This window comes from Pseudomonas sp. NPDC089408 (assembly GCF_044749445.1).
GTDB lineage: Bacteria > Pseudomonadota > Gammaproteobacteria > Pseudomonadales > Pseudomonadaceae > Aquipseudomonas.
On sequence record NZ_JBIVHY010000008.1, the window covers coordinates 133,290 to 190,960 of the forward strand.

Below are 57,671 nucleotides of genomic sequence, written 5' to 3' on the forward strand. Positions count from 1 at the left end.
CTGTACTTGTAGGAGCGGGTTTACCCGCGAAGCAGGCGACGCGGTGGATCGCACCGGCTGCGCCGGTGTTCGCGGCGGTTCGACGCCGCTTCCACAGAAATTGCGCTTAAACAGAACATACTGAAAACTACCCGAGGCAATCATGGACGCGCCTGCTCAAAGCGCTTCAACTCCGCTACGCCTGACAGACATTCTCCACCCCGTAATAGCCGGAATCGTTTCGGTCATCGTCAACTACGGCGGTACCTTCATCCTGGTGTTCCAGGCAGCCAAGGTGGCCGGGCTAAGACCGGAGCTGACCTCATCGTGGGTGTGGGCCGTATCGATCGGCGTCGGTCTCAGCGGCCTGGCGCTGTCCTGGTACAGCCGCGAGCCGGTGATCACAGCCTGGTCCACGCCAGCCGCCGCGTTCCTGGTCACCGCCCTGGCCAACGTACCTTACAGTGACGCCATCGGCGCCTATCTGCTGTCGGCCGCCGCTTTCGTGGTGCTGGGGCTGACCGGCTGCTTCGAGCGCCTGGTGCGGCTGGTGCCTGGTGGCATCGCTGCCGGGCTGCTGGCGGGCATCTTGTTGCAGTTCGGCATCGGTGCCTTTGCCAGCCTGTCGCTCGACCCCGCCCTGGCCGGCTTGCTGATTGCCGCCTATGTGGCCTTCAAACGCTTCACCGCGCGCTACGCCGTGGTCGGCATTCTGCTGCTGGGCCTGGGCTACCTGCTGCTGAAGGGCCAGGTGGGCCTGAGCGGGGTCACGCTGGCGCTCGCCTCACCCGTATTCACCGCCCCCACCTTTTCCCTCAATGCAGCCCTGAGCGTGGCCCTGCCGTTGTTCCTGATCACCCTCACCGGCCAATACATGCCCGGCATGCTGGTGCTGCGCAACGACGGCTTTAAGACCAGCGCCAACCCGATTGTCGCGGTCACCGGTCTGGGCTCGTTGCTGATGGCGCCATTCGGCTCACACGCCTTCAACATCGCGGCCATCACGGCGGCCATCTGCACCGGCAAGGAAGCCCATGAAGATCCGGGCAAGCGCTGGGTAGCGGGGATCGCTGCCGGCGTCTGCTACATCCTTGTGGGAGTGTTCGGGGTCGCCCTGGCCAGTGTATTCATGGCCCTGCCGGCCACTTTCATCACCACCCTGGCCGGCCTTGCCCTGCTAGGCACCATCGGCGCCAGCCTGGCCAGCGCGATGGCCGATGCCCGTTCGCGCGAAGCAGCGCTGATCACCTTTCTGGCAGCCGCGGCCAATATCAGCCTGTTCGGCATTGGCGGGGCGTTCTGGGGCCTGGTCATCGGCCTGCTGGCCCATGCCGCATTGAATGGTCGCCTCCCCGCGTTTCGCCGCGCCCGCTAGACGGGCATCCCATCACCTCGCCGTGCGCCACAGGCGCGCACGCTGTTTACAGGTACCGTCATGCGCCACGCTGGCCCCAAGCTGCTGACTCAAATTGCTGCCGTGCACTTCGTCAGCCATGTGCACATCATGCTGATCCCGGCGCTGCTGCCGGTGCTTCCCGGCCTGCTGGGGGTAGGCTTCATCGAACTCGGCGTGGCCCTGGCGGTGTTCAACATCGTCTCTGCCCTGGTGCAGGCCCCGCTGGGTTATGCCGTCGACCACTATGGTGCGCGGCGAGTGCTCAAGGCCGGGCTGCTGCTGGGCAGCCTCAGTTTCCTGCTGCTGGCGGCCAGCCCCGGCTATGCGCTGTTGCTGGTGACCATGGCCCTGGCCGGCCTGGCCAATGGCGTGTATCACCCGGCCGATTATGCGCTGCTGGCCAAGGGCATCGAGCCAGGCCGGCTAGGGCGGTCATTCTCCATTCATACTTTCGCCGGTTTTCTCGGCTCGGCGGTTACCCCGGCCATATTCCTTGGTATCGCTGCCGTGCTGGGCACACGGGCAGCCCTGGCGGCGGGCGCGGTATTCGGGGCTGCTGCGCTGCTGTTGATATCGATACCGGGCAGTGGCGTGTACCGGGTCGCAGAAGTGGGTAAAAAAGGCAGTGCCGGCCCGGCCCCGGCAACCGGCCGTGTACGCTTGCTTACACCGATGATCGGCGTGCTGACCGTGTTGTTCATATTGCTCAACCTGAGCACCAGTGCCATCGAGAAGTTCTCCGTTGCAGCACTCGTACAAGGCCAAGGCCTGACCTTGACCTGGGCCAACGCCGGGCTTACTGCCTTCTTGCTGTGTAGCGCTGCGGGCGTGCTGTGTGGCGGCGCGCTGGCTGACCGTACCCGGCGCCATGGCCTGGTGGCGGCACTGGCTTTTGCCTTGGCCGCCGCGCTGACCGCGCTGGTGGCCCTGGGCGTGCTTTGGGACTGGGCATTGGTGGGGGTACTGGGCGCCATCGGCTTGCTGACCGGGATCATCGCCCCCTCGCGGGACATGCTGGTCAAAGCAGCAGCACCGCCAGGCGCCGAGGGCAAGACCTTCGGGCTGGTCTCGACCGGGTTCGGCGGCGCCATCGGGCCGGTGGTGTTCGGCTGGCTGCTCGACCGAGGGCTGCCCAGCGGGGTTTTCGTGGCTTCGGTGGTGTTCATGGTGCTGACGGTGGGGCTGACATTGGCGCAGGAGGTTTTTATGGCCCGAAAAGGAAGGGGGGCGCTGCGGTACCCGTGGTGATCTGGTTTCGGCCACCAAGTGTTCGCCGCATTTTTAGCGCCTTTGAGATCGAGCGCCGCCCGCGCGGCGCTTCGCGGGGCAAGTCGGATCGCCGCACCGCCGCTCCCACAGTCTGTTTCGGGCCAATCAGTCCTGTGAGGTCACCTCTGTCCGCCTTGTTTGTTCCCTTCGATATTGAAGGGGGCGCCGTTGCTCTTCATCAATATCCAGCCATGCACCAAGGCGGGCACCGGTAATAGCACAGGAGAGATTGGCCCGAAACAGACTGTGGGAGCGGCGGTGCGGCGATCCGACTTGCCCCGCGAAGCGCCGCGCGGGCGGCGCTCGATTTCACAGGCGCCGAAAACATATCGCCGAACACCCCAAACGCAATCACCCCACCGGGTTCCCATGCACCACCCGCCCCCCCACCCCCGGCCGATTGACAAACAACACATCCAGCACACTGTTACGCAACCCCTTCAGCGCATTCCAGTTCGCCGAAGCATGCACATACCTGTCGCGCAACAACCGCTGCTCTGCCTCAGTCAACCCCAGCTGCCCGGTTTCCCCCAAGGCAAACGCATGCAACTTGCGGCTGATCACTTCCAACTCATCCGGCACATGATGCTCAGCATGCGCGCCCAAGGGCGCAAACGGCACGCCAGCCCGTACCGCCAGTTCACGCATCACGCTCAAGTACACCCGCGAAAGCTGCCCGGCCACTTCCCGCTCGCGGTACAGCGCCGCATAAACCTGCTTTTGCGCCTCACTCGGCCGGCCGCCGGCAATCGGCTCTTCCCAGGTCATTACTTGCGGCCTGGGTTCGCCCATTTCGGCAAAATCCTTCGCCAACAAGGCACTCATCGACGTCTGCACGCGGCTTTGCCCAGCAGGCATCGCTGCCGACACGCGCTGGGACTGCGGCTTGCACAACAGCACCTGCTCCCGCAGGGTTTCCGGGTACCCGCCGCCAATGTTCGAGTGCACGCCCGGCAGCACAATGTCATGCCCACTGCTCACCAGCGGGAAGTTGTGCCGTTGCTCGTCCGCCGCCACCAGTTGCACCACCCGCCGGGCAATGCCTGCACCCAGGCCCAGGCGCAAACCGCCATGGCGGTCGTCCGCGGGGTCGAAGTCGCCCCGCAACGGGGCGATGATCGCCGCCACGGTGTCGAACAGGCCGATAAAGTTGATTGAAATGCCACAGGTCACCGGTAACAGCCCGCCCGCGCCTTCGTGCAACAGGTTGGCCAAGTGGCGCACCGCCGCCGCACCGCGGCTGAACCCGAACAGGTCGAACTCGAGCCGATCCAGCAAAACCTGCGGATGCGCCCGGCACCAACCCTGCAGTTGCCCGGCAATGCTCTGCAACGCCTCGGCAACCCGCGCTTCGGCCCCCGTGCGCCCGCGTCCGGTAGCCGAAGCATAGACATGGTCGGCTTCACCGGCCAAGGTGCCCACCCCCTCCACGTAGCGCTTCAAAAAGGCCAACTGCCCGTCAATACGGGTCGTATCCACCGGATACAGCGCATGCAACAGGGCCACATTGCTCAAGGCGTTGGCATAACTGCCGCCTTGCCCAGCCAACGCCGTGGCATTGTGCTGGTTGTTACCGGTGCCATCGAAAAACACCCCGAAACGCAGGGTTATCCGCTCAGGGGTTGGCGTACCGCCGCTGCTCGATTTCATCTTCGTGCCTTGTGTTTGCCCATAAAGCACAAGCAAGCGCCAGCAAGGCGTCACGCAACATCAGGCAATGGCCAGCCCTGCGTAGGACATTTCTGTACCCGCATGCCCCCATGCAACGATAAATTTACCCAGCGCCATTGGTCGCCGCCCCCCCGGATGGATTAAAGTATCAGCCCTTGCCAGGGCAGCTGCTTTCAGCCGCCTCAGGCCATCTACCAGGAACCGTCGCCGATGGAACACCGTGAAGCGCTGATCGCGCTGCGCACCTTTCTTTCTACCCAGATCCTAGGCCAGGAAAAACTGGTCGAGCGGCTGTTGATCGTGTTGCTGGCAGACGGCCACATGCTGGTCGAAGGTGCCCCGGGCCTGGCCAAGACCAAGGCCATCAAAGAGCTCGCCGAAGGCATCGAGGCGCAGTTCCATCGCATCCAGTTCACCCCCGACCTGCTCCCGGCCGACATCACCGGCACGGAAATCTATCGCCCGGAAACCGGCAGTTTCGTGTTCCAGCAAGGGCCGATCTTCCACAACCTGGTGCTGGCCGACGAAATCAACCGCGCCCCGGCCAAAGTGCAGTCGGCGCTGCTCGAAGCCATGGCCGAGCGCCAGGTCAGCGTGGGCCGCAGCACTTACGACCTGTCGCCGCTGTTTCTGGTCATGGCCACGCAGAACCCGATCGAGCAGGAAGGTACCTACCCGCTGCCCGAAGCCCAGCTCGACCGCTTCCTGATGCACGTAAAAATCGGCTTCCCCGACGCAGCGGTAGAGCGGCGTATCCTGGCTCAGGCGCGCGGTGAAGCACTGGGTGGCGAGACCAAGCCCGAGCGCCGGGTCAGCCAGCAGGCCATTTTTGCCGCGCGCAAGGAAATCCTTGGCCTGTACATGGCCGACGCGGTAGAGGAATACCTGGTGCAGCTGGTGATGGCCACCCGCACCCCGGCCAAGTTCGACACTGAACTGGCCGACTGGATCGCCTATGGCGCCAGCCCGCGCGGGTCCATTTCGCTGGACCGCTGCGCGCGCGCCCACGCCTGGCTGGCCGGGCGCGACTTCGTCAGCCCCGAAGACATCCAGGCGGTGCTGTTCGACGTGCTGCGCCACCGCATCATTCTCTCGTTCGAGGCCGAGGCCGCGGGGATCGACCAGGACCGCGTGGTCCAGCGCATCCTCGATGTCGTCGCCGTTGCCTGAGCCCATGCCCACTGCGCAGTTGGCCGAACCCGGCATCCGCATCGGCCTTGCCGAGCTGATTGACATGCGCCACCGCGTGCGCGAAATCCAGCTGTTTTCCAAGCCCGGCCAGCGCAGCCCGCTGGTCGGCCTGCACCATTCCAAGTTGCGTGGGCGCGGCGTGGACTTCGACCAGGTGCGCGTGTACCAGGCCGGTGACGACGTGCGCAACATCGACTGGCGCGTCACCGCTCGCACCCAGGAGCCGCACACCAAACTGTTCCACGAAGAACGCGAACGGCCGATCTTCATTCTTGTCGAGCAGAGCCAACGGCTGTTCTTCGGCTCGGGGCTGATGTTCAAGTCGGTGCTGGCGGCACAGGCCGCCGCGCTGTTCGGCTGGGCCGCGCTGGGCCACAACGACCGCATCGGCGGCCTGGTGTTTGGCGATAGCGAACACCACGAAATCAAGCCCCGGCGCAGCAAACAGAGCCTGCTGCAACTGCTCAACCGCCTGGCCAAGGTCAACCAGTCGCTGCACACCGAGGCCACCCCCGGTACCGACAGCCTTGGCCTGGCCCTGCGCCGCGCCCGCGAAGTGCTGCGCCCCGGTAGCCTGGCCATCGTCATCTGCGACGAGCGCTCGCTCAGCGCCCAGGTGGAACAGCACCTGGCCATGCTCTCGCGGCATTGCGACCTGCTGTTGCTGCCGGTGTCCGACCCCCTCGACCATGCCCTGCCTGCCGCCGGCCTGCTGCGTTTTGCCCAGCGCAGCGCCCAGCTGGAGCTCGACACCCTCGACGCCAACCTGCGCCAGGCCTATCGCCAGCAAGCCGAGGCACGTATCGAGCGCTGGGAACTGATGGCGCAGAAGCTGCGCGTGGCGCTGATGCCGCTGAGCACGCAAAGCGAAATGATCGAGCAACTGCGCGAATACCTGAACGCCCAGCGGCCACGGAGCGCGTCATGAACCCGCTCGATCAGTTGCAACCGCTGATCGAACCGGCACCGATCGGCCTGTGGCCGCCGGCACCCGGTTGGTGGGCCCTGTTGGCCATCCTGCCGCTGCTGGGCTGGGGCCTGTGGCGGCTGCGCCGCTGGCGCCCGGGCAAACGGCGCATCGTGCGCGCCGAGCAACCGTTGGACCCGGTACGCGTAGAAGCGCTGGCCGAGCTGGCCCGCCTGCCACGCCCGTACGACGGCGCCCCGGCCGGTGCCTGGCTGCAACAGATCAACGCCCTGCTCAAGCGCCTGTGCCGCAGCCACTACCCAGGTGCCAACAGCCATACCCTCAACGGCCGCCAGTGGCTGGCGTTTCTCGACAACCGCTGCCCGGCCGCCGGCCTGACCCGCTGGATGGTGCTGGTCGAAGGTGCCTACAAGCCCGAGTGCAAGCTCGACGACAAAGCCATCGTCGGCCTCAGCCAAGCCGTCGAAACCTGGATCCGCAAGCATGTTTGAACTGGCCTGGCCGTGGGTTTTCGCCCTGTTGCCGCTGCCGTGGCTGCTGCGCCTGGTGTTGCCCGCCGCCGACAGCGGCGAGCCGGTGCTCAAGGTCGGCTTCCTCGACGAGCTAGAAGGCCTGGCCGGGCGCCGCGCACGGCTGAACCTGCCGACCTGGCGCCAGCAGGCGCCGTTCGTGGTCATCTGGCTGTTGCTGCTGTGCGCTGCCGCCCGCCCGCAATGGTTGGGCGAGCCGGTGCCGGTGGCCGCCAGCGGTCGCGACCTGCTGGTGGCCGTGGACGTATCCGGGTCGATGGACTTCCCCGACATGCAGTGGAAGAACGAAGACATCAGCCGCCTCGACCTGGTCAAGGCGCTGCTTGGCGACTTCCTGCAGGACCGCGAGGGCGACCGCGTGGGCCTGATCCTGTTCGGCAGCCAGGCCTACCTGCAGGCGCCGCTCACCTTCGACCGACGCACCGTGCGCACCTTCCTCGACGAGGCGCACATCGGCATCGCCGGCAAAAACACCGCCATCGGCGACGCCATTGGCCTGGCAGTGAAACGCCTGCGCCAGCGCCCGTCGCAAAGCCGGGTGCTGGTGCTGATCACCGACGGTGCCAACAACGGTGGGCAGATCCACCCGCTGACCGCCGCCCGCCTGGCGGCCCAGGAAGGCGTGCGCATCTACACCATCGGCATTGGCGCCAACCCCGAAGCCAGCGGCACCCCCGGCCTGCTCGGCCTCAACCCGAGCCTGGACCTGGACGAAGCCGCGCTCAAGGAAATCGCCGATATCAGCCACGGTGCCTACTTCCGCGCCCATGACGGCGCCGAACTGGATGCCATCGGCGACACCCTTGACCAGCTCGAACCGGTGGCCCAGCAACCGACCCAGGCGCGCACGGCCCAGGCCTTGTACGCCTGGCCATTGGCCCTGGCGCTGCTGCTCAGCGTGTTGCTGGTAGTGGCTGTGCAATGGCCCGACAACCTGTTGCAGCGCCTGTTGCGCAGGCCGCGCTTCCTGCAGCCACACCCGGAGTGGCGCCAACGCCTGAAGCGCTTGCGGTTAAGGAGGCGGCGATGATCGACCTGTGGCCGCAATGGTTGCGCCCGCTTTGGCTGCTGGCCGTGCCCCTGCTCGGTTGGCTGCTGTACAAACTGTGGCACCGGCGCAAGCGCGCGGGGCGCTGGCAGATGATTCTGCCACCGGCGTTCCACGGTGTGCTGCTGGGCGGCGGTAATGGCAATGCCAGCAAACTGCCGTGGGTGGCGCTTGGCCTGGCCTGGCTACTGGTGATCCTGGCCCTGCTCGGGCCCAGCTGGCAGCGCGTGGAAGAAAACCGCCAGCGCCCGGCCGACCCGCTGGTGATTCTGCTCGAACTGACGCCACAGATGCTCGCCGAGGACAGCCCACCCAATCGCCTGGAACAGGCCCGGCGCAAAGTCCTCGACCTGCTCGAACACCGCCGTGACAGCCAGACCGCGCTGGTGGTGTATGCCGGGTCCGCGCACACCTTGGTGCCGCTGTCCGACGACCTGGCCACCACCCGCAACCTGCTTGAGGCCATCGACCCGTCGATCATGCCCAAACCGGGCCAACGCGCAGACCTGGCCGTGCAAAAAGGCCTGGCGCTGTTGGCCCAGAGCGGTCTCGGCCAGGGCCGCCTGCTGCTGATCGCTTCATCCCTGAGCGCCCCGGAGCGCCAGGGCATCGCCCAGGCCCTCGGCCGCCAAGGCCCGAGCCTGCTGATGCTGGGTATCGGCAGCCGTGAAGGCGCCCCGGTACGCCAGGCCAACGGCGAGTACCTTAAAGATGACCAGGGCGGCATTCTCCTGCCCCGCCTGGACAGTGCCAGCCTCAAGGGCTTTATCAGCGGCACCGGCGGGCGCTACCGGCATGCCCGTGTCGATGACCTCGACCTGCGTGGCCTGGGCCTGTTCGACAACCCGCGGACCGGGCGCAACGACGGCCAGACCCTGCAACTGGACAGCTGGGCCGACCAGGGTTACTGGTTGCTGCTACCGCTGTTGCTGCTGGCCGCTTGCGCCGGCCGGCGCGGCTGGCTGTTCTGCCTGCCGCTGCTGCTGGCGTTGCCACAGCCCAGCCAGGCCTTCGAGTTCAACGACCTGTGGCTGCGCCCCGACCAGCAAGGCCAGCGCCTGCTAGAGCAAAACCGCCCGGCCAGCGCAGCGCGCCACTTCCAGGACCCGCAATGGCGGGGCATGGCGCTGTACCAGTCCGGCGACTATGCCGGTGCCGCCGAGGCATTTTCCCAGGGCGACAGTGCCGCAGCCCACTACAATCGAGGCAATGCTCTGGCCCACAGCGGCGAGCTGGAGGCCGCCCTGGACGCCTACGAGCAAGCCCTGGAACGCCAGGCCGACCTGCAAGCGGCACTCGACAACCAGGCGTTGGTGCAACAAATGCTGCAACAGCGTGAGGCCAAGGCTGAGCAACAACCGCCCGGCAACGATGCCCAAGGCACGCCCGGCAGCGAAACCGAAGGCAACAGCAGCTCGGCCAGCAGCCCGGCCCAAGGCACCCCCAGTAACGACGAACAAGCCAGCGCCGAACAGCCTGGCGAAAGCAACGGCAACAGCCAGGCCACCCCTGGCAATCAGGCGGGGGCCGATGACGGCGTCATTCAGCCGCCGCAGCGCCCGGTATCGACCAACCTCGACGCCGAGCAGCGCCAGGCCCTGGAACAATGGCTGCGGGAGATCCCCGACAACCCGGCGGAGCTGCTGCGGCGCAAATTTTGGTATGAACAGCAATTGCATCAGGAAACCCCACGATGAGTCGCTTCGGCGTCTTTCTCCTTACCCTGCTGTGGGCCGTGCTGGCCCAGGCCGACCCCCTGCTGCAGGCCAGCGTCGACCGCACCCGCCTGGAAGCCGGCGAAAGCCTGGAGCTGACCCTGGAAAGCCAGGACGTCACCCAGTTTGGCAAGCCCGACCTGCGCGCCCTTGAAGGCGACTTCGAAGTGCGTGGCACGCGCCAGCTGAACAGCCTGCACACCCTCGACGGCGAAACCCGCGCCAGCACGCGCTGGATCATCACCCTGCTACCGCGGCGTAGCGGCAGCCTGCGCATTCCCGAGCTGCAACTGGGCCAGTCGCGCAGCCAGGCCATCGAACTGCAAGTGCTGCAGGCCGATGCCAGCCGCCAGGACACCTCGCAGGTGTTCATCGAGGCAACCCTCGACAGCCCCGACGTCTACGTGCAGGCCCAGGCCGTGCTCACCTTGCGCATCTACCACTCGGTAGCGCTGTACGACGACAGCAGCCTGAGCCCGCTGCAGCTGGAGAACGCCAAGGTCGAACCGCTGGGCGAATCGCGCACCTATGAAAAGGAAATCAACGGCGTACGCCATGGCGTGATCGAGACCCGTTATGCCGTGTATGCCCAGCAAAGCGGCACGCTCGACATCCCGCCGCTGACCTTCACCGCCACCGCCGCTGCCAGCAGCGATGAAGCCCCGCAGGCCAACGGCACGGCACGCGCCGGCCACCAGGTACAAGTCAGCTCGTTGCCGCTGCGCCTGACCGTGCGCCCGATTCCGGCCGCCTGGCCGGCTGGCGTGCCGTGGTTACCGGCCCGCAGCCTGACCCTGGAAGAGCGCTGGAACCCCGACCCCGGCAACCAGCAGGTGCAGATCGGCGACTCGCTGACGCGCAACATCACCTTGCGCGCCGATGGTTTGTCCGCTACCCAGTTGCCGCCGCTGCCGGCCACCGAAATCATCGGCCTGCGCCGCTACCCCGACCAGCCGCTGCTGCGCAACGAAATCAACGAGCGCGGCATGACCGCCAACCGCGAAGAGCGCGAAGCCCTGGTACCCACCCATGCCGGCACACTGGCGCTGCCGGCGCTGGAAGTAGCCTGGTGGAACACCCGCGAAGACCACCTGGAGCACAGCAGCCTGCCAGCGCGCACGCTGAATGTGCAGGACAACCCGGCGCTGAGCGCCGACACCCCGGTGGGCGACAACAGCAGTGCCAGCAGCCTGCTGTGGCCGTGGCAGCTGGCTACCTTGGTATTCGCCCTGACCACCGTGCTGGGCTTTGCCCTGTGGTGGCGTGCGCGCTCGCAACCGGCGGTGCTGCGTGCGGCGCAGAACGGGCCAAGCCCGCGAACCTTGCTGGACGACCTCAAGCGCGCCTGCCAGGCCAACGACCCCCAGGCCACCCGCCAGGCGCTGGATGCCTGGGCCCGGCAGCAGCCAGAGACCCTGGCCGAGATGGCGGCGCGCTTTGTGCCGTTGTCGGATGCGCTGGATGGGTTGAACGGCGCGTTGTACAGCGAGACTGGCCAGTATTGGCAGGGTGAGGATTTGTGGCGGGCGATCGGCACGATACCGCCGGCTGAGCAGGTGTTGTTGCCGGCTGGGGAGAATGGCAGCTTGCCGCCGCTTTATCCTAAGTAGTCGGCTGCCTGGGCCTGTTCGCGGGCATGCGCGGTACCTGTGGGAGCGGGTTCACCCGCGAACACCGGCGCAGCCGGTGCCAGCCACGAGATTGCGTCAGGGCTGACAGGGGTTCGGCGGCACATTTGCAGCGCCTGCAGGTGTTTGTCGGTGGATTTTCAGCGCCGGTGAGATCGAGCGCCGCCCGCGCGGCGCTTCGCGGGACAAGCCCGCTCCCACATCTGTTTCGGGCCAGTCACTCCTGTGAGGGCACCGCTGTCCGCCTTGTTTGTCCGCCTTGATATCGGCTGCGCCGCTGGTGTTTATCAATCTCCAGCCATGAACCCGGGTGCGCGCGGCAAAGGCACAGGAATAATTGGCCCGAAACAGATGTGGGAGCGGGCTTGCCCCGCGAAGCGCCGCGCGGGCGGCGCTCGGTCTAACAGGCCCTGCAAATGTAATGACGGACACCTGCCAGCCCTCACCCAATCCCCCGCCCTACCCCCGCCCCTCCACCTGTAAGACATTTCTGAACCTGCAACCAAATGCTTCAGAATCAACCCGCTTAGGAATTATCCTACGCCCGCTGCCGAACTATCGCTGTTGTCGGGAAAACACCTCACGGATAACGTTTCCGGGTCGCTTCGGTGACCGGGTGTGAGAACCCGACGATAAGCAAATTTCGGTCAGCTTTCATGGCGGCCGTGCGCGGGCAGACTTCGGTCTGGCCGAGTTTTCCTTTGCTTCCTCGGTTTCTCACCCCGCGTACGGCTGCCACCTAAACCCGTGAGAAGGTTGTGGTGGTGGCATTCTCTGATTAAGCAAAGGGTTTGAATCATGAAGAAGATCGTCCCCAATCCACCCGCAATCCTGACAGCCCGCCCCTTCTACACCATCAACCAGGACACCCCCTCGGTTGACGCCCTGACCCACACCCTCCAGCTGATGGCCGGCATTGAAGACTCGCTGGACGAATACATCTGTGCCAACGCCGGCGAGCCTGGCATCAACATGCTGGTCAATGCGGTGCATCACGTGCAGATGACCAGAGCGCTGACCGAGTTGCTGCTGCACCGTCAGGCTGGGGATATGCTCCATCGCTGACTGCCGCTCCTACAAAAAGCAGGATCGCGTCATGGCTGCCAGGTGTTCGACGCCACATTTTCAGCGCCTGTGAGATCGAGCGCCGCCCGCGCGGCGCTTCGCGGCACAAGGCCGCTCCCACATCTGTTTCGGGCCAATCAGTCCTGTGAGGTCACCTCTGCCCGCCTTGTTTGTTCCCTTCGATATTGAAGGGGGCGCCGTCGCTCTTTAATCTCCAGCCATGCACCAAGGCGGGCACCGGTAATACCACAGGAGAGATTGGCCCGAAACAGACTGTGGGAGCGGGCTTGCCCCGCGAAGCGCCGCGCGGGCGGCGCTCGATCTCACAGGCGCTGAAAATTCACCGATGAACACCTGCAAGCGCTGAAAATGTGATGGCCAACCCCTGGCAGCCCTAACCCTAACCCTTACCCCCACCCACTCCCCCGCCCTGCCCCCCAACCCCATGCTTGAGTTACCATACCGCCCTCGCGCAACGCCCATCCCCCAAAGCCAAGCCCTCGCTTGCTCGACTCGACACCAACAGGTCATCCATGCGTCTGTTTCATACCTCCGACTGGCACCTGGGCCAAAGCCTGCACGGCCAGGAACGCGACTTCGAACACGCCTGCTTCCTCGACTGGCTGCTCGGCCAGCTGCGCCTGCGTCAGCCGGATGCGCTGCTGATCGCTGGCGATATCTTCGACACGGTCAACCCGCCGGTCAAAGCCCAGGAGCGGCTCTACGACTTCATCGTCCAGGCCCACGAGCAACAGCCCAAGCTGGACATCGTGATGATCGCCGGCAACCACGACTCCGGCTCGCGCATCGAGTTGCCCGCCGCGCTGATGCGCCGCCTGCGCACCCATGCCCTGGGCCGGGTGCACTGGCTGGACGAGGGCCAGCTGGATGCCGAGCGCCTGCTGATTCCGCTCACCAATGGCCGCGGCAAGGTCGCTGCCTGGTGCCTGGCCCTGCCGTTTTTGCGCCCGGCCGAGGTGACCGGCCCGCAACTGGGCGACGACTACGTGCAAGGCATCACCCAGGTGCACCAGCAACTAATCGCCGCCGCGCAAAAAAAGCGCAAGAAAGACCAGGCGCTGATCGCCATCAGCCACGCGCACATGGCCGGTGGCGCGGTGTCGGAAGACTCCGAGCGCAGCCTGATCATCGGCAACGCCGAGGCCTTGCCGGCCAAGCTGTTCGACAAAGCCATCAGCTATGTCGCGTTGGGCCACCTGCACAAGCCGCAAAAGGTCAACCGCGAAGAACGCATCCGCTACAGTGGCTCGCCGATCCCGCTGTCGTTCGCCGAAATCAACTACCCGCACCAGGTGCTGGAAGTGGAGCTGGATGGCAACGGTTTGGTCAGTGTCGAACCGCGCCCGGTACCGCGCGCCGTAGCCCTGCAACGGGTCGGCCCGGCCCCCTTGGGCGAACTGCTGCAGCAACTGGCCGACCTGCCGGTGATCGACCTGCTCGAAGACCCCAACCGCCAGCCCTGGCTGGAAGTGCGGGTGATTCTCGACGAGCCGCAACCCGACCTGCGCCAGCAGATCGAAAGCGCAATCGAGGGCAAGGCCGTACGGCTGATCCGCATCAGCGCCGAGTACGCCGGCCGCAACAACGCCGAAGACGATGACCTGGCCTTTGTCGAACTGGCCCAGATGACCCCGCAAGACCTGTTCCGCCGTGCCTGGGAGCAGGCCTACGGCAGCGCTGTCGACGAGCAGGCGCTGGCCGACTTTGCCCTGCTGTTGCAGGACGTGCAGCAGGAAGAGGAACAGCCATGAAGATTCTCGCCATCCGCCTGAAGAACCTGGCATCGCTGGCCGGCCCGGTCGACATCGACTTCACCGCCGAACCACTGGCCAGCGCCGGCCTGTTCGCCATCACCGGGCCTACCGGTGCCGGCAAGAGTACCCTGCTCGACGCCTTGTGCCTGGCGCTGTTCGGCACCGTGCCGCGGCTCAATGACATCGGCCGCGAGGCCAAGGTGCCGGATGCCGACGGCGATATCCCCACTTCCGACCCGCGCAACCTGCTGCGCCGGGGCACCGGCAGCGGCTTTGCCGAAGTGGATTTCGTCGGTATCGATGGCCGCCGCTACCGCGCCCGCTGGGAAGCCAACCGTGCCCGCGACAAGGCCAACGGCAAGCTGCAACACAGCCGCCAGAGCTTCTACGACCTCGACAGCGAGCAAGTGCTGGGCAGTGGCAAGCACGAATACAAGCAACTGGTCGAAGCTCGCCTGGGCTTGAACTTCGAGCAGTTCACCCGTGCCGTGATGCTGGCCCAGAGCGAGTTCGGCGCATTCCTCAAGGCCGACGACAAAGAGCGCAGCGAGCTGCTGGAAAAGCTCACCAACACTGCCATCTACACCCGCCTGGGCCAGCGCGCCTTCAGCAAGGCGCGCGAGGCTGGCGAAGCGCACAACACCCTGAAAGACCGCGCCAGCCACCTGCTGCCAATGGCCGCCGAAGCCCGCGCCGAGCTTGACCAGCACCTGGAACAGGCGCAGCAGCAGTTCAAGGCCGACCAGGCCGGCGAACGCCAACTGGAACTGCAACGCAACTGGCTGAACGAACAACGCCAGCTGCAAGCCCAGCACGCCGAGGCCGGCAGCGCGTTGCAAGCCGCCGAGCAGGAATGGCAACAGCTGGCCGAGCCGCGCCTGGACCTGGTCCGCCTGGAGCGCCTGGCCCCGCAGCGTCACCAGTTCCACCGCCAACAGGCGCTGAGCGCACAATTGGCACCCGTGGCGGCGAGAATTGCCGAACAGCAACAGCAGCAGGCCGACCTGCAGGCACGCACCCGCGAGCTGGAACAGGCGCTGACGGTTGCCCGCCAGGCACTGGCAGACAGCCAGGCCCAGCACGGCGAAAATGCCCCGCGCCTGCGCCAGGCTTTTGCCGCCCAGGACAACCTGGCCCGTCTCGATCAGGAGCTGGCCGCCCAGCGCGACAGCAGCCAACAGGCGCAGCAGCAAGTCACCGATGGCCAGCAGCAACTGCAGCAACTGGAAGACCATCAGCAGCGCAGCGTGCAGCAACTGGCACAGATCGACACCTCACTCGCCGACAGCCAGCACCTGGCCGGCCTGGCCAATGCCTGGCACGCCTACCTGCCGCAACTGAAACAGGTGATGCTGATTGGCGGCCGCCTGGCCAAGGGCCGTGAAGAACTGCCCGGCCTGCAGGCCCAGGCCAGCCAGGCCAATGCCCACTTGCAGGCCGAACGCGATGCCTATGACGTGCTGTTCCGCGAAGCCAAGGCCGAGCCCCAGGCCCTGGCCGAGCAGATCGACCTGCTGGGCGGCATGCTGCAGGACAACCGCAAGCAACAGCGCGCCGTCGAAGAGCTGTCGCGCCTGCATGGCCGCGAACGAGAGCTGCGCCAGCAACTGGATGCCGTGCGCGAACGCCAGCAGCAGGCCATGCAGCAACGCCAGCAACTGATTGGCGAAGGCACCGCTGCCAAGGCCGAGCTGGAAGCCGCCGAGCAGGCGCTCAACCTCACCCGCCAGTTGCTGGAACGCCAGCGCCTGGCGCGCAACACCAGCGTCGAAGAGCTACGCGGCCAGCTGCGCGACGGTGAGCCCTGCCCGGTATGCGGCAGCACCGAGCACCCGTTCCACCAGCCCGAAGCGCTGCTGCAAAGCCTGGGTCGTCATGACCAGGCCGAAGAAGATGCCGCGCAGAAGCAGGTCGAAACCCTCAACAGCAAGCTGGTAGAGCTGCGCACCCAGCTGGGTGTGGTCAACGCCCAGCTCAAGGACTACCAGCAGCAACAACAGCAACTGGGCGACCAACTGCAACCGCTGGTGGCCCAGGTGCAGGCGCACAGCCTGTGGCCGGCCCTGGCCCCACAGGACGACCAGGCCCGCAGCGCCTGGCTCGACAGCCAGCTGCGCCGCCTGGACGAAGAAATCGGCCAGGACGAGAAACGCCAAAGCGCGCTGCTCGCCCTGCAACGCGACGCGGCCCGCCTCAACCAGCAACTGCAGGCTGCCCACGACGCCCAGCAACAGGCCCAGCGCCACCTGGAGCAACAGCACCAGGCCCTGGCCAATGACGAGCAGCAGTTGCAGCAAGGCCTGAACGACCTGGCCGGGGTATTGCCCGAGGAAGCCCTCAAGGCTCTCAACGACGACCCGGCCAATGCCTTCCTTGCCCTTGACCAGCAAATTGCCCAGCGCCTGCAACAACTGGAGCAGCGCAAGGACGAACTGGAAGAGCAGCAAGCCCGGCAAACCCAGCTGGACAAGCTGCGCGACCAGCAACAGGCGCGGGTCCAGGGCCTGCAGCAGTTGCAGCAGAAGCTCGCCGCCCTCGACGAGCAGCGCCAGCAGGCCTCGGCTTCGCTCGGCGAGCTACTCGGCGAACATGCCAGTGCCGAAGCCTGGCAACAACACATGGACGCCGCACTGGAACACGCCCGTGCCCTCGACGCCGACACCGCCCAGCGCCTGCAGCAGTTGCTTACCCAGGGCGTGCAACTGGCCAGTGAACTCAAGGCCAACGCCCAGCAGCAACAGGCGCTGGACACCGAGTGCCAGCAGTTGCAGAGCCAGATCGCCCAGTGGCGCGGCGAACATCCGGAGCTGGACGATGCCGGCCTGGATCGCCTGTTGGCCATGGACGACACACAGGTCAATGAACTGCGCCAGCGCCTGCAAGGTGCCGAAAAAGCCATCGAGCAAGGCCGTGTGTTGCTGCAGGAACGTGAACAGCGCCTGCAACAACACGCCGCACAAATGACCGTGGAAGCCTCGGCCGAAGCACTGGAGCAAGCCCTGACCGAGCTGCGCGCGCGCCTGGCCAGCCACGAGCAACAATGCGCCGAACTGCGTGCGCAGCAGGCCGACGACCAGCGCCGCCAGCAGGCCCACCAGGCGCTGGCGGCAGAAATCGAACAGGCCCACCAGCAGTGGCAACGCTGGGCCCGCCTGAATGCCCTGATCGGCTCGGCCTCGGGCGATGTGTTCCGCAAGATCGCCCAGGGCTACAACCTCGACCTGCTGCTGCACCACGCCAATAGCCAATTGCGCCAACTGGCCCGCCGCTACCGCCTCAAACGCGGCGGCAGCGCCCTGGGCCTGCTGGTGCTGGACACCGAGATGGGTGACGAACTGCGCTCGGTACATTCGCTGTCGGGCGGCGAAACCTTCCTGGTGTCGTTGGCGTTGGCACTGGGCCTGGCCTCGATGGCCTCCAGCACCCTGCGCATCGAATCGCTGTTCATCGATGAAGGCTTCGGCAGCCTCGACCCCGAATCGCTGCAACTGGCGATGGATGCCCTCGACGGCTTGCAGGCCCAGGGCCGCAAGGTGGCGGTGATTTCCCACGTGCAGGAAATGCACGAGCGCATTCCGGTGCAGATCCAGGTGCGCCGCCAGGGCAATGGCCTGAGTGACGTGGAGGTGTGCGGGTGATCCTTTACTCGTTCCGCCGCTGCCCATGGGCCATGCGCGCGCGCCTGGCCCTGCGCTATGCGGGGTGCGAGGTGGAGATTCGCGAGGTGGCGATGAAAAACAAGCCGGCAGAACTGCTGGCCTTGTCACCCAAGGGCACGGTGCCGGTACTGGATACCGGTGCCGGGGTGCTCGAAGAAAGCCTGGACATCATGCGCTGGGCGCTGGCGCAAAACGACCCGCAGGACTGGCAGCTACAGGCCGACCCTGCAGCGGCGCAACAGGCTGATGCCCTGATTGCGCGCAACGACAGCACGTTCAAGGCACAGGTGAACCTGTACAAGTATGCTGAACGCTACCCGGATCATTCCCGCGAGCATTATCGCCAGCAGGCCGAAGCCTGGCTGGCGGAGCTCGAGGGCCTGCTGGCGGGCCGACGCTACTTTCTGGCTGACCACCCGAGCATTGTCGATGCCGCGTTGCTGCCCCTGATGCGCCAGTTTGCCGGGGTCGAACCGCAGTGGTTCGCCGAGGCGGCTTATCCGCGGGTGCGGAGCTGGCTGGAGGGGTGGCTGGCTTCGGAGCTGTTCAGGTCGGTCATGGCTAAATAGGCTCACACGATCCCTTGTAGGAGCGGCCTTGTGTCGCGATGGGGCGCGCAGCGGCCCCGGTTTTTTGCGTCACAGCTGAAATTGCCGGGGCCGCTCTGAGGCCCTATCGCGACACAAGGCCGCTCCTACACGGGACTGAGTCAGCTTCACGAGTGGTGCTTGCCACTCAACGCCGCATGAAAGTGGGCACTCTGGCGCAGGTACTGCTCGGTATAACTGTGGGTAGCGGACGCCTTGCTGCGGCTGTCGGCATGGGCATGCGCCGGCAGTACAACCGATGCGGAAATGGCGGATGCGGCAATAACCGGGAAGAGATTGAAGTTCATCTGGGCTGACCTCGACGGCGGTGGTTTGACGTTGGCCCGTTTGGGCCTTGGGTCAAACTTACGCCGATGAGGCCAAGCGCAAAAATTCATTGCGGCAGTATCGATTATCACGCCGATCGATATCACTCAATGAACTTCAGGTCCGAAGGTGCCTCCTGCTTCAGCGTCTGCACCGTCTCCAGCAGCTTGCCGCTGCGCGGGTCGCGGCGCATGACCACGATCTGGTTGCTCTTCTGGTTGGCCACCAGCAGGAAGTTGTCGCTTGGGTCGATGGCGAATTCGCGCGGGTGATCGCCCTCCACCGAACGGCGCTGCAGGAACGCCAGCTGGCCGTCCTGCTTGCCCACGCTGAACACCACGATTTCGTTGGCCGTGCCGCGGTTGCTGACGTACAGGAAACGCCCGTCCGCCGACAGGTGCAGGCCGCCTGCCGCCTTGGCCGCGGCATCCTGCTGTTCGGTCAGCGGCAGGCGCTGGCGCTCGAGCAGGGCATCGTCCTTGACGTCGAACATCACCACTTCACCGCTCATTTCCAGCGTCAGGTAGGCATGCCGGCCCTTGGCGTCGAACAGCAGGTGGCGTGGCCCGCTGCCGGGTGGCAGGTCTACCGAGGCCGGAATGGCCGGGCTCAACGGCTGGTCCGGGCTGGCACCGTCGTAGCGGTAGATGAACACCTTGTCAGCGCCCAGGTCGCAGGCATACAGATGCTGGCCGTTGGGCGACAACACCAGCGAATGCACATGGGCCCCGGCCTGGCGCTCGGGGTTAACGCCACTTGGCGTGTGCCGTAGTTGCTGCACGACCTGCTTGAGCTTGCCGTCCTTGGACACCGGGATTACCACCAGGCTGCCACCCGGGTCGGGGTTGACCGCATAGTTGGCCACAAACAGGAAACGCTGGTCACGGCTGATACTGGCGTGGGTCGGCTCGTCGCCTTTGCTGGCCACCTGATTGAGCGGTTTGATCTCGCCCTTGGCACTGACCGTGAAACTGCTGGCGTGGCCGCCCGGGGTTTCATTGACCGCGAACAGCAGGCGCTGATCGGCCGACAGCACCAGCCATGAGGGGCTGACGCTTTCCACCACTTGCAGTGGCGTGGGCTTGATGTGGTCGCGCTTGTCGTCGAACTGATAGCGGTAGATACCCTGGCTGGCGCCATCGGTGTAACTGCCCACCAGCAAGGTAGCGGCGTGGGCGTGGATAGTCAGGCTCATCAGGCTAGCGGCCAGCAGGCTCGTCCAGGTCCGGTTCATCGTGGTCTTCATCCGGGGCGCGAAAGGCACTCATACAGACTAGCCGATGCGCGCCCTGGGCATCGTTCAGTTGCCATTCATCAGCGCTGGCGATGGCGGCGGCGACCTGCTCGGGGGTGAACGACCAGCGGCGCAGCTGGCGGCCGTCCATGCATTCGACGGTGAGGCCAGTTTCGTCGGCGGTGAAGTCGAAGGCGTGCAGGCCGTCGATCAGGAGCATGTCGCAGGACTGCAGGGCGGTGGCGAGGGGGGACATGGGGGTACCTGTAAGGGATGTGGCGGCATTATAACCCTGGGGCTGCTTTGCAGCCCATCCGACCGGTCCGGCGCCCCGGCAAGGCCGCTCCTACAGGAGATCGCGTTCCCCTGTAGGAGCGGCCTTGTGTCGCGATTGGGCCGCAAAGCGGCCCCCTGCGGTCAATGGGCGAAAATCGATCCCCCTTCCTTGCCCACCATCTTCTCAGGCTTGATCAGGAACCGCGCCAACGCCGGCAACAGCCACAGCGCACCAAACATGTTCCACAGCAACATGAAGGTCAGCATCAGCCCCATGTCCGCCTGGAACTTGATCGCCGAGAAAATCCACGTGCACACGCCAATGGCCAGGCACAGCCCGGTGAACAGCACCGCCTTGCCGGTCGAGCGCAGGGTCTGGTAATACGCCTCCTGCAACGGCAGCCCAGCGCGCAGGAAGCTTTCCAGCCGGCTGTAGATGTAGATGCCATAATCCACGCCAATACCCACACCCAGCGCCACCACCGGCAAGGTCGCCACCTTCACACCAATGCCCATGTAGGCCATCAGCGCATTACCCAGCACCGAGGTCAGCACCAGCGGCAGCACGATGCACAGGGTCGCGGCAAACGAGCGGAAGGTGATCAGGCACATCACCGCCACGCAGATGTACACCAGGATCAGGATGGTCAGCTCGGCCGACTTGATCACTTCGTTGGTCGCCGCCTCAATCCCGGCGTTACCCGCTGCCAGCAGGAACTGCAGGCCCTCCTTGTTGTGGCTGTCGGCAAACGCCTTGGCCACGGCGGTAACCCGCTCCAGGGTTTCGGCCTTGTGGTCGTTGAGGAACACCAGCACCGGCGCCAGCGAGCAATCGCCGTTGTACAGGCCATCGGCACGGGCGATGGAGTTGTTGAGAATGTCCGGGTTGCGCGACAGGGTTTCCCATTTCAGGCTGCCCTCGTTCATGCCCTTGATCACCTGCTTGGACACCGTCACCAGGGAAATCGCCGACTGCACGCCCGGGGTGTTCTGCATGGTCCACATCAGCTCGTCGATCGGCGCCATGGTCGAGTGAATCGAGCACTGCTCCGACGGCGTCTTGACCATGATCACCAGCACGTCGGAACTGGTCGAGTAGTTGCTGATGATGAAGTTGTTGTCCTGGTTGTAGCGCGAGTCAGGGCGCAGCTCTGGCGCGCCCTGGTCGAGGTCGCCGATCTTCAGGTTCTGGCTGTACCACAGCCCCCCGGCAAAGGCGAGCAGCGCCAGTACCACCGACACCGGCGCCACCTTGGCGCTGGCGAAGTTCGACAGCAGGCGCCAGAACGGGTGCTCGCGGGTCGCGTCCTTCTTGCTGCGCTCGATGGCTTTCTGGCTGATGCCGACGTAGGAGATGGCCACCGGCAGCAGGATCAGGTTGGTGAACACGATCACCGCCACGCCGATGGAAGCGCCGATGGCCAGCTCGCGAATCACCCCGATGTCGATGATCAACAAGGTGATGAAGCCCACCGCATCGGCCAGGATGGCGATCATCCCCGGCAGGAACAGCTGGCGGAAGGTGCGCCGCGCGGCAGTAAGCGCGTTGTCGGCATCACTTGACTGCAAGGCGATGCCGTTGATCTTCTGCACCCCGTGGGAAATGCCGATGGCGAAGATCAGGAACGGCACCAGCATCGAGTACGGGTCCAGGCCAAAGCCCACCGCATGCATCAGCCCCAGTTGCCAGACCACCGCCACCAAGGTGGTGATGAGCACGGCAATGGTGCTACGGATGCACCAGGTGAACCAGTACAACAGCACCCAGGTGATCGCCAGGGCGACACCGAAGAACATCGCCACCATCACCAGGCCGTCAATCAGGTCGCCGACCTTCTTGGCGAAGCCGACGATGTGCACCTTCACGTTAGGGTTCTGCGCCTGGAACTTGTCACGGATCTTCTCTTCCAGCAGGTGCGAGAACTGCTGGTAGTCCAGCTTCACCTGTTTGCCCGGGTCTTGCGGGTCGGGGTAGCTCTCCAGCAGCGGAACATCGACGATGCTGGACTTGAAGTTGTTGCCCACCAGCCGGCCGACCTGGCCCGACTTGAGCACGTTGTCGCGCAGGGTGTCGAGGCTGTCCTGCGAGCCGTTGTAGGTGTTGGGGATGACCTCGCCACCGGAAAAGCCCTCTTCGGTGACTTCGCTCCAGCGCACACTGGGGCTCCACAGCGACTTCAACCCGGCACGGTCGACACCGGGGATGTAGAACACCTCGTCATGGATCTGGCGCAGGGTCTCCATGTAGTCCTTGTCGAAGATGTCGCCGTTGACCGCCTCTACCGAAATGCGCACGGTGTTGCCGAGGTTGGCCAGGTCGTTGCGGTGCTCCATCATCTGTTCGATGAACGGATGCTGCAGCGGGATCATCTTCTCGAAGCTGGTAGACGGGCGAATCTGCGTGGCCTGCCAGAACAGGAAAATGCTGATCAACACGCACAGGGCGATGACCACGGGGCGGTTGTTGAAGATCAGGCGTTCGAGCAGCGTGGCCTTGTCCTGGTGATGCGGGTGCATGCTGATGCTCTCCCTGCTGGTCATGGACGCACCTCCCCGGCAACCTGGTCGGCACCTTCGGCGCTGGCCAGGTGCACACCACCCTGCCCCACCAGCAGCAGGCCGCCGTTGGCCAGGCCACTGACGCCGGCCAGGGCAATGCGGTCGGCACGGTTGTGCACGCTGAAGGTCTGGCCGTCGTCGATGCTACGCAGCACACTGCCGCCATTGCCGACCAGTACCAGGCTGCCATCTTCGACAAGCGTAGCGCCTGCCAAGCCGAATTCGAGGGTGCCACGCGCGGCCTTGAGCTCGATCGGCTGCCAGCTGTCACCGAAGTCGGCCGAGCGGAACAGGTTGCCGCGCAGGCCGTAGGCCAGCAGGGTATGGGGTTGGCGGGTGCCGATCACACCAAACAGCGAGCCCTCGTAGGGCCCTTGCACCCTGGTCCAGGTCTGGCCGTTGTCGGCAGAGCGGAACATGCCGCCCTGCTCACCGACGATGAACAGGCCGGCATCGCGCACCCGGGCGATGCCGTTCAGGTGCAGCTGGTCGGGGTTATCCAGGCGCTCGGCCACGTCCTGCCAGTGCTGGCCACCGTCGGTGGTTTCCAGCAAGGCGCCGTAGGCCCCCACGGCAAAGCCGTGCTGGGCATCGAGGAAGGTGATATCGAGCAAGGGCGCTTCACGGGCCAGGTCTTCGAACTGCTTGCTCCAGGTAGCGCCGCCATCGTTGCTGCTGAGGATTTGCGCGTCATGGCCGACGGCCCAGCCGCGCTTGTCGTCGAGGAAAAACACCGCAGTGAGCAGTTGCCGGGTCGGCACCCGGGCCTGGGTCCAGGTACTGCCCTGGTCGTCGGAGAACAGGATATGGCCACGATCGCCGACCACCACCAGGCGCTTGCCGGCATGGGTGGCGCCGATCAGCAGGCTCTGGCTGGCCTTGGCCGATTCGGTGGAGTATTCGTCGGCGGCAGCGGCTTGCACGCTGTCAGCCCACATGCCAAGTGCCAGCGCCAGTACCGCTGCGGCTGCCAATGGCCAGGCGAGGCGCCTGTTCTGTTCCCTCATGACTGTCCCCCTGTTGTGTTCTTGTTTGGCGGGTCAATGCATTGCAGGTACTGCGAAAAGCCTGATCTAGAGGCCTGCAATAGCTTGGGGGGATCGTAGCGGGGATGTTTGCGGGAATACAACGGGCGGGGTGTTATGTTTTGTTGTCGGCTTGAAAAAGCCGGGGCCGCTGTGCGGCCCATCGCGACGCAAGGCCGCTCCTACAGGGGTTACGCGATTCCCCTGTAGGAGCGGCCTTGTGTCGCGATGGGCTGCAAAGCAGCCCCTTGGCCCTCAAGCCAAACTCTTGCTCACAACCTCATACACATCACTGGACAGCTCACCCGAAGCCAGAATCCGCTCCAACTCCCCCTTCATCAGGCCCTGGCGCGCGTCGTCATACTTGCGCCAGCGGGTCAGCGGCGCCAGTTGACGCGAGGCAATCTGCGGGTTCAGCGCATTCAGTTCGATCACCAGGTCCGCCAGGAAGCGATACCCCGAACCATCCGCGGCATGGAAGTTGACCAGGTTCTGCCCGGCAAACGCACCAATCAGCGCACGCACCTTGTTCGGGTTCTTCAGGGTGAACGCCGGGTGCTGCATCAGCGCCTTGACCCGCGCCAGCCCGCCCGGCAGCGCGCTGGCCGCCTGTACGCTGAACCACTGGTCCATGACCAGCGGGTTGTCCTTGAAGTGCTCGGCAAAGGCTTCCAGCGCTTTCGCACGCTCGGCCTCGAACGGCGAGTTGACCAGCACCGCCAGCGCGGTCAGGCGCTCGGTCATGTTGTCACAGTGCTCGAACTGCTCCAGGGTCGCTGCCAGCACCTGCGGCTTGCCGCTCTGCATCAGGTACGACAGGACGATGTTCTGCAGGCTGCGGCGGGCAAAGTGTTCGGCCGAGGCCACGTAGGCGGTGCTGCGCGACACCTCACGGTGGGCCTGGTAGCGCGCCCACAGGGCGTCGAACAGCTGCTCGGCGATCTGCTGACGGGCGAACTCGCGGGCAGCGTGGATGGCATCCACATCGGCCACCTGGCTGATCTCGGTGAGGTAGGCCTCCCCCGGCAACGAAAGCATTTCGGCAACCATGGCCGGGTCCAGCGCTTCGTTGCCCAGCACCGTGCCCAGGGCAGTGATCAGGCGCTGGTCGAGCTTGAGTGCTTCGCCGCGCTGATACTGGCCGATCAGTTCCTGCAGTACCTGTACCGACAGTTGCTGGCCCGCTTCCCAGCGGTTGAAGCCGTCACTGTCGTGCTGCATCAGGAACATCAACTGGTCGCGGTCATACGGGAAGCTCAGCTTCACCGGGGCGCTGAAGCCACGCAGCAACGATGGCAGCGGCTTGGCGGCGATGCCCTGGAAGGTAAAGGTCTGTTCGGCCTCGGTCACCGACAACACGCGGCTGGTGCCTTGCTGGGTCGTTTCACCGGCCAGTTGCAGCGGCAGGTCGTTGCCGGCGGCATCCAGCAGGCCCAGCTCGACCGGGATCACGAACGGCAGTTTTTCGGCCTTGTCCGGTGTCTGCGGGCAGCTCTGGCGGAAGGTCAGGCTGTAGGTCTGCGCGGCAGCGTCGTAGGCCTCGCTCACGTCCAGGCGCGGGGTACCGGCCTGGCTGTACCAGCGCTTGAACTGAGTGAAGTCGACACCGTTGGCGTCTTCCATGGCCTTGATGAAGTCATCAGTGGTCACCGCCTGGCCATCGTGGCGTTCGAAGTACAGGTCGCTGCCCTTGCGGAAGCCCTCGGCGCCCAGCAGGGTACGGACCATGCGCACCACTTCGGCACCCTTTTCGTACACGGTCAGGGTGTAGAAGTTGGAGATTTCGATGAAGCTGTCGGGGCGAACCGGGTGGGCCATGGGGCCGGCGTCTTCGGCGAACTGGTGGGTACGCAGGTAGGCCACGTCCTCGATGCGCTTGACCGTGCGCGAGTTCATGTCGGCGCTGAACTCGGCATCGCGGAACACCGTGAAGCCTTCCTTCAGCGACAGCTGGAACCAGTCACGGCAGGTGACGCGGTTGCCCGACCAGTTGTGGAAGTACTCGTGGGCGACCACGCCTTCGACGCGCTGGTGCGCGGCGTCGGTGGCGGTTTCGGCACGGGCCAGCACGCAGCTGGAGTTGAAGATGTTCAGGCCCTTGTTTTCCATGGCGCCCATGTTGAAGTCGTTGACCGCAACGATCATGAAGATGTCCAGGTCGTACTCACGGCCGTAGACTTCTTCATCCCAGCGCATGGACTTCTTCAGGCTGACCATGGCGTGGTCGCACTTGTCGATGTTTTCGGGCTCGACGTAGATGCGCAGGGTCACATCGCGGCCGGACTGGCGGGTGAAGCTGTCCTCGACGCACCACAGGTCACCGGCCACCAGGGCGAACAGGTAGGCCGGCTTCATGAACGGGTCTTCCCAGGTCGCCCAGTGGCGGCCGTCTTCCGCCGGCCCGCTACCGATCGGGTTGCCGTTGCTCAACAGTACCGGGTAGCGATGCTGCTCGGCGATCACCGTGGTGGTGAAGGTGCTCATCACGTCCGGGCGGTCGAGGTAATAGGTGATCTTGCGGAAGCCCTCGGCCTCGCACTGGGTGCAGAACATCTTGCCGGACTTGTACAGGCCTTCCAGCGCTGTGTTGCTCTCCGGGTGGATTTTCACGCTGGTGTCGAGGGTGAAGCGCTCGGTTTTCGGCTGGACCGTCAGGCTGTCGGCGCCCAGCTGGTAATCGCCCGCCTGCAGTTCCTGGTCGTCCAGCGAAGCGCGCAGCAGCTCCAGCTGCTGGCCGTCGAGTTCCAGTGGCGGCAGGCCGGCACCGCGTGCCGGGTTGCGGCGCATCACCAGTTGCGCGTGAACCAGGGTGTGGTCCTCGAACAGCTCGAAGGTCAGGTGCGTCTCGTCGATCAGGTACTCGGGCGCCTGGTAATCCTTCAGGTAGATCACTTGCGGTTGTTCGGTACGCATGTGCAGGTCCTTTTTACTGAAGCACGGCCAACTGGTAGGCCGTGTACTTGCGAATATTGATCACACCGGTGTCGAAGATCAGGTACTGGCCCTTGATGCCCAGCAGCGTGCCTTCCACCACTGGGGTTTTGTCGAGGTTGAAGCTGACGATCTTGGTCGGGTAAGCCTCGACCGGGTAGTTCATCTGTACCACTTCGGCGTCGGCCAGCGGCTGGATCGCCTGCAGGCCGAAACGCTCCTGCAGCGCTCGCAGGCCGTCAGCGCAGGCTTCGAAGATCTGCTCGCGAATGGCCTGCAGGTCGAGCACTTCGGCGTCGCCCTTGAGCAGCGCGCGCCAGTTGGTGCGGTCCGGCACCTGGCTGCGCAGCACGTCTTCGACCAGGCCCGACTGTTGGCGGGTGGCCACGCGCATGATCGGCAAGGCCTGGCTGGCGCCCTGGTCGAGCCAGCGGGTGGGCAGCTGGGTGGCGCGGGTGATGCCGACCTTGATGCCCGACGAGTTGGCCAGGTAGACCACGTGGTCGGTCATGCAGAACTGTTCGCCCCACGAAGGCTCGCGGCAGGTGCCGGCGTCGTAGTGGCATTTTTCCGGGGCCATGATGCACACATCGCACTGGGCCAGCTTGGTCATGCACGGGTAGCAGTAACCCTGGCTGAAGCTGGTCTTGGTGCGCTTGCCGCAATGGCTGCAGTGAATGGCGCCGAGGTATTCCAGGCGCAGGCGCTGGCCAATCAGCGGGTTGACCGGCACCTGGGTGTCATCCAGGCGGAAGCTGTACTGCACCACCGGTGCCTGCAGGCTTACCGCCATCTTGCTCAACGAGCCACGAGCGAGTTCGATCAATGTACCGAGTCCGACTTGAACAGAATGTTGGCGATCGGCGCGGACTTCGACGCACATTCCTGCGGGCCCATGTAACCGGTGCGCTGGTCTTCAGGCAGGTTTTTCATTTCCCAGGCGATGACCGCCTGCAGCGACAGCTCTTTCTGCTCGGCAGTGAGCTTGCGGCCATCCGACCATTTGCCGATTTCCACGGCCAGTTTCAGGCTCTCGTAGATTTCCGGGGTGATGTTTTCAATCATTTGCGCGAAAGTGGACATAGTGTCTCCTGATTCAAGCCGACAGTTTACGCCGGGCAAGCGCCCCACCCAAGAGCCCGGTCAGGCATCCGATGAGCAGCCCGCCGACATGGGCGGCATTGGCGATCTGGCCAAGGCCGAGGGTGCCGACCACGCCGGTCAGGCACACCACCAGCCAGATCAGCATCATCGCCAGCACGCCCTTGGGCAGGCTGAAGTAACGGTTGGGCGCCAGCCACTGGAACAGCCAGACATGCCCGAGCAGGCCATACAGCACACCGGACAGGCCGCCGAACAGGCTCGGCCCGCTGGTATAGTGCTGGGCCAGGTTGGATACCAGGCTGAACAGCAGGGTCAGCCCCAGCAGCATCCACGGGCCCTGGCGCAGTTCGATGCGTTTGCCCAGCTCCCAGTACCACAGGCTGTTCATGGCCAAGTGCAGCACGCCGAAGTGCAGCAGCATCGGCGATACCAGGCGCCACCACTGGCCCTGGTCGAGGGTTTGCGCCAGCGGGGTGAAGTACAGGTAGTCGCCCTGCACGCGGAAGTCGAGGAAGGTGAACCAGCTGATGGTGGTGAAGTTGTCGCCCAGGTTGGTCAGGCCGGCGACGATGAAGCACAGCAGCAGGGTGATAGTGGTGACTTTGCAGGCTTTGGCCTGTTCTGCCAGGGAGGGTTGTGTGGGGCTATTCGCGGGTGAACCCGCTCCCACAGGGCCCTGTGCAAATTCGAGGTCGGCGTTGCCGTCGGGGTAGCGCTGGTAGAGTTCGCGGACGTCTTCGGCGAGGGTGTCGGGGGCCCAGAGGACCTGGGCGTCGCCCTCCTCGCTGACCCGGTGCGGCACCTGCAGGCGCTGCAGCAGGTGGACGAAGCCGCTGAGGTCAACCGACAACGGCAGGCGCATCACTTCGATAATGTTCATTGGTTGGCCTGTGGGCGGTCGACGTCGACCCAGACGAACTTGTGCGGGTCGATGCGGGTTTCATCATCCAGCCGGTAGGCGGCCAGCTTGCCGTAAAGTACGGCACTGTAGTCCAGGCAGGCCAGGTTGGGGCGAATCGGCGCGGGGTGGCCGCTGCGCCAGTAGTGCCCGACAAACAGCAATGGCTCGTCCTCGGCGTAGCGCAACAAGGCGTTCTTCTGGCTGTGGCTCAGTGGCGCGCTGGCCACCTCTTCGGGTAAGGCATCGGGCTGGAACACGATGTCGCCGTAGGTTTGCGGGTCTTCTTCCCAGAACTTGGTGCGGAAGAAGGCGCGGGTCAGGCCGTCGCCACCGGTCAGGGTAAGGCCGTCGGGCAGGCGCATGTCGGTGCCGCGCAGCAGGCGGTTGCACACCGTGGCGGCGAAGCTGTTGCTGACTGCCGAGGCCTGGATGAAGTGCTCGTCGATACGCCCGTCGGGGTATTGCTGGCGCAGCGGTTCAATCAGTTGCCGGTCCCAGCAGGCATGCACCAGCCGGAAGCGTCCGGCATCGACGAACAGTGGCAGCTCGTAGAACCAGTTGACGAAGTCGTGCCAGTCGCCAGGGTGCTGGGCGAACTGGGTCAGGGTTTCGTCGATCAGCCGGGCATGCCGCGGCGTATGTTCGCGCACGTAGGCCTTGCCGCTGCCGGGTAGCGCCGGGGTGACCCAGCCGAGCGCGTTGTACTCGTGGTTGCCCATGATGCAGAACGCCTGGCCGGCCTCGACCATGTCGTGGACGATGTGCAGTGCCTCGCGGATGCGTGGCCCGCGGTCGACGATGTCGCCGAGGAACAGCGCCTGGCGCCGCGGGTGGCGCCACACGCCGGCCATGCGCTTGTAGCCGAGGGCGTCGAGCAGGCGTTCAAGGGTCAGCGCACAACCGTGCACATCACCGATGATGTCGAAACTGCGCGCCGGATCGAGCATCAGTCGTCCCTGCTCCCCAGGCGGCTGCCCCAACCCAGTTTGGTGCGGCAGACCTCGTAGTAATTGTGGTCCAGCGGGTGGATCAGGCGCAGTTTCTGCGGCTTCTTGCTGACCGTGATGGTATCGCCGGGGGCGCAGGTGAAGTGGTTCTGGCCGTCACAGGACACTTGCGGGTAGATCTGCAGGTCCTTGGACACCACGATCTTCAGCTCGCTGTTGCCGTCGACCACGATCGGCCGGCCCGACAGAGTGTGCGGGTACATCGGCACGATGACGATGGCGTCGAGCTTGGGGTGCATGATCGGGCCGCCGGCCGACAGCGCATAGGCTGTAGAGCCGGTAGGGGTGGCAACGATCAGGCCGTCGGCCTTCTGGCTGCAGACGAACTGGCCGTCGATGTAGATCTCGAACTCGATCATGCGCGTGGACTTGCCCGGGTGCAGCACCACATCGTTCAGTGCATCGCCCTGGCCAATGGCTTCGTGGTGGCGGCGCACCTCGGCCTGCAGCAGGAAGCGGTTTTCCACCAGGTAGTGGCCGTCGAGCACTTCGGCGACTTTCTCTTCCAGCTCGTCGGGACGAATGTCGGTGAGAAAGCCCAGGTTGCCACGGTTGATGCCCAGTACCGGAATGTTGTGCCGCGCCAGGGCGCGGGCGGCGCCGAGCAGGCTGCCGTCGCCGCCGACCACGATGACCAGGTCGCAGACCTCGCCCAGCAGCTTGCGGGTGGAGGTTTGCAGGCCATGGCCGGGCAGCACTTCGGCGATGGTGTCCTCGAGGATCACGTGCAGATGGCGCTCGAGGAGGAATTTTTTCAGTCGGCGAATGGTGTCGAGCACCTGCGAGCTGCCAAGGCGACCGATGATACCGATATTGCGAAATTGCTCCATGGGGCTCCTGCGAGGCTCTGCGGCGGGTGACGATGCGCCGATTATGGGCGAAACCACCGGGCAGCGGCAAACCGGCTATGCTCGCAAGATGACGCCATTCGCCCAACTCCACGACCTGCCCCGGCAACTGCAGCGCCCCGCCGTGCGTGACCTGGCCTGGGCCCTGCTGTCGCCGCCCCTGCTCAGCGCCCCGCCCTGCCCCCAGCGCCACCCGCTGGCAGGCAGCCTGTGGGCGCGGCAACCGCAACACCTTGAGCAGTGGTTGCGGGGGCTGGATGACGACGACCAGCCGTTGCGCGAGTGGCTGGCAAAGCTCGGCAGCCGGCGCCTGGGGCATTACTACGAACGCCTGTGGCAATTCGCCCTGGGCCAGGCGCCGGGCGTTGAATTGCTGGCGGCCAACCTGGCCATTCGCGATGGCGGGCATACCTTGGGCGAGCTGGACGTGCTGCTGCGTGACGGCGACGGTGTGCACCACCTGGAACTGGCTATCAAACTGTACCTGGGCCCGCCAGGCGCCGGGCACGCCCCGGATGCCTGGCTGGGGCCGGGTTGCCATGACCGGCTGGGCAGCAAGCTGGCGCATCTGGCGGGGCACCAGTTGCCCATGTCGACGGGGGCGCACAGTCGTGAGGCGCTGGCTCGGCTAGGGGTGGAACAGGTGCAGGCGCACATGTGGCTGGGAGGTTATCTGTTTTATCCGTGGCCTGGGCATGCCGAGGCGCCGGAGGGTGCCGACCCTGGGCATTTGCGTGGGCGCTGGTTACGGCGGCAGGACTGGGTCATGGCTGAGGGTGAGCATTGGCAGCCGTTGCAGCGACATGCCTGGCTGGCGCCGGCGCGGGTCGAGGCGAATGAGTGCTGGCCTGTAGAGCAGTTTGCGGCGTGGCTGCATGTGCTGGAGCGGCAGGCGCCGGCGCAGTTGCTGGTGAGGTTGGAGCAGCAGGCTGATGGTGCCTGGCAGGAGGTGGAGCGGGTGTTTCTGGTGGCTGATGAGTGGCCGTTTTGGGCCTAATGCCTGCCTTGAGGTTTCCGGCGCTTGTGAGATCGAGCGCCGCCCGCGCGGCGCTTCGCGGCTAAAGCCGCTCCTACGTTTGTTTCGGGCCAATCCGTCCTGTGCCTGGCGCGCGCGACCGCCTTGTTTGTACGACGCGGTATCGTGGCATGCGTCAATTTGTACGACGCGATATTGTGACATAAGCCAATTTGAACGACGCGATATCGTGACATGCGCCAAGGCGTTCGCGCGCAAATACCACAGGCATAACTGGCCCGAAACAAACGTAGGAGCGGCTTTAGCCGCGAAGCGCCGCGCGGGCGGCGCTCGATCTCGCAAGCGCCAAAAATATAAAGACATACAACCGACCTGATGACGAGGACCGATCATGGTTTCAACCACCCCCACGCCCCATTACGCGCGCCTGTCCATCGCCCTGCACTGGCTGATGCTGGTGCTGCTGGCCGCTGTATACGCCCTTATCGAACTGCGTGGCCTGTTCCCCAAGGACAGCGCCGAACGCAACCTGATGAAAGACCTGCACTTCATGCTCGGGCTCAGTGTTTTCGTACTGGTCTGGTTGCGCCTGGCCGTGCGCCTGAGCCGCCCGACCCCGCCCATTGTGCCAAAGCCGCCAGCGTGGCAGACCGGCCTGGCGCACCTGGTGCACCTGGCGCTGTACCTGATGATGATCGGCCTGCCACTGGCCGGCTGGCTGATCCTGAGCGCTGCCGACAAGCCCGTGCCGTTCTTCGGCCTGGAGTTGCCGCACCTGATCGGCCCGAACCCGGACCAGGCCAAGTTCATCAAGGGCTGGCATGAGCGCATCGGCAGGTGGGGCTACTGGCTGATCGGCCTGCATGCCGTAGCCGGCCTGTACCACCACTACATCAAGCGCGACAACACGCTGTTGCGCATGCTGCCTTACAAGTAACCGCGCCGGCCCTGCAGGCCACCGGTGTGCAGGAAAATCAAGCGGCTGCCGGGCGCGAACAGCCCCGCGGCCACCTGATCTCGCAGGGCCAACAGGGCCTTGCCGGTGTAAAGGGCTTCGAGCGGCACGCCGGTGTGCTGCTCGCAGTCGGCGATGAAAGCCAGCAACGCATCATCGAACTTGCCGAAACCGCCACGGCAAGCGTCGTGTAGCTGGTAGCCGTGCACACCAGCCAATGATGCTACCGCCTCCGGCACACCATGATCCCTGGGCACCGCCAAAGCGCCATGTACGGCATGCGCGCCCGCCTCGGCCAGAACCAGGCCGGCCAGGGTAGTCCCCGTTCCGCAGGCCAGCCACCAGGCGTCGTAGCCCGCCCAGCCCAACGCCGCGATTTGTGTACGGGCCTGCTGCATGATCAACGCGCAGCCCTGCGCGCCGGCCAACCCGCCGCCGCCTTCGGGGATGCAGTGCCAGCCGGGGTAGCGTGCCTGCCAAGGCTCCCAGAAACCGGGTTCGTTACGCGCGCGGTAGCCGCCATAACCGAGCCAGTGCAATTCCATGCCCAGCGCCTGCAGGTCACGCACAGTTGGCGTGTGCTGGGGGTGGCCGCGTAACAGGCCGGCGGTGGCGAAGCCGAAGCGCTTGCCGGCGGCGGCCAGGGCGTGCAAGTGGTTGGAATGGTTGCCGCCGAGGCTAATCAGGCCTGGGGCGTTGCTGTTGGCGGCATGCTGCAGGTGGTGGCGGAGCTTGAACCACTTGTTGCCGCTGATCAGGGGGTCGATCAGGTCCAGGCGCAGGATGGCGGCATGGACCTGGGCTTGTTGCAGCCAAGGCAGGTCGAGGGGTTGCAGGGGGGCTTGGGGAAGGTCTAGTTGCATGCTGCGAGTCTACCTGTGAAATCCTGGGGGCGCTGTGCGCCCCTTTCGCGACACAAGGCCGCTCCTACAGGGAACAGCGCAACCTTCAAGGCTTGCGCGGTCTCTGTAGGAGCGGCCTTGTGTCGCGATGGGCCGCGCAGCGGCCCCGGCGATCTCAGAGCTCAGCCGCCAATCGCGACCCCTGGTTGATCGCCCGCTTGGCATCCAGCTCCGCCGCCACATCGGCGCCACCAATCAAATGCACCGACTGCCCCGCCGCCACCAGCCCGTCCTGCAGCTCACGCAGCGGGTCCTGCCCCGCGCAGATCACCACGTTGTCTACCGCCAGCACCTGCGGCTCACCCTCGCCCACGCGAATGTGCAGGCCGGCATCGTCGATACTCAGGTACTCGACACTGTTCAGCATCTGCACCCGCTTGTTCTTCAACCCGGTGCGGTGAATCCAGCCGGTGGTCTTGCCCAACCCATCACCCACCTTGGATTTCTTGCGCTGCAACAGGTAAACCTGACGCGCCGGGGCATGCGGCTCAGCCTTGATCCCCGCTACCCCACCGCGCGCTTCAAGCTCGGTGTCGATGCCCCACTCCTTCCAGAACGCCTCGCGGTCCTGGCTGGTGGCCACGCCTTCATGCACCAGGTACTCGGATACGTCAAAGCCGATGCCACCTGCGCCAATCACCGCCACCGCCTTGCCCACCGGTTTGCGTTCAAGCAACACGTCCAGGTAACTGAGCACCTTGGCATGCTCGACACCAGGAATGGCCGGCGTGCGCGGGGCAATACCGGTAGCCAGGATGATTTCGTCGTAGCCGCCCTCCACCAGTGCCTGCACATTCACGCGGGTATTCAGGCGCAGATCAACGCCGGTGCTTCGCACTTTGTTGCGGAAGTAACGCAAGGTTTCGAAGAACTCTTCCTTGCCCGGCACCCGCTTGGCGACATTGAACTGCCCGCCAATCTCGCTGGCAGCATCGAACAGTGTCACGGTATGGCCGCGCTCTGCAGCAACGGTGGCAGCAGCCAGGCCGGCCGGGCCGGCACCGACCACGGCAATGCGCTTCACCGCACGTACCGGCAGGTAGTTGAGCTCGGTTTCATGGCAGGCACGCGGGTTGACCAGGCAACTGGTCAGCTTGCCGCCAAAGGTGTGGTCCAGGCAGGCCTGGTTACAACCGATGCAGGTGTTGATTTCATCCGCGCGACCAGCCGCGGCCTTGTTGACGAAGTCCGGGTCGGCAAGAAACGGCCGGGCCATCGAGACCATGTCGGCATCGCCCTCGGCCAGCACCGCCTCGGCCACTTCCGGGGTGTTGATACGGTTGGTGGTGATCAGCGGAATGTTCACCACGCCACGCAACTTGGCAGTGACCTTGCTGAACGCCGCGCGCGGCACCTTGGTGGCAATCGTCGGGATGCGTGCCTCGTGCCAGCCGATGCCGGTGTTGATCAGCGTGGCGCCGGCCTGCTCGATGGCCTTGGCCAGCAGCTCGATTTCGTCCCAGCTGCTGCCACCCTCGACCAGGTCGAGCATCGACAGGCGGAAGATGATGATGAAGCTCGGCCCCACCGCGCCACGTACCCGGCTGACGATTTCCACCGCCAGGCGCATGCGGTTCTCATACCTACCACCCCAGCGGTCGGTGCGGTGGTTGGTGTGGGCGGCGAGGAACTGGTTGATGAAGTAGCCTTCCGACCCCATGATCTCGACGCCGTCGTAACCGGCGCGCTGGGCCAGTACCGCGCAATTGACGAAGTCGGCGATCTGCTTCTCGATGCCCGCCTCGTCCAGTTCCTTGGGCTTGAACGGGTTGATCGGCGCCTGGATCGCGCTGGGTGCCACCTGCCGTGGGCTGTAGGCATAGCGCCCGGCATGCAGGATCTGCAGGCAGACCTTGCCACCCGCGGCGTGCACTGCTTCGGTCACGATCCGGTGCTTGTCGGCCTCTTCCTCGGTGCTGAGCTTGGCCGCGCCGGAATACACCCCGCCTTCATCGTTCGGCGCAATGCCGCCAGTGACCATCAGGCCGACGCCGCCACGTGCGCGCTCGGCAAAGTAGGCGGCCATGCGTTCGAAACCGCCGGGGCGCTCTTCGAGGCCGGTGTGCATCGAGCCCATCAGGGTACGGTTACGCAACGTGGTAAAGCCCAGGTCCAGCGGGGCGAGCAGGTGCGGGTAACGGTCGGCGGCCATGGAAATGTCCCCAGGTGGCGTGATCACGGGATGCGGGCGCCTCACCAGTCGGCGGGCCCCGTCGTTTGTCTGCCTGCGACATTAAACAGCCGTTTGAACCGGCTCAATGATCGAAACTGACAAGTTAATGACCCTGATGAACACAGCATACCTGTCATTTCTGCCAGTTTTAAAACTGACTGGGTTATTCATAATTGGGATGGATCAACGCCCCTAAGCTACGAGTATGAGACATGAAGAGATCAACAACGGGTACTCTGTTTCTTTACCAAGCTGGAAAAATCGTGACGCGCCTGCAGGGCGACGCCTCCTGCAGCCTGCTGCGCGCGGACAACGTTGCGTTGGTAGAGCACTCGGCCAGCCGAGGTAGTAACGCCACGGTGCTCTGTTCGGACATGAAAGGCTCAGCCCTCGGCACTCAACAGGCAAAGACCACCCATAGCCATGCCTATACACCTTATGGTTTCTGCGCAAGGCTCTATTCGCTGCACGGTTTCAATGGCGAGTATCTTGACACGGTGGTGGGTAACTACCTGCTCAACAGCTATCGTTTTTACAACACCACACTGATGCGATTTCACTCACCCGATGACTTAAGTCCCTTCTTGAAAGGTGGTCTGAATACTTACGTATTCTGCGTCGGCGACCCCATAAACTATTCAGATCCGACCGGCCACAATCGAAAATTTATTATTCAATCCAAAACCAATATCACGACTTTCAAGACCAAAAACGCCTTTCAAGGGGAAAGGCTCGTAGCCACCATCAAAGAAGAAAGCCGCACTGTATTCAACGTCTTTACAGATAACACTCGCACCACTACTGTACCCGTGCTGGAAATGCAATATCCTAAATACCTAGAAAACAGACAATTCATCGAATCATTTAGCGAACTAAACAAAACCTCCCTCGGCAAAAGCATCTTATCCCAACAGCACGCAAAAGCTGTCGTAAAAAGTCTAGAGAGTGGCGGAGAATCAAGCCGCGGCTATCGCACCCCATCCCCCCTAACTTTAATGTTGGACGCGCAATACACCAATAGCCACATCGTTGCCACCGCTCAATCATTAGTAAAAAAAGCTCTAGACGCGAACGACGCAAGCGTTGTCATTAGAGCTACGTAGTACGGACAACCAAACTGAACCACCAATATAAACCTGCACAAAAACCGCATTCAAGTTATACGTTCCAATCTAACAACTCACGCCAAGCCCTGAGAGATGCCACCCTTTTTTCACTAACGCATGTATGCTAATTTCATATCTCAGCTTTAGATAAAAACCAAAGCCTCATGCGAAAACTCCTGGCAAGCGCCCTGGCGCTGGTGATGATTGCCGCCCTTTGCGGCTATGGCTTCTGGACCCAGCAACGTCCGGAAGGCCACTACCTGTCCGACCTGCGTATCGAACTGGCACTGAACCATGGTGTGCCCGGCGAGCACGGCAACCTGCTCGGCGTCGAGCCGCTGCTGTACCCGGGCGACTACCAGAACCTGCAACGCCTGCACCGCAAGCTTGCCGCCTACCTGGAACAGGCCCGTGCCCAAGGGCTGGTGAGCCCGCGCACGGTGGTGGTGCTGCCGGAACACATCGGCACCTGGCTGTGGGCGCGTGGCGAGAAGAACGAGCTGTACCAGGTCACCCAGAGCCGCGAGGCCCAGCAATGGCTGGAGCTGAGCAACCCGCTGCGTTACGGCCTGGCCATGCTCGGTGCCGACAGCGACGACCGGCGTGCCGATGCGCACCTGCGCATGAAGGCCGAGCAGATGGCAGCAGACTACCAGCAGCTGTTCGGTGGCCTGGCCAAGGAATTTGGCGTCACCCTGGTGGCCGGTTCGATCGTGCTGCCCGCCCCGTATGTGAAACAAGGCGTGCTGCATGTCGGCCGTGGCCCGCTGTTCAACAGCAGCGTGGTGTTTGCCGGTGACGGCACGCTATTGGGCCAGCCGCAGCGCCAGCAGTACCCCGACAGCGAAATGCGCCGTTATGTCCACGACGGCCGCCAGTACCCGCTGCAGGTGGTGCAAACCCCAGCCGGGCGCCTGGGGGTGCTGGTGGGCAGTGACAGCTGGTACCCGGAAAACCACCAGCAATTGGCGCAGCAGTCGGTACAGTTGATCGCCAACCCGGTGTTCCTCAGCGGCAAGGGCAGTTGGCAAGCGCCGTGGCGCGGCAACCGCCATCAGCACGCCAGCGCCGGGCTGGCCTTGCAGCGTGGCGAGGTCAGTGAACAGACGGCCTGGCAACGTTTGACCGCAGCGGCCGGGGCCAGTGTCAGCAGCATGAGCGTGTTCATGCGCGGGCAGTTCTGGGAGCAAGGCAGTGATGGCCAAGGGTTCGCCCACCAGGCGGGTGAATTGCTCGCCGGCCCTCCCAGCCCTGGCGCCCGCTTGCTGAACCTGTGGCTGTAGGCCCATGGCCCGTCCCCGCGTACGCCTTGGCGATCTGTCGGTTGGCTTTGTCCAGCCACTGAGCGAGGCCCTGGCTGAACTGGGGCATGCACCAGAGCCGCTGTTGCACCACTATGGCCTGGATGCGGCACGCCTCAGTGAAGCGGGCGCACGCCTGTCGATCCCCCGCTACATGCACCTGGGCAACGCCGCCATCGAACTGAGCGGTGAGCCAGCGCTGGGCCTGCACATGGGCCGCCTGAGCCGCCTGGCACATGCCGGCCTGGCCGGGGTCACTGCGGCGCAGGCCCCCACCCTGGGCGAGGCAGCGCGCACGTTGCTGCGTTTCGAGCCACTGTATGCGGCTAACTACCGTGGCCACTCCAGCTTTCATGAAGATGCCCAGGGTGCCTGGTTGCGGTTCTATTCAATCAGTCCCTACAACGCCTTCAACCGCTTTGTAGTGGATTCACTGCTGGCCGGCTGGCTGGCCCAGTTGGCCGACCTTGCCGGCGTACCCGTGCAGGCCGAGCGCCTGGACATCGAATTTGCCGCCCCCGCCTACGCTGCGCAGTACCAGTCGCTGTGCAACACGCCGGTGCAGTTCGCCGCCGAAGGCAACCAGCTACGCCTGAGCCGCGCCACCTTGCAATTGGCCAACCCCAGGCATTGCCCGAGCACCTGGCAGCACCTGTTGCAGCTGTGCGAAGCCGAGATGCTGCAACGTACACGGGTGCGCAGCCTGGGTGAGCGCATCACCCACCTGCTGGGCCCGTTGCTCAATGGCGGCCGGGAACCGGACCTGGAAGAAGTGGCATTGCACCTGCAACTGCCCACCTGGACCTTGCGCCGCAAACTGGCCGAGGAAGGCACGCGCTTTCGCGACCTGCTCAATGAAACACGGCGCGACCTGGCCGAGACCTACATCCGCGATACGGCGCTGGCGTTTGGCGAAATTGCCTACCTGTTGGGGTTTGCTTCGGCTGAGGCCTTCCAGCGCGCATTCAAGCGCTGGACGGGCCTGACGCCGGGGGAGTTCCGCCGCAGCCAGCGACGGGTGGGTTAAAGCTCGGTGGCGTCGTCGGCCGGTTCCGGGGTGTCCAGTTCGTAAGCCTGGGTTTCGAGTAGTTCTTCCTGGTATTCGTCCATGCCCTGCGTCCTCTTTCTCATTTTGTCTTCGTAGGTGTCGCCTTCAAGCTAAGCAGGTGGCATGAAGGAATGATGACAAGCCTATGAGTGGTAAACGTAGCAAGGGTTCAGGAAGTTATCACAGGGCATTTGTAACAACGGACACAAAGCTCGCACCCGGTCTGATGCGCGTCAGTTAAGCAGTAAGGGCTGCCTGACTGGCATAAGCCCCCTGTGGTTTTTCACAGCCTCACCAGTCATGTGTATAACTGACCGTCAATACCGTGCCCGGTGCCGGCAAGTGGCTGGTGTTGTTGTTGTTGCGCAGCAACTGGCTGTACAGCGGGTAATAGTCACGGTTGAACAGGTTCTGGACACCCACACTCACCTTGTCGTCAGGGGCGATCTGGTACTGGCTGACCAAGTCCACCGTCGTGTAGGTGCTCACCGGGTGGCGGCCAAAACTGTCCATGCCATCGAGCCGGTAGTCCTTGCTGTCGAAGAACGTGGCTTGCACGCGATTACTCCAGTCCAGGGTTGGCTTGTACTGGATGTAGGCCGTCAGTTTCAGGGGTGGAACACGGTAGCCGGTCATATCCTGCCAGCCTTTGCCATCCGGTTTTTCCCGCCCGCGCATCCAGGTCGCGCTGCCGCCTGCCCCCCAGACCGCGTCGTCCGTCAGCCAATCAACACTGGCCTCGGCGCCATAGATGCGCTCCTGGGTGCGGGTCAGGATCAGGCCATTGTTGAAACTCTGCACATCGCCCAGCTTGGATGTGGTGTAGAACAGCGCAACGGTGCCCAGGGTGTTGCTACCCAGGTCGCCCCGCCAGCCCATTTCGTAGTTGTTGGTCTTGACCGGTTCCAGGTTCGAGGCGTCGATGTCAAAACCCCGCCGCGCATTGCGCAACTGGATACCCACGTCTGGCAATTGGAAGCCTTGGCTGAAGGAGGCATAGACTTCCTGGCCGAGCACCGGCGAGTACACGATGCCGAAGTTGGACAATACGGCATCGTAATGAATCTCGCCGCCTGCCACCGCCACCGCCACCGCCACCGGTGAGGCTGCTGCAGATTCGGACAACGGCACGAAGTCATCGAATTTTGCAGTGGAGTATTCGTAGCGCAGGCCGCCGTCTATCGACCAGTGCTCATTGAAACGATGCTGCAACTGAGCGAACGCGCCGGCGCTGCGGGTTTTCAGTGGCGGCATGTAGGTGAGCTTGCCTGTCTTGTCGAAGACCAGGCCACCGCTGGCGTCGTAAGCGGCAGGGTCAAACACGTCGAGCGGCATGTCGCTGCGCTCCTGGTTGTAGTCGCCGCCCCACACCAACTCGGTACTGCCACTGTTGCCAAGTGGCGTGCGCAGGGTCAGGCGGCTGCCGAAGACCTCGCTGCTCTGCATGACCTGGTCGACATTGCCACCGCGGGTGGCAACGGCGCGGGCGTCGAACGGGGTGAAGCGAGTGAAGTAGTCGCGGTAATAGACCTGGGCAGAAAGCCGGCTGCCAAACACGTCCAGATGCTCGTACTCCAGGTTCAGCAAGGTGTTGCGAATGCGGTTCTGCTCGTCGAGTTGCAGGCCCTTGATTGCATTGGCCGGCGCCGAACCGGGGGCAAGTTGCGCAACGCTCGGGTCGGTTGCGAAGTCGCTGTCCTGGCGTGCGTCATAGTGGCTGGCTGCGAGCTGGATGCGCTGGTCCTGGTCGATGTGCAGCCCCAGCTTGCCGCCAATGTTGTAGATGTTTGAATCGAACAGGTCGCCCTGGCTGGGCTCCGGGGCGATCCGCTCACCGTGGGCATCGTAAGAGGCGCCGATGTGGCGGGTGCCAAAGTCGAATGCGTAGTCCACCGCCCCTTGCGAGCCTGCGACATACTGCTGGAACTGGCCGCCCAGGCCATCGCTGCCCAGGCGGGTTAGCGGCGTGGTGGCACTCAGGCTGGTTTCCGCACGGTTTTCACCTCCCGCAGGCCGTGTGGTAATCGAGATGATGCCCCCTGTGGCGCCGCTGCCGTAGATCGCGCTGCTGCCACGAATCACTTCGACCTGTTCGATCAACGCCGGGTCGATGTTGGCCAGGTTGCGTGATGAATCGCGGTTGGTATTGAGCGGCACACCATCGACCATCACCAGCATGCTGCGCCCGCGCAAGGTCTGGCCGTACTCGGTCACCGTGCGGCTGGAGTCGGACATGCCCGGGACCGCCTTGGCCAGCACCGTGGCCAGGCTCTCGGAACCCTGGCGCAGCGCTTGCAATTGCTCATGCTCAAGCACGGTGGATTGCCGCGTTGCGGAAACCAGGCTGCTGCTGGTACGCGAGGCAGTAATGTCCATTTGTGCCATTTCCACGGGTGCGCTCTGCGTTACCGCCTGGGCGCTGGAAGCCGTGGCCTTCTGCGCGACGACGATGAAAGTACGGTCGCCCTTGGCCTGTGCTTGCAGGCCACTGCCCTTGAGTAGCGTTTGAAGTGCCTCCTCGGCGGTAAATTGCCCTTTCATCGCAGGGGTTGCGCGGTCTGCACCCAGGTCACTGGCAAAGATGATCTGTACCGAAGACTGCTGAGCAAGGGCATTGATGGCTTCACCCAGCGGTGCGGCCGGGAGGTCTACGTTCACCCGTTCCTGGCCTTGGGCCGATACTGCGATGAGCAAGCTACTGGCAAGCAGTGACAGGCGAAGGTAACGACTGCGAGGAGGAAGATGCACGTCTCGAATTCCTTTTGGATGGCTTTTTCTAACTAGCCGCTCCGGGAAGCGAAAAACCCTACCTGCGCTCTGATGCCAGTCAGTTAAGAATGGCAAGGTGTTCTCCCTGCCTTATGCAGCGCCTATTCGATCGAGCGCCGCCCGCGCGGCGCTTCGCGGCACAAGGCCGCACATTTGTTTCGGGCCAGTTAAACCTGCCACCTGCGCACTCGCACCCTGGGTGCATGGCTGGAAATTGATGATGAGCAGCGTCATTGCCGGTGTCGAAGGGAACATACAGGGCGGCCAGAGGTGATCTCACAGGAGTGATTGGCCCGAAACAGATGTGGGAGCGGCCTTGTGCCGCGAAGCGCCGCGCGGGCGGCGCTCGATCTGACAGGCAACAAACATCCCAAGGCAAGCACCTGTCAGCCTTTACCGCTTAACTGGCTGGCATTAACCTGCGCTCAAGCATCATTTTCCAGTCGGTTTGCGTTGGATGCGAACCTCCCCGCCCTGTTCACGCAGCACAGCGACGGGCAGGATGCTCGGCAGCAGGTCCAGCAACTGGTCAACCTTGTGCGCCTCGAATACCCCTGTCACCTTGAGCGCTGCCAGGCCAGGATCGTCCAAGCGCACAGGTGCCGTCCGGTAGTGGCGCAGCAATGCCACTGCTTCGCCCAGCGGCGTCTGCGCGAACACGATGCGATCATCCTTCCAGGCCATCGCCCTGGAAGCATCGACCTTGGCGACGGGCATCAATTGCCCGCGGATCGCGTCGACTTGCTGCCCGGGCATCAGCACCGCAGGCGTTTGCGCCGCGCCCGGTACTTCGACCTTCACCTGCCCACGTGCCAGTGTCACACGTACCTCATCGTGCTCCAGGCGGCGAACATTGAACAGCGTACCCAACACCTCGACGTTCGCCAGCCCTGCCGCCACGACGAAGGGGCGGTACACCGCCGGGGCCACGTCGAACAGGGCCTGCCCGGCGCGCAGGCCAACCTCGCGGCTGAGCAGACGCCAACGGATATCTACCTGCGTGGCGCTGTCCAGCAGCAGCCTGCTGCCATCGTTCAACAGCACGGCGCGGCGCTCACCCACGGCGGTAGCAAAATGCTCGCGCTTGTACGTGGGGTTCAGCCACGCAAGGGCTGCCACAGCCAGCGCAAGCAGCAGGGTGATGCCGGCCGACCTCAGCACTTTCGAAGGCGCCTGCCTGCTCGGCGGCAGCGGGAACAGCTGCTTGAGCTGTTCACGATGTCGCCCTAGCGCGTCATCCAACGGCGCCTGGCTCGGCTGCCGGGTCATGCCTGTACCTCATCGCGGCCAAGCTTCTGCCTGCACGCCGCCAAGCCCAGGCGCAGGTGCTTTTCCACGGTCTTGAGGGAAATACCGAGGCGCTCAGCAACTTCTGCCTGGGGGACCTGGTGAATCTTGTGCATGACAAAAACCGCCTGGCAACGCGGTGGCAGTTCAGCGATTGCGCTGACAAGCCGTTGAAATTCGCGCTCGGTCTCATGCCTGCACGCTGGCGTCGCACCTGGGCAGGCTACCTCAGGCAGCTCGGCGACGGCCTCCACCCAGGCGACTCGGCGGCGATCGCTACGATAGCGGCTCACCGCCGTGTCGGTGGAGATTTTCCGCAGCATCGCCAGTGGCGAGTGAACACCTGGTTTTTCTTCGCCTTCCAGCAGTTGCACACAGACGTCATGCACAACGTCGCGGGCCATGCCCTTATCACCGAAACGGCGACGAATGTGCTCCACCAGTTCGTCGTAATGACGTACCAGCGCAGACAGCAGCGTCGGTTTGGCGGGATCGAATCGCACAGGGCACCCAGGAAGCGCGCGAGGCGCTGAAAAGAAGGCACCGAGTGTAAATGAGAAATAGTTGCAGATAAATACCCTTATCAATGCCCGCATTCAGCCGCCCGTGGCAAGGCCTTCAGGCAGCGTCAGCCCGGTGGCGATGGCACTGGCTACCAGCTTGGCCCGCTCGGCATCGAGCAGCGCATAAGCGGCTTGCAGCGTACTGATCTTCGCCTGGATTTCGGCCATCTTGCGGGTGACCATGATCGCGCCTTGCGCGCAATCGATGGTATTGCCCCGTTTGGCGGCAAGCATTTCGCCAATCTCGGCAAGGGTGAACCCGCCGCTCTGCGCACCCTGGATAAAGGCCAGATCGTGGACGGTCTGCTCGCTGTAGCTGCGGTAGTTGTTGGCTTGGCGCTGGGCGACGATAAGACCGAGTTGTTCGTAATAGCGCAATGTATGGCGGCCAATGCCACTGCGCCGCTCCAGGGCACCAATGTTCACGGCAGAAAGTCCTTGACTGTAGAGTTGGCTCTACACCCTAACCTGCGCCCTTCATCCAGACAAGGGACCGGATATGCGCGTGGAATGCTTCGTTACGGGTGGCAGTGGCTTCGTCGGCCAACATTTACTGGCGCACCTTACCGCAACCGGGTACACCGCCCGGGTGCTCATGCGCCAGCCTGAACAGATCGGGCGCCTGCGCGAGCAGGTTGCCCGATTGGGCGGTAGCGCCGAGTTCGTCCACGCGGTAGCTGGCGATATCAGCCAGGAGGGGCTTGGGCTCGGCGAAGCCGACCGGCAATGCATCTCGGCCGCCGCCGTGGTGTTCCATCTGGCGGCGCAATTCACCTGGGGGCTGACCACGGAGCGCGCCCGCGCCGTCAATGTGCAAGGGGCGCTGAGGGTTGCCAGCCTGGCGGCGGGGTACGGCATTCGCCTGCTGATGGTGGGCGGTTTCATGCTGCAAAACCTTGACCACCTGGCGCGCATCGGGGTTGATACCAAGCGCCCTGAAAACACCGACTGGCCCGCGGTCTATGGCCGCGTAGGCGGTTACGAAGGCAGCAAGCTGGAAGCGCATTTTGCGGTCATCCGCCATATGCAGGATGCGGGCGCTGCGTACTCCATCGTTCACCCTGCTACGGTATGCGGTCAGAGTGAAAGTGGGCACATCCTCGCAGGGCAACCGCTGGCAGTACTCATTCGCGATCTTGCACTGGGCCGTTTCAAGGCCATTCCGGGCTCCGCCAGGCACTGGTTGCCTTTGGTCAGCGTCGACTACCTGGTGAAGATGATCACCTGCGTGGCGTTCGACCCTTCGATGGCAAACCAGCAGGTGCTGGCGCTCTACCCACACACGCCAAATTTGCAGGGCATGCTGGCGCAGATCGCAACCACCCTGGCGGTCAGGGCGCCACGCCGCCATGTACCGATAAATGTGCTGAAGTGGATATTGGCGATCCCGGGCCTGGCAGCCCGGTTGTCGATCAGCCCGGAGTCATTGAACTTCATTCAGACACAACGCTTCGACATGCGTATCACCGAGCAACTGGAACGCAGGTATCAGTTCACTCATCCCGACATGGAACAGGCGCTGGAAAAAACCGTGCGTTATGTCGCCGGTTACCTGATCGCCAACCCTGCGCCCGCGCGAGCCCCTGTGGCCACCTGATCACGGCGCGCCCTGCGCAATTTTGTCGGACAACGTTGGCGGGTTCAGTGCTATATTTTCATGAACCGGCCAGTTACTTTACTGACCGTTTGGTTACATAACTTGAGGCTTGGCGCCACTGCTGCGCCGGGCATTTCCTGAGCACGACAAGCACAGCCCGCAGCGACACTGGAAACTTCATCAGGTATTGACGTGAAGCGTGATATCCATCTGGTTGTGCTATTGCTCTCGGTCATCGGTTTTTCGCTTGCCTCGTTAACGCTGTGGAAGGTCATGGGCTCACGCGAACGTGCGCTGGAAGACGTCAACATCCATGGCCTGAACCTGACCCAGGCCCTGTCCACCTATTCGGAAGGGATCGTCCGGCAAAGCACGCTGCTCTTGCTCGGCCTGGTCGAGCGCCTGGAAACCGAGGGCGTCGGGCCTGCGCAAATTCAACGCCTCAGCGAACTGGTCAAACGTCAGCAACCCTTGATGCCACCCATGAGCGGCGTCACGCTTTACGCCAAGGACGGCCGCTGGCTGATGTCGTCGAACCGACCGATACCGGCCGGCGCCAACAGCAGCGACCGAGCGTACTTCGTACACCACCGTGACGACCCGTCCCGCGAGCCTTTCATCGGCCTGCCCATCCGCAGCCGCGTCACCCAGGAATGGGTGATCACCATCAGCCGACGGTTCAATGACGAGCATGGCGAGTTCGCCGGGGTCGTGGCCGTAACGCTTGGCGTGGAAAACTTCCTGCAACTTTTCGGCAAGCTGGACGTTGGCCATGACGGCGCCATCGGGTTGTCTTTTACCGACGGTGCCATGCTGGTGCGCTACCCGTTTCGGGAGCAGGACATGGGGCGCAACTTTTCCAACTCGCCGATCTTCGCCAAGTACCTCATCGCCCAACCGGTGGGCACGGCATCGTTCACCTCCAGCCTGGACGGTGTCGAGCGCCTGTATGCGTTTCGCAAGAGCGACAAGCTGCCGCTGGTGACGACGGTTGCATTGGGCAAGCAGGAAGCGCTTGCAGCCTGGCGGCTTGAGGCGCTGCTGTCGGCGCTGGTGGTTGCTGCACTGCTCGCGGTGACCGGCGCCATCGGCTGGTTGCTGATACGGGCCATGAGCCGGCGAAACGCGGTTGAGAGCGAGCTGCGGCTGACCCAACAGCAGCTGCTGGAAAGCAACCAGAAGCTCGAACGCCTGGCCATGCACGATGCACTGACCGGGCTCGCCAACCGGCGCAGTTTTGACGAGGCGCTGGCCCAGGAGATACGCACAGCCCAGCGCCATGCCACCCAACTGACGTTGCTGATGATCGATATCGACCACTTCAAACGCTACAACGACAGCTATGGGCACCCGGCGGGTGACGCGTGCCTGCAGCAGATAGCGCACCTGCTGTCTGGCTGCATCCGCCGCCCCCGCGACCTGCTGGCACGCTACGGGGGGGAGGAACTGGCGGTGATCCTGCCTGATACCGACGAGGAAGGGGCCGCAGTCGTGGCCAGGCTCATGCTCGAGCGCCTGGCCTTGCAAGCGATCCCGCACCAGGGCAGCCCCTTGGGCCACGTAACCGCCAGCATCGGTATTGCCAGCACCGAGCGTGCAGCGCCCGACACCCCGGCAGCGCTGCTCGAGCGCGCCGACCAGGCGCTGTACATGGCCAAGCAGGCGGGCCGCAATCGCCTGCAAGTCGTCACCCCGCCCGGAAGCGTCCAACTGGCCCGTTAACGCTGCTTGCGCATTACCACAGCGCAATATCGTAGGTCATGTAGATCCGGTTGCTGTCGCGACCTCGGGAAAAGTCAGCGCGGTACACGTAGTTGCGCAGCTTCACCCCCAGGCCCTTGGCCCATCCGGATTGCACCACGTAGGCAAGTTCCATGTCGCGCTCCCACTCGCTGAGCCCTGCGTCAGCAGAGCGGCCGTTATCGCCGCTCAAGTAGCGCGCCATGAACGTGAGCCCGGGGACACCCGCGGCGGCAAAGTTGTAGGCGTAGCTTGCCATCCAGGTTTTCTCTTCCTCCTCGATGAACTTGCCGATACCCACGTTGCTGAACGAATACACGGTGGCGCCGCTGATGTAGGGCAACCCGGCCTTGCCGTCGAGCACCTGGTAGCCGCCGCCGACCGTGTGCCCCGAGTGACTGTACGACAGTTGCCCGCTGAACATGTCGTTGTCGATCTCGCCCCCTTGGGCAGCGCCGCTGTCGCGGCTGTTGAAGTAGCGCAGGTCGGTAGTAAGCACACCGCCGGCCAATGGCAGGTCGTGTACCAAGCCGACATAGTGCTGGCGATAGAAGTGTTCGAGTTGGCCGTGGAAATAGCTCAGGCGCAGTGGCTTGCTGAGCGCATAGTCGGCGCCGGCAAAGTTGAAATCGCCAGACTGGCCACCGCTGTAGCCGTCCAGGTACAGGCCAGTGCTGTCAGAAGAGTCACGCTGCTTGAAGCGCTCCAGGTGGCCGGCAGTCAAGGTCAGGTTGTCTATGTCCGTGCTGGTCAGTTGTGTACCCTGGTAGGTTTGCGGCAACAGGCGCGCGTCGTTGTAGACCAGCACCGGGGTCTTCGGCAGCAGGGTGCCATGCTTGACCACGGTCTGCCCCAGTCGCGCCTTGGCCGTCACCCCGGCACTGGCAAACTCGTCCGCAGCACGGCCATCGTCGTGCACCGGCAGCAGGCCAGTACCGCTGCGGCCACGGCCCGAATCGAGCCGCACGCCGACCAGCCCCGACGCATCGAGCCCAAGCCCCAGCGCGCCTTGCGTAAAGCCTGACTGGTAGTCGAGCAGGAAACCCTGCGCCCATTCCACCCGCTCGCTCTTGGCAGTAGCGGCAGCACGTGGGCTCATACCCTGTTCATCGCGAAAGTTCTCATTGAAATAGACGTTGCGCAGTTGCAGTTTGAGCTTGCCATCGTCGATGAAACCGGCGGCGCCGGCCACAGGCAGCCAGCCGCAGAGCAGGCCACAGGTGGCCCCACGGAATACAACTCGGGACATGATCGGTACTCTGTTGTTGTTATTGGATGAGGTGGGCGCCAGTTGACGCCCCAGGGCTGATCAGACGAAGAAGGACAAGGCACCCGTGGCCAGGGCCAGCGCAGTGATCACCAGCGATGTCAGCACCGCCCATTTCACCGTGGCTTTCTGGAAGTCGCCGATGTCGCGGTCGACCATACCCACCAGCAGCAAGGTCGAGGCTACCAGCGGGCTCATCAAGTGCACGGGCTGCCCCAGGACCGAAGCGCGGGCAATTTCAACCGGGTCGATGCCGTAGGCGGCCGCGGCGTTGGCCAGGATCGGAACCACGCCAAAGTAGTAGGCGTCGTTGGACAGCACGAAGGTCAGCGGCATGCTGGTCAGCGCCACCACCAGCGGGAACCAGTGGCTCCACGCCTCGGGGATCCAGTCGACCAGGGTCTGCGCCAGGGCGTCGACCATCTTGGTGCCCGAGAAGATCCCGGCGAAGATGCCGGCGGCAAATACCAGCAGTACCACGGTCATGGCATTGCCGGAATGGGCGAGAATGCGCTCCTTCTGCAGGTCCAGTTGCGGGTAGTTGATCATCAGCGCGGCGACAAAACCGATCATGAACAGGATGGCGGCATGCATCAGCCCCAGCACCAGCGCAGTCATGACGGCAACCACCAAGACCAGGTTGACATAGGCCAGCCGCGGGCGCTTGTGTGGGTTGTCGCCAAGGATTTCCTTGATGTAGCAATTGCCGCCGCCAGACTCCAGGGCGATGTTGCCGATGCGTCGGCGCTCGGCGCGGCCCAGCAGGTAGGCGGTGAATACCACCCAGGCTGCGCCACCGATCACGGTCGGCAGCATCGGGATGAAGTACTCGGTGGCATCCAGCCCTAGAGCGGCAATGGCCCGGGTAGCCGGTCCGCCCCAAGGGCTCATGCCGCTCATGATGCTCAGCGACAGCATCGATACCGTGGCCAGGATCATCGGGTTCATGCCAATGCGCTTGTACAACGGCAGCATGGCCGCGCAGGTAATCATGTAGGTGGTGGTGCCGTCACCGTCCAGCGCCACCAGCAACGACAACAGCGCAGTGCCGATGGCGATCTTGATCGGGTCGCCATTGACGCGTTTGAGAATCTTGCGAATCAGCGGGTCGAACAGACCGGCATCGATCATCAGGCCGAAGAACAGGATGGCGAACAGCAACAGGGCCGCTGACGGCGCCACCATTTTCAGGCCATCGAGCATCATCTTGCCCAGTTCGGGGGCAAAGCCGCCGATCACGGCGAAGACAATGGGGGTTACGGTGAGTGCCACAATTGGCGACAGGCGTTTACTCATGATCAGGTAGGTGAAGGTCACCACCATGATCAAGCCCAGGAGTGCGAGCATGGTTTTTTCTCTTGTTTTTATTCTGTTGCGGCCGCCAGCAAGGCAGACAGCCCCCTACCCCACTCGACATCGCCGGGATGTCGAGTGGAATTTTATGACAGCAACGCGTGGTGGAAGAGGCTTTTAGCCGTGATGCCGAGGCTCGGCAGACCAGTCGACCCGTACTGCGTCAGCCTCGTCTGCTGCGACCGGAGTGCCGTTCAGCCGACCCAGCAAGGTCTCCCGATCACAGGCATTCTCCGACAACGAGATGACCACGGTGGCTACAGCGTTGCTGGCCAGGCTGGTCAGGGCGCGCGCTTCGGACATGAAGCGGTCGATGCCGATCAGCAAGGCAAGCCCTGCCAACGGGATGTCGTGAATGACGGTCAGGGTCGAGGCCAACGCCACGAAGCCACTGCCGGTCACACCTGCAGCACCTTTGGACGACAGCAGCATGATCGCCAGCATGGTCACTGTCTGGCCGAGGGTCAGGTCGATGTTGCAGGCTTGCGCAATGAACACCGCCGCCAGCGACAGGTAGATGGCCGTACCGTCGAGGTTGAAGGAATAACCGGTGGGCAGCACCAACCCCACCACACCTTTCTTGCAGCCCAGCTTCTCCAGTTTTTCCAGCATGCGTGGCAGCACCGGCTCGGTGGACGATGTGCCGAGCACCACCAGGAACTCCTCGCGGAAATAACGCAGCAGTTTCCACAAGCTGAAGCCATGGGCACGGCAGATGCCGCCGAGCACCACCAGCACGAAGAACGCACAGGCGATGTACAACGTGCCGACCAGCTTGGCCAATGCGCCAAGCGACGTCACGCCGTACTGGCCGACGGTGAACGCCAGCGCACCGAAGGCGCCGACCGGCGCGAAGCGCATCAGGTAGCCGAAGATGCGAAACACCATGGTCGAGGCCGACTCGAGTACATCGAGTACCGGCTTGCCCTTCTCGCCCATCGACGACAGGGCAAAACCGCTGAGCACCGCGATGAACAGCACCGGCAGCACTTCCCCCTTGTTGAACGCACCGATGAAGGTGTCGGGGATGATGTGCATGAAGAAATCGACCACGCTGAGCTTCGCTGCAGATGCCGCGTACTGGCTTAGCCCGGCGGTGCTGAGGGTGGCCGGGTCGATGTTCATGCCAACCCCCGGACGGAACAGATACACCGCCGCCAGGCCGATCATCAGGCTGACCACGGTCAGTACCAGGAACAGCAGCAGGGTCTTGCTCATCAAGCGCCCCAGTGAGCGCTTGTCGGTCATGCCGGCGATGCCGGTGACGATGGTGCAGAACACCACCGGGGCGATCATCATCTTGATCAGCTTGATGAACGCATCACCCAGCGGCTTGAGCGCAACGGCCTGTTGCGCCCAGAAGTGGCCGACCACCACGCCCAGCAGGACGGCGCAGAGGATCTGGAAGTACAGCGATTTGGCGAGTCTCATGAGGCATCACCCATTGTTGAAATTGTGCGGATGCGCTTGTTGCGAATATAAAGCTCTCTCTATGCCTGGCCTATCCCGCCAACCTGCGGAATGTAGGGGCATAGACGAAGCCGGAGAACAGCCGTCGGGCGGTTCGCACCACCGAGGCCTGGAGGGTCTTGCCATCGGCACCGCTGCGCGACAGGGCAACATCGATACCGCCGCTTGGGTGCTCCAGGCGCACCTCGGTCAATTGCGCGGCGCCCTCGCCCAGCAGCTCAGCGATGACCGTGTCCGGGCTGACGCAGGCAGTCGCCAGCCCTATCGCGCCGGTGATGGCCAAGGCGCGGTGGCAGTTGTGCGGCATGAAATAGCGAACCTGCAAGGTGCCGTCGTAGCGGGGCTTGGATACCAGCACCGGTTTGGGAATGACCATACCGCTGACATCACCCAGCCCCATGGCCTTGCCGGCCTTCAGGCGTAACGCCTCGAGGCGCTTGAGCAGTGCACCGTTGGCGTCGAGTTCGGCCGGGGTCTCCGAGCCACTGACGCCGAGCTGGCTGGCTTCGACCACCATCATTGGCATGGCCATGTCGATACAGGTGACCGCTACACCATCAATCACATCCCTGGCCTGGCCAGTCGGGAACAGTTTGCCGGTCTTGCTGCCAACTGCATCGAGGAAGGTCAGGTGCACCGGGGCGGCAGTGCCAGGTACACCATCAATCGCCGTACGGCCTTCATAACGCACGATGCCACCGGGCGTTTCAACCAGCGAGTTGACGAACGTTCCGGTGTTGAGGTTGCGAATACGCACCAGAGTCTTGCCTTCCTGGCCTTTGACCAGCCCTTGCTCGATGGCGAACGGGCCAACCGCGCACAGCATGTTGCCGCAGTTAGGCGCGGTGTCGACCCGGCGCTGGGCAACCATGACCTGGACGAACAGGTAGTCGACATCGGCGTCGGCATGCAGCGAAGGGCTGACAATCGCTACCTTGCTGGTCTGCGGGCTACCGCCACCAATACCGTCGATTTCCAGTTCATGCCCGGAACCCATCAGGTTGATCAGCAATTCGTCGCGTTCGACCACATTGGCAGGCAAATCCCATGCATGGAAAAAGGGCCCTTTGGAGGTACCACCGCGCATGAGTACGCAAGGAATTCGTTGCATGTTTTCGCACTCTTGTTGATCAATGGACATCATTGATGTTGTGGACACAAGATTGACAGGGACGAATAAATCAATCCAATGCAAATATCGTAGGTATTATTCCACTATAAGCATCAATAAAATCCCCAGGCCAAAGGGCACTCCAAGATGGAATACGAGCTACAAGACATTCGATCTTTCGTGAAAATCGCCGAACTTGGCAGCTTCCACGAAGCTGCAGAAGCGCTGCACTTGTCGCAACCCGCCCTCAGCCGGCGGATCAAGAAGCTTGAAGAAGGGTTGGGCACTTCCCTGCTGGAGCGCACCACCCGTCGTGTCAGCCTGACCAGTGTCGGGCGTGATTTCCTGCCCAAGGCCAGGCGCCTGCTGGATGACTTCGAGGACTCGATCCTGAGCATTCGCGAGCTGGCCGAGCGGCAGACCGGTCAAGTCACGCTCGCGTGCATCCCGACTGCAGCGTTCTATTTCCTGCCGTCGGTGATTCGCGACTACAACGAGCAATACCCGAAAATCCGTATTCGCCTGCTTGACCTCAGCGCCAACGATGGCCTCGAAGCCGTGCTGCGCGGTGAAGCCGATTTCGGTATCAACATGATGAGTGGCCAGCACCCGGACATCGAGTTCGTTTCCCTGGTCCAGGAGCATTTCGTGCTGGCCTGTCGCCGCGACCACAAGCTGGCCAAGCGTGACACGGTCACCTGGACAGAACTGACCGACTACCGGCTGATCGGCGTGGGCCGCCTGAGCGGCAACCGCATGCTGCTGGACCATGCCTTGTCCGGCCTCAACCTGCGGCCCAAGTGGTTCTATGAGGTTCAGCACCTGTCGACCTCGCTGGGCATGGTCGAGGCCGGGCTGGGCGTGTCGGCCATGCCCAGCCTGGCCATGCCCAACGCCGACCACCCGACGCTGGTCAGCGTGCCGCTGATCGAACCCCAGGTCACCCGCACCTTGGGCCTGGTCTACCGCCGAGGGGCCTCGCTGTCGCCAGCGGCGGAAAAATTCGTATCGATCCTGCTGGAGAAGTGGCCCAACCGTTAAACGGTATGGCCCTGGCCGGCATTGCCGCGGCGGCCTTCGTACTCGTACTGCTGGCGTTGCCCGAGACGCTCGCGCGCACCACACTATCACCACTGTCTACCCCTGTCGGAAACTGACCGTCTCATGCCTGTTAGCGAAAGCGCATCGATCATCTGGGCGGTAGCCGCCCTGGCCACCTGCGGCGTCATCCTGCGGCCATGGCGGGTACCGGAATACGTCTGGGCAATGGCAGGCGCGTTGCTGCTCGTCTGCCTTGGCCAGATAACGCCACGCAGCGCGTTGGCCGCAGTCGCCGAAGGCAGCGACGTCTACCTGTTCCTGATCGGCATGATGGTGCTGGCTGAACTCGCCCGCCAGGAAGGGTTGTTCGACTGGCTGGCACGCTATGCGGTCCAGCATGCCCGGGGCTCGGGGCAACGGCTGTTTGACCTGGTGTTCCTGGTGGGCACGCTGGTCACGGTATTCCTCTCCAACGATGCCACCGCCGTGGTGCTGACGCCGGCGGTGTATGCCGCCTGCAAGGCCGCCAGGGCCGAGCCGTTGCCCTACCTGTTCATCTGCGCCTTCATCGCCAATGCCGCCAGCTTCGTGCTGCCCATATCCAACCCGGCCAACCTGGTGGTGTTCGGCAGCCATATGCCGCCCCTGCTGGACTGGCTGAGGCAGTTCAGCCTGCCCTCGCTGGCGGCAATCGGCTTGACCTACCTGGTGCTGCGCCTGACCCAGCGCCGGCAGATCTGCCAGCCGCTTGCGCTGAGCGTAGACAGCCGGCCACTGAGCGCCGGCGCCCGCCTGTGCGCCGTGGGCATCGTTTTAACCGCTGGCTTGCTGCTGGGCGCTTCGGCCATGGACCGGGCGCTGGGCCTGCCGACGTTCTGTGCCGGCGTAGCGACCACCGCATTGATCCACCTGCGCCAGCGACGCAGCCCGATGCGGGTGCTGCGCCATGTGGCCTGGGGCGTGCTGCCTCTGGTAGGCGGTTTGTTCATACTGGTCGAAGCCGTAGGCCAGACCGGTGTGCTCATGCGTCTCGCCCAGGCGCTGGCCGCCCTGTCGGCACAGGCGCCGATCAGCGCCAGCTGGGTGGGCGGCGTGGGCGTGGCGATCGCCAGCAACTTGATGAACAATCTGCCGACCGGGCTGATTGCCGGCTCCATGGGTTCGCTGGTGGCGCTGCCGCAGCAGACGACCGCGGCATTGCTGATCGGCGTCGATTTAGGGCCGAACCTGTCAATTACCGGGTCGCTGGCTACCCTGTTGTGGCTGGTGGCGATTCGCCGGGAGGGTGAACATGTCAGCGCATGGCGCTTCCTTTGCCTCGGCATGCGGGTAATGCCACCGGCACTGGCGGCAGCCCTGCTGGCGTTGTGGGTATGAACGCGGAGAAAAAGAATGGTTGATACGTACCCCAAAGTGAACGGGCATTCGTCAGCGCCAGTTACCCTGCAACCAATTGGCTTGTACGAGGCCTTCCTGTTCTGGCTGAAATTAGGCTTCATCAGCTTTGGCGGACCCGCCGGGCAGATTTCGATCATGCACCAGGAACTGGTTGAGCGTCGGCGCTGGATCAGCGAAAAACGGTTTCTGCACGCACTCAACTACTGCATGTTGCTGCCTGGTCCCGAGGCTCAGCAGCTTGCCACCTACATCGGCTGGCTGATGCACCGCTCCTGGGGCGGCGTGATTGCCGGCGCCTTGTTCGTGCTGCCATCGCTGTTCATCCTGATCGGTCTGTCCTGGGTTTATCTGGCCTTTGGCGCGGTACCGGTCGTCGCGGGGATCTTTTACGGCATCAAGCCGGCGGTCACGGCCATCGTTGTCCATGCTGCCCATCGCATTGGCTCACGGGCCCTGAAGAACGGCTGGCTGTGGGCCCTCGCCGGCGCTTCATTCGTTGCCATCTTCGCCCTCAACGCGCCGTTTCCGCTGATCGTGCTGGTGGCCGCTGGTATCGGCTACGTGGGCGGGCGGGTCGCCCCGGGCACGTTTACGATCGGCGGCGCTCACGGCGCGGCAAAGAACAGCTACGGCCCTGCACTGATCGATGACGACACCCCTCCCCCTGCGCATGCGCGCTTCAGTGGGTGGCATCTGCTACGCCTGCTGCTGATCGCGGCCGGGCTCTGGGCCTTGCCCATGGGGTTGCTGACGGTCTCGTTTGGCTGGGATGGAACGCTGACGCAGATGGGCTGGTTCTTCACCAAGGCCGCACTGATGACGTTTGGCGGTGCATACGCTGTGCTGCCGTATGTCTACCAGGGCGCTGTCGGCCATTACGGGTGGTTGACGCCAGCCCAGATGATCGATGGCCTCGCCCTGGGGGAGACCACGCCAGGGCCATTGATCATGGTGGTAGCGTTCGTCAGCTTCGTCGGCGGCTATGTACATCCGATGTTCGGTGCGCAACACCCATTTCTTGCCGGCGCAGTCGCGGCAAGCCTCGTCACCTGGTTCACCTTCTTGCCTTCGTTCATCTTCATCCTTGCCGGTGGGCCGCTGGTGGAGACGACCCACAACGAGATGAAGTTCACTGCGCCACTGACTGCCATCACCGCTGCGGTGGTCGGGGTGATCCTCAACCTCGCCGTTTTCTTCGGCTACCACGTGCTTTGGCCAACGGGCTTCAGCGGGGCGTTCGACTGGCCTGGGGCAGTGATCGCAGTGGCAGCTGCAATTGCTTTGTTCCGCTTCAGGAAAGGGGTCATCCCGGTGCTGTTTGCCTGCGCGCTGGCTGGCCTGGGCGTTTTCATGCTACGTGCCTGACGGCGCCGTCAGGGCGGAAAGGTGAGTCAGCGTCGACACCGCAGACGGCGAGGTGTTCTCCCTGCCTTATGCAGCGCCTATTCGATCGAGCGCCGCCCGCGCGGCGCTTCGCGGCTAAAGCCGCTCCTACGTTTGTTTCGGGCCAATTATGCCTGTGGCATTTGCGCGCGAACGCCCTGGCGCACGCCTCGATATCGCGTCGTACAAACAAAGCGGTCGCGCGCACCTGGCACAGGATGCACTGGCCCGAAACAAACGTAGGAGCGGCTTTAGCCGCGAAGCGCCGCGCGGGCGGCGCTCGATCTAACAGGCAACCAAATCCCAAGGCAAGCGCCTGTCAGCCTTTACCGCTTAACTGACTGGTATTCAAATTTCCACTGCCCCGCTGATCAACCCATCAAGCACGCCTGCCACATCGCCATCCTGCAACCGCAACAACCGGATCGGCACGCCCCGCAGCTCCGCCGGGGTATCAACCAGGCCCTCACCTGTCACGGCCAACGGGCAGGCGACTTCCATCTGCAGTGCGCGCAGGGTTTTCAGCAGTTGCGGTTTCACCGGTAGCTGCAGCGCAATCACCAACGCCGCGGGCTGAATCGCGGCGCACAACAGCGCCAGTTCGTCCAGCGGCTGCCCGACGCCGAGCACATCAATGCGGTGCCGGTCGCTACAGAGCGCCAGGCCAATTGCCAGCAATTCCAGTTCCGCCACGCCGTCGACGCCGGCAAGCAGTACCCGCGGGACGTCTGGCTGGTTCATCTGCAGGCGCAACAGCAAGCGGGCGCGTAAAAAACTGTCCAAAAACAACCACTGGCTGTGCGCGCCAAACGCGGTTGTACCCTGCAGGCTGCGCCATACCGGCATCAATACCTCGCGCCACACGGTGGCCTTGGGTAACACCGTGAGCAGCTGCCCGTGTATGCCCTCCAGCGCCGGCATGTCAAAGGCGCGCGTGGCGCGCAGCACTGCCGCGCGCCACTGCGCCAAGGCATCGCCCTGCTGCGCAGGCACTTCATGCTGACTGGCGAGCATTTCGCCAACCTTGCTGATCGGCAGGCCGTTGGTCGTCCAGCCCAGGATGTCGCGGATAAGTTGCACGTCCGCGGCGGTGTACAGGCGGTGGCCGCCTTCGGTACGGTGCGGGCGGATCAAGCCGTGGCGCCGCTCCCAGGCACGCAGGGTGACCGGATTGATGCCAGTCAGGCTGACCACGTCGCGCATGGGAAGCAGATCGGGTGGGGTAGGCTCAGTCATTGCATGGGTCATCCGAGAGGTGGCCCATTCTAAACCCATACACCCCTTCTGCGGCGAGCCTGGCTGGGTCATCATGCAGCAAAGCCGGACGACGCCCTTCGCACAGGGCTAAACCCCGGCACATCACCGACTGCAACCTTCCGGGTGGGCCCACATGATCAATGCAAAACTGCTGCAACTGATGGTCGAGCACTCCAATGACGGCATCGTCGTCGCCGAGCAGGAGGGCAGCGACAGCATCCTCATCTACGCCAACCCCGCCTTTGAGCGCCTGACCGGCTACGGTGATGACGACATTCTTTACCGCGACTGCCGCTTTCTTCAGGGCACTGACCGTGATCA

Annotated in this window: 46 protein-coding genes (1 of these 46 only partly in view); 23 read left to right on the forward strand and 23 right to left on the reverse strand. The window is 63.8% G+C overall.

Annotated features, from left to right (window positions below):
* The first annotated feature begins 142 nt into the window (after positions 1-142).
* Positions 143-1,354: a benzoate/H(+) symporter BenE family transporter gene (locus ACIP02_RS15435; RefSeq protein ID WP_400617630.1), complete on the forward strand. Its 1,212-nt coding sequence runs from the start codon at positions 143-145 to the stop codon at positions 1,352-1,354.
* A gap of 60 nt (positions 1,355-1,414) precedes the next feature.
* On the forward strand, positions 1,415-2,623 hold the full coding sequence (locus ACIP02_RS15440) for an MFS transporter (protein WP_400617631.1): 1,209 nt from the start codon (positions 1,415-1,417) through the stop codon (positions 2,621-2,623).
* 372 nt (positions 2,624-2,995) lie between these two features.
* Here ACIP02_RS15440 and ACIP02_RS15445 read toward each other — a convergent pair whose 3' ends face one another.
* Positions 2,996-4,294: a phospholipase effector Tle1 domain-containing protein gene (locus ACIP02_RS15445; RefSeq protein ID WP_400617632.1), complete on the reverse strand. Its 1,299-nt coding sequence runs from the start codon at positions 4,292-4,294 to the stop codon at positions 2,996-2,998.
* Between the two features lie 231 nt (positions 4,295-4,525).
* Here ACIP02_RS15445 and ACIP02_RS15450 point away from each other — a divergent pair, with 231 nt between their 5' ends.
* From ACIP02_RS15450 to ACIP02_RS15495, 10 genes are all read left to right on the forward strand, one after another.
* Positions 4,526-5,485, forward strand: coding sequence for a MoxR family ATPase (locus tag ACIP02_RS15450; RefSeq protein ID WP_003247242.1), 960 nt, complete (start codon positions 4,526-4,528; stop codon positions 5,483-5,485).
* A 4-nt stretch (positions 5,486-5,489) separates the two neighbouring features.
* Positions 5,490-6,434, forward strand: a complete 945-nt coding sequence (locus ACIP02_RS15455) for a DUF58 domain-containing protein (protein ID WP_400617784.1) — start codon at positions 5,490-5,492, stop codon at positions 6,432-6,434.
* A complete protein-coding gene (locus tag ACIP02_RS15460) occupies positions 6,431-6,925 on the forward strand; it encodes a DUF4381 domain-containing protein (RefSeq protein WP_201207763.1) in 495 nt (164 codons plus the stop codon). The genes ACIP02_RS15455 and ACIP02_RS15460 overlap by 4 nt, the downstream gene beginning before the upstream one ends.
* Complete coding sequence (locus tag ACIP02_RS15465) at positions 6,918-7,994, forward strand: vWA domain-containing protein (protein WP_400617633.1); 1,077 nt, start codon at positions 6,918-6,920, stop codon at positions 7,992-7,994. The genes ACIP02_RS15460 and ACIP02_RS15465 overlap by 8 nt, the downstream gene beginning before the upstream one ends.
* On the forward strand, positions 7,991-9,709 hold the full coding sequence (locus tag ACIP02_RS15470) for a VWA domain-containing protein (RefSeq protein ID WP_400617634.1): 1,719 nt from the start codon (positions 7,991-7,993) through the stop codon (positions 9,707-9,709). Before ACIP02_RS15465 ends, ACIP02_RS15470 begins: the two co-directional genes overlap by 4 nt.
* Positions 9,706-11,337 (forward strand): BatD family protein, encoded by a 1,632-nt coding sequence (locus tag ACIP02_RS15475; RefSeq protein ID WP_400617635.1) that lies wholly within the window; start codon positions 9,706-9,708, stop codon positions 11,335-11,337. Before ACIP02_RS15470 ends, ACIP02_RS15475 begins: the two co-directional genes overlap by 4 nt.
* Before the next feature lie 816 nt (positions 11,338-12,153).
* Positions 12,154-12,420 carry a hypothetical protein gene (locus tag ACIP02_RS15480; RefSeq protein WP_400617636.1) on the forward strand — a complete coding sequence of 89 codons (267 nt, stop codon included), beginning with the start codon at positions 12,154-12,156 and terminating at the stop codon, positions 12,418-12,420.
* A gap of 533 nt (positions 12,421-12,953) precedes the next feature.
* Positions 12,954-14,192, forward strand: coding sequence for an exonuclease SbcCD subunit D C-terminal domain-containing protein (locus ACIP02_RS15485; RefSeq protein WP_400617637.1), 1,239 nt, complete (start codon positions 12,954-12,956; stop codon positions 14,190-14,192).
* A complete protein-coding gene (locus ACIP02_RS15490; protein WP_400617638.1) occupies positions 14,189-17,833 on the forward strand; it encodes an AAA family ATPase in 3,645 nt (1,214 codons plus the stop codon). Before ACIP02_RS15485 ends, ACIP02_RS15490 begins: the two co-directional genes overlap by 4 nt.
* A complete protein-coding gene (locus tag ACIP02_RS15495; RefSeq protein WP_400617639.1) occupies positions 17,830-18,423 on the forward strand; it encodes a glutathione S-transferase in 594 nt (197 codons plus the stop codon). Before ACIP02_RS15490 ends, ACIP02_RS15495 begins: the two co-directional genes overlap by 4 nt.
* Before the next feature lie 146 nt (positions 18,424-18,569).
* Here ACIP02_RS15495 and ACIP02_RS15500 read toward each other — a convergent pair whose 3' ends face one another.
* From ACIP02_RS15500 to ACIP02_RS15550, 11 genes are all read right to left on the reverse strand, one after another.
* The gene (locus ACIP02_RS15500; RefSeq protein WP_400617640.1) at positions 18,570-18,749 is read right to left on the reverse strand and encodes a hypothetical protein; all 180 of its coding nucleotides are present in this window, start codon (positions 18,747-18,749) and stop codon (positions 18,570-18,572) included.
* 122 nt (positions 18,750-18,871) lie between these two features.
* Positions 18,872-20,002, reverse strand: a complete 1,131-nt coding sequence (locus ACIP02_RS15505) for a lactonase family protein (RefSeq protein ID WP_400617641.1) — start codon at positions 20,000-20,002, stop codon at positions 18,872-18,874.
* Positions 19,968-20,258, reverse strand: coding sequence for a DUF5629 family protein (locus ACIP02_RS15510; protein ID WP_400617642.1), 291 nt, complete (start codon positions 20,256-20,258; stop codon positions 19,968-19,970). The genes ACIP02_RS15505 and ACIP02_RS15510 overlap by 35 nt, the downstream gene beginning before the upstream one ends.
* A 161-nt stretch (positions 20,259-20,419) precedes the next feature.
* A complete protein-coding gene (locus tag ACIP02_RS15515) occupies positions 20,420-22,819 on the reverse strand; it encodes an RND family transporter (RefSeq protein WP_400617643.1) in 2,400 nt (799 codons plus the stop codon).
* The gene (locus ACIP02_RS15520) at positions 22,816-23,844 is read right to left on the reverse strand and encodes a WD40/YVTN/BNR-like repeat-containing protein (RefSeq protein WP_400617644.1); all 1,029 of its coding nucleotides are present in this window, start codon (positions 23,842-23,844) and stop codon (positions 22,816-22,818) included. Before ACIP02_RS15520 ends, ACIP02_RS15515 begins: the two co-directional genes overlap by 4 nt.
* Positions 23,845-24,117: 273 nt before the next feature.
* On the reverse strand, positions 24,118-26,775 hold the full coding sequence (gene pepN, locus ACIP02_RS15525) for an aminopeptidase N (protein ID WP_400617645.1): 2,658 nt from the start codon (positions 26,773-26,775) through the stop codon (positions 24,118-24,120).
* Between the two features lie 13 nt (positions 26,776-26,788).
* Positions 26,789-27,619, reverse strand: a complete 831-nt coding sequence (locus ACIP02_RS15530; RefSeq protein WP_400617646.1) for a DUF2797 domain-containing protein — start codon at positions 27,617-27,619, stop codon at positions 26,789-26,791.
* A complete protein-coding gene (locus tag ACIP02_RS15535; protein WP_003260154.1) occupies positions 27,616-27,876 on the reverse strand; it encodes a YeaC family protein in 261 nt (86 codons plus the stop codon). Before ACIP02_RS15535 ends, ACIP02_RS15530 begins: the two co-directional genes overlap by 4 nt.
* Before the next feature lie 13 nt (positions 27,877-27,889).
* The gene (locus tag ACIP02_RS15540) at positions 27,890-28,777 is read right to left on the reverse strand and encodes a rhomboid family intramembrane serine protease (RefSeq protein ID WP_400617647.1); all 888 of its coding nucleotides are present in this window, start codon (positions 28,775-28,777) and stop codon (positions 27,890-27,892) included.
* Complete coding sequence (locus tag ACIP02_RS15545; RefSeq protein WP_400617648.1) at positions 28,774-29,745, reverse strand: metallophosphoesterase; 972 nt, start codon at positions 29,743-29,745, stop codon at positions 28,774-28,776. The genes ACIP02_RS15540 and ACIP02_RS15545 overlap by 4 nt, the downstream gene beginning before the upstream one ends.
* The gene (locus ACIP02_RS15550; RefSeq protein WP_008090067.1) at positions 29,745-30,635 is read right to left on the reverse strand and encodes an NAD(+) kinase; all 891 of its coding nucleotides are present in this window, start codon (positions 30,633-30,635) and stop codon (positions 29,745-29,747) included. The genes ACIP02_RS15545 and ACIP02_RS15550 overlap by 1 nt, the downstream gene beginning before the upstream one ends.
* On the opposite strand from ACIP02_RS15550, the gene ACIP02_RS15555 reads away from it, so the two are divergent.
* Entirely contained in the window at positions 30,634-31,650 is a 1,017-nt protein-coding gene (locus ACIP02_RS15555) for a DUF1853 family protein (RefSeq protein ID WP_400617649.1), read from the forward strand. The two genes, ACIP02_RS15550 and ACIP02_RS15555, sit on opposite strands and share 2 nt — an antisense overlap.
* A 370-nt stretch (positions 31,651-32,020) precedes the next feature.
* Positions 32,021-32,566 carry a cytochrome b gene (locus ACIP02_RS15560; RefSeq protein WP_400617650.1) on the forward strand — a complete coding sequence of 182 codons (546 nt, stop codon included), beginning with the start codon at positions 32,021-32,023 and terminating at the stop codon, positions 32,564-32,566.
* Here the strand turns inward: ACIP02_RS15560 and ACIP02_RS15565 are convergent.
* Positions 32,557-33,447 (reverse strand): 1-aminocyclopropane-1-carboxylate deaminase/D-cysteine desulfhydrase, encoded by an 891-nt coding sequence (locus tag ACIP02_RS15565; RefSeq protein WP_400617651.1) that lies wholly within the window; start codon positions 33,445-33,447, stop codon positions 32,557-32,559. The two genes, ACIP02_RS15560 and ACIP02_RS15565, sit on opposite strands and share 10 nt — an antisense overlap.
* A gap of 154 nt (positions 33,448-33,601) precedes the next feature.
* Entirely contained in the window at positions 33,602-35,638 is a 2,037-nt protein-coding gene (locus tag ACIP02_RS15570) for an FAD-dependent oxidoreductase (RefSeq protein ID WP_400617652.1), read from the reverse strand.
* A 233-nt stretch (positions 35,639-35,871) separates the two neighbouring features.
* On the opposite strand from ACIP02_RS15570, the gene ACIP02_RS15575 reads away from it, so the two are divergent.
* The 3 genes from ACIP02_RS15575 to ACIP02_RS15585 all read left to right on the forward strand — a co-directional run bounded on the left by ACIP02_RS15575 (position 35,872) and on the right by ACIP02_RS15585 (position 39,093).
* Positions 35,872-36,762 (forward strand): RHS repeat-associated core domain-containing protein, encoded by an 891-nt coding sequence (locus ACIP02_RS15575; RefSeq protein WP_400617653.1) that lies wholly within the window; start codon positions 35,872-35,874, stop codon positions 36,760-36,762.
* Positions 36,763-36,929: 167 nt separating this feature from the next.
* Positions 36,930-38,048 (forward strand): nitrilase-related carbon-nitrogen hydrolase, encoded by a 1,119-nt coding sequence (locus ACIP02_RS15580; protein WP_400617654.1) that lies wholly within the window; start codon positions 36,930-36,932, stop codon positions 38,046-38,048.
* Between the two features lie 4 nt (positions 38,049-38,052).
* Positions 38,053-39,093: an AraC family transcriptional regulator gene (locus ACIP02_RS15585; protein WP_400617655.1), complete on the forward strand. Its 1,041-nt coding sequence runs from the start codon at positions 38,053-38,055 to the stop codon at positions 39,091-39,093.
* Between the two features lie 312 nt (positions 39,094-39,405).
* On the opposite strand, the gene ACIP02_RS15590 is transcribed toward ACIP02_RS15585, so the two are convergent.
* From ACIP02_RS15590 to ACIP02_RS15605, 4 genes are all read right to left on the reverse strand, one after another.
* The gene (locus ACIP02_RS15590) at positions 39,406-41,862 is read right to left on the reverse strand and encodes a TonB-dependent siderophore receptor (RefSeq protein WP_400617656.1); all 2,457 of its coding nucleotides are present in this window, start codon (positions 41,860-41,862) and stop codon (positions 39,406-39,408) included.
* A gap of 453 nt (positions 41,863-42,315) precedes the next feature.
* Positions 42,316-43,152, reverse strand: a complete 837-nt coding sequence (locus tag ACIP02_RS15595; protein ID WP_400617658.1) for a FecR family protein — start codon at positions 43,150-43,152, stop codon at positions 42,316-42,318.
* Positions 43,149-43,673, reverse strand: a complete 525-nt coding sequence (locus ACIP02_RS15600; protein ID WP_400617660.1) for an RNA polymerase sigma factor — start codon at positions 43,671-43,673, stop codon at positions 43,149-43,151. Before ACIP02_RS15600 ends, ACIP02_RS15595 begins: the two co-directional genes overlap by 4 nt.
* Before the next feature lie 93 nt (positions 43,674-43,766).
* Positions 43,767-44,159 (reverse strand): MerR family transcriptional regulator, encoded by a 393-nt coding sequence (locus ACIP02_RS15605; RefSeq protein WP_400617662.1) that lies wholly within the window; start codon positions 44,157-44,159, stop codon positions 43,767-43,769.
* A gap of 73 nt (positions 44,160-44,232) precedes the next feature.
* Here ACIP02_RS15605 and ACIP02_RS15610 point away from each other — a divergent pair, with 73 nt between their 5' ends.
* Both ACIP02_RS15610 and ACIP02_RS15615 read left to right on the forward strand, forming a co-directional pair.
* On the forward strand, positions 44,233-45,330 hold the full coding sequence (locus tag ACIP02_RS15610) for an SDR family oxidoreductase (protein WP_400617664.1): 1,098 nt from the start codon (positions 44,233-44,235) through the stop codon (positions 45,328-45,330).
* Positions 45,331-45,522: 192 nt separating this feature from the next.
* Positions 45,523-47,052: a diguanylate cyclase domain-containing protein gene (locus ACIP02_RS15615; RefSeq protein ID WP_400617666.1), complete on the forward strand. Its 1,530-nt coding sequence runs from the start codon at positions 45,523-45,525 to the stop codon at positions 47,050-47,052.
* A gap of 13 nt (positions 47,053-47,065) precedes the next feature.
* Here the strand turns inward: ACIP02_RS15615 and ACIP02_RS15620 are convergent, their stop codons facing one another.
* The 4 genes from ACIP02_RS15620 to ACIP02_RS15635 all read right to left on the reverse strand — a co-directional run bounded on the left by ACIP02_RS15620 (position 47,066) and on the right by ACIP02_RS15635 (position 52,271).
* Entirely contained in the window at positions 47,066-48,319 is a 1,254-nt protein-coding gene (locus ACIP02_RS15620; protein ID WP_400617668.1) for an OprD family porin, read from the reverse strand.
* A gap of 60 nt (positions 48,320-48,379) precedes the next feature.
* Positions 48,380-49,684 (reverse strand): CitMHS family transporter, encoded by a 1,305-nt coding sequence (locus ACIP02_RS15625; protein WP_400617670.1) that lies wholly within the window; start codon positions 49,682-49,684, stop codon positions 48,380-48,382.
* A 123-nt stretch (positions 49,685-49,807) separates the two neighbouring features.
* Positions 49,808-51,121 (reverse strand): C4-dicarboxylate transporter DctA, encoded by a 1,314-nt coding sequence (gene dctA / locus ACIP02_RS15630; RefSeq protein ID WP_400617672.1) that lies wholly within the window; start codon positions 51,119-51,121, stop codon positions 49,808-49,810.
* 70 nt (positions 51,122-51,191) lie between these two features.
* Positions 51,192-52,271 carry a 4-oxalomesaconate tautomerase gene (locus ACIP02_RS15635; RefSeq protein ID WP_400617674.1) on the reverse strand — a complete coding sequence of 360 codons (1,080 nt, stop codon included), beginning with the start codon at positions 52,269-52,271 and terminating at the stop codon, positions 51,192-51,194.
* A gap of 147 nt (positions 52,272-52,418) precedes the next feature.
* Here ACIP02_RS15635 and ACIP02_RS15640 point away from each other — a divergent pair, with 147 nt between their 5' ends.
* The 3 genes from ACIP02_RS15640 to chrA all read left to right on the forward strand — a co-directional run bounded on the left by ACIP02_RS15640 (position 52,419) and on the right by chrA (position 56,075).
* A complete protein-coding gene (locus ACIP02_RS15640) occupies positions 52,419-53,312 on the forward strand; it encodes a LysR family transcriptional regulator (RefSeq protein ID WP_400617676.1) in 894 nt (297 codons plus the stop codon).
* Between the two features lie 123 nt (positions 53,313-53,435).
* A complete protein-coding gene (locus ACIP02_RS15645; RefSeq protein WP_400617678.1) occupies positions 53,436-54,689 on the forward strand; it encodes an arsenic transporter in 1,254 nt (417 codons plus the stop codon).
* Positions 54,690-54,704: 15 nt separating this feature from the next.
* Positions 54,705-56,075 carry a chromate efflux transporter gene (gene chrA, locus ACIP02_RS15650; RefSeq protein WP_400617680.1) on the forward strand — a complete coding sequence of 457 codons (1,371 nt, stop codon included), beginning with the start codon at positions 54,705-54,707 and terminating at the stop codon, positions 56,073-56,075.
* A gap of 366 nt (positions 56,076-56,441) precedes the next feature.
* Here chrA and ACIP02_RS15655 read toward each other — a convergent pair whose 3' ends face one another.
* Positions 56,442-57,329: a MerR family transcriptional regulator gene (locus ACIP02_RS15655; RefSeq protein WP_400617682.1), complete on the reverse strand. Its 888-nt coding sequence runs from the start codon at positions 57,327-57,329 to the stop codon at positions 56,442-56,444.
* A gap of 154 nt (positions 57,330-57,483) precedes the next feature.
* On the opposite strand from ACIP02_RS15655, the gene ACIP02_RS15660 reads away from it, so the two are divergent.
* Positions 57,484-57,671, forward strand: partial view of a PAS domain-containing protein gene (locus ACIP02_RS15660; protein WP_400617684.1) — the 5' portion only. 259 nt of this gene lie beyond the right edge of the window; the window shows 188 of its 447 coding nt (coding positions 1-188); the start codon lies at positions 57,484-57,486; its stop codon lies off the right edge, out of view.

Coding starts and splice junctions, on each gene's coding strand:
- ACIP02_RS15435 (WP_400617630.1), top strand. CDS start 143: ATGGACGCGCCTGCTCAAAGCGCTTCAACTCCGCTACGCCTGACAGAC.
- ACIP02_RS15470 (WP_400617634.1), top strand. CDS start 7,991: ATGATCGACCTGTGGCCGCAATGGTTGCGCCCGCTTTGGCTGCTGGCC.
- ACIP02_RS15485 (WP_400617637.1), top strand. CDS start 12,954: ATGCGTCTGTTTCATACCTCCGACTGGCACCTGGGCCAAAGCCTGCAC.
- ACIP02_RS15450 (WP_003247242.1), top strand. CDS start 4,526: ATGGAACACCGTGAAGCGCTGATCGCGCTGCGCACCTTTCTTTCTACC.
- ACIP02_RS15585 (WP_400617655.1), top strand. CDS start 38,053: ATGGCCCGTCCCCGCGTACGCCTTGGCGATCTGTCGGTTGGCTTTGTC.
- ACIP02_RS15625 (WP_400617670.1), bottom strand. CDS start 49,684: ATGCTCGCACTCCTGGGCTTGATCATGGTGGTGACCTTCACCTACCTG.
- ACIP02_RS15620 (WP_400617668.1), bottom strand. CDS start 48,319: ATGTCCCGAGTTGTATTCCGTGGGGCCACCTGTGGCCTGCTCTGCGGC.
- ACIP02_RS15575 (WP_400617653.1), top strand. CDS start 35,872: ATGAAGAGATCAACAACGGGTACTCTGTTTCTTTACCAAGCTGGAAAA.
- pepN (WP_400617645.1), bottom strand. CDS start 26,775: ATGCGTACCGAACAACCGCAAGTGATCTACCTGAAGGATTACCAGGCG.
- ACIP02_RS15445 (WP_400617632.1), bottom strand. CDS start 4,294: ATGAAATCGAGCAGCGGCGGTACGCCAACCCCTGAGCGGATAACCCTG.
- ACIP02_RS15560 (WP_400617650.1), top strand. CDS start 32,021: ATGGTTTCAACCACCCCCACGCCCCATTACGCGCGCCTGTCCATCGCC.
- ACIP02_RS15580 (WP_400617654.1), top strand. CDS start 36,930: ATGCGAAAACTCCTGGCAAGCGCCCTGGCGCTGGTGATGATTGCCGCC.
- ACIP02_RS15635 (WP_400617674.1), bottom strand. CDS start 52,271: ATGCAACGAATTCCTTGCGTACTCATGCGCGGTGGTACCTCCAAAGGG.
- ACIP02_RS15460 (WP_201207763.1), top strand. CDS start 6,431: ATGAACCCGCTCGATCAGTTGCAACCGCTGATCGAACCGGCACCGATC.
- ACIP02_RS15640 (WP_400617676.1), top strand. CDS start 52,419: ATGGAATACGAGCTACAAGACATTCGATCTTTCGTGAAAATCGCCGAA.
- ACIP02_RS15475 (WP_400617635.1), top strand. CDS start 9,706: ATGAGTCGCTTCGGCGTCTTTCTCCTTACCCTGCTGTGGGCCGTGCTG.
- ACIP02_RS15500 (WP_400617640.1), bottom strand. CDS start 18,749: ATGAACTTCAATCTCTTCCCGGTTATTGCCGCATCCGCCATTTCCGCA.
- ACIP02_RS15555 (WP_400617649.1), top strand. CDS start 30,634: ATGGGGCTCCTGCGAGGCTCTGCGGCGGGTGACGATGCGCCGATTATG.
- ACIP02_RS15490 (WP_400617638.1), top strand. CDS start 14,189: ATGAAGATTCTCGCCATCCGCCTGAAGAACCTGGCATCGCTGGCCGGC.
- ACIP02_RS15655 (WP_400617682.1), bottom strand. CDS start 57,329: ATGACTGAGCCTACCCCACCCGATCTGCTTCCCATGCGCGACGTGGTC.
- ACIP02_RS15595 (WP_400617658.1), bottom strand. CDS start 43,152: ATGACCCGGCAGCCGAGCCAGGCGCCGTTGGATGACGCGCTAGGGCGA.
- ACIP02_RS15565 (WP_400617651.1), bottom strand. CDS start 33,447: ATGCAACTAGACCTTCCCCAAGCCCCCCTGCAACCCCTCGACCTGCCT.
- ACIP02_RS15520 (WP_400617644.1), bottom strand. CDS start 23,844: ATGAGGGAACAGAACAGGCGCCTCGCCTGGCCATTGGCAGCCGCAGCG.
- ACIP02_RS15550 (WP_008090067.1), bottom strand. CDS start 30,635: ATGGAGCAATTTCGCAATATCGGTATCATCGGTCGCCTTGGCAGCTCG.
- ACIP02_RS15515 (WP_400617643.1), bottom strand. CDS start 22,819: ATGACCAGCAGGGAGAGCATCAGCATGCACCCGCATCACCAGGACAAG.
- ACIP02_RS15440 (WP_400617631.1), top strand. CDS start 1,415: ATGCGCCACGCTGGCCCCAAGCTGCTGACTCAAATTGCTGCCGTGCAC.
- ACIP02_RS15480 (WP_400617636.1), top strand. CDS start 12,154: ATGAAGAAGATCGTCCCCAATCCACCCGCAATCCTGACAGCCCGCCCC.
- ACIP02_RS15535 (WP_003260154.1), bottom strand. CDS start 27,876: ATGTCCACTTTCGCGCAAATGATTGAAAACATCACCCCGGAAATCTAC.
- ACIP02_RS15505 (WP_400617641.1), bottom strand. CDS start 20,002: ATGAACCGGACCTGGACGAGCCTGCTGGCCGCTAGCCTGATGAGCCTG.
- ACIP02_RS15540 (WP_400617647.1), bottom strand. CDS start 28,777: ATGAACATTATCGAAGTGATGCGCCTGCCGTTGTCGGTTGACCTCAGC.
- ACIP02_RS15510 (WP_400617642.1), bottom strand. CDS start 20,258: ATGTCCCCCCTCGCCACCGCCCTGCAGTCCTGCGACATGCTCCTGATC.
- ACIP02_RS15570 (WP_400617652.1), bottom strand. CDS start 35,638: ATGGCCGCCGACCGTTACCCGCACCTGCTCGCCCCGCTGGACCTGGGC.
- ACIP02_RS15465 (WP_400617633.1), top strand. CDS start 6,918: ATGTTTGAACTGGCCTGGCCGTGGGTTTTCGCCCTGTTGCCGCTGCCG.
- ACIP02_RS15645 (WP_400617678.1), top strand. CDS start 53,436: ATGCCTGTTAGCGAAAGCGCATCGATCATCTGGGCGGTAGCCGCCCTG.
- ACIP02_RS15610 (WP_400617664.1), top strand. CDS start 44,233: ATGCGCGTGGAATGCTTCGTTACGGGTGGCAGTGGCTTCGTCGGCCAA.
- chrA (WP_400617680.1), top strand. CDS start 54,705: ATGGTTGATACGTACCCCAAAGTGAACGGGCATTCGTCAGCGCCAGTT.
- ACIP02_RS15545 (WP_400617648.1), bottom strand. CDS start 29,745: ATGCTCGATCCGGCGCGCAGTTTCGACATCATCGGTGATGTGCACGGT.
- ACIP02_RS15455 (WP_400617784.1), top strand. CDS start 5,490: ATGCCCACTGCGCAGTTGGCCGAACCCGGCATCCGCATCGGCCTTGCC.
- dctA (WP_400617672.1), bottom strand. CDS start 51,121: ATGAGACTCGCCAAATCGCTGTACTTCCAGATCCTCTGCGCCGTCCTG.